Origin of the sequence: Mycobacterium sp. IS-1264, assembly GCF_001954195.1 — a bacterium.
In the GTDB taxonomy this organism is placed as follows: domain Bacteria; phylum Actinomycetota; class Actinomycetes; order Mycobacteriales; family Mycobacteriaceae; genus Mycobacterium.
Genome location: NZ_MBES01000016.1, coordinates 57,672 through 115,342 on the forward strand (window position 1 = coordinate 57,672; position 57,671 = coordinate 115,342).

The 57,671-nt window shown below is 67.0% G+C and carries 50 protein-coding genes (2 of these 50 cut by a window edge); 30 read left to right on the plus strand and 20 right to left on the minus strand.

All coding sequences use genetic code 11. From position 1 onward, the window contains the following. Both A5744_RS03835 and A5744_RS03840 read left to right on the plus strand, forming a co-directional pair. Positions 1-8,432: the 3' portion of a type I polyketide synthase gene (locus A5744_RS03835; RefSeq protein ID WP_076058552.1), read on the plus strand. Its footprint begins 4,060 nt before the window's first position; 8,432 of the gene's 12,492 nt are visible here — the last part of the coding sequence; the start codon falls outside the window, past its left edge; its stop codon occupies positions 8,430-8,432. Positions 8,433-8,451: 19 nt separating this feature from the next. Further along, entirely contained in the window at positions 8,452-11,019 is a 2,568-nt protein-coding gene (locus A5744_RS03840) for a sugar epimerase family protein (RefSeq protein ID WP_076058554.1), read from the plus strand. 20 nt (positions 11,020-11,039) lie between these two features. Here the strand turns inward: A5744_RS03840 and A5744_RS03845 are convergent, their stop codons facing one another. The 9 genes from A5744_RS03845 to A5744_RS03880 form a co-directional block, all read right to left on the minus strand. After that, positions 11,040-12,065 (minus strand): fused (3R)-hydroxyacyl-ACP dehydratase subunits HadA/HadB, encoded by a 1,026-nt coding sequence (locus A5744_RS03845; RefSeq protein ID WP_076058555.1) that lies wholly within the window; start codon positions 12,063-12,065, stop codon positions 11,040-11,042. A gap of 158 nt (positions 12,066-12,223) precedes the next feature. Next, positions 12,224-12,664 carry a hypothetical protein gene (locus A5744_RS03850; protein WP_076058557.1) on the minus strand — a complete coding sequence of 147 codons (441 nt, stop codon included), beginning with the start codon at positions 12,662-12,664 and terminating at the stop codon, positions 12,224-12,226. A gap of 20 nt (positions 12,665-12,684) precedes the next feature. After that, complete coding sequence (locus A5744_RS03855) at positions 12,685-13,389, minus strand: hypothetical protein (RefSeq protein WP_170874416.1); 705 nt, start codon at positions 13,387-13,389, stop codon at positions 12,685-12,687. Further along, the gene (locus tag A5744_RS25185) at positions 13,386-13,514 is read right to left on the minus strand and encodes a hypothetical protein (protein WP_256385461.1); all 129 of its coding nucleotides are present in this window, start codon (positions 13,512-13,514) and stop codon (positions 13,386-13,388) included. The genes A5744_RS03855 and A5744_RS25185 overlap by 4 nt, the downstream gene beginning before the upstream one ends. Positions 13,515-13,529: 15 nt before the next feature. Further along, positions 13,530-14,339, minus strand: coding sequence for a CbbQ/NirQ/NorQ/GpvN family protein (locus A5744_RS03860; protein ID WP_076058560.1), 810 nt, complete (start codon positions 14,337-14,339; stop codon positions 13,530-13,532). Next, entirely contained in the window at positions 14,336-15,865 is a 1,530-nt protein-coding gene (locus A5744_RS03865) for a MorD protein (RefSeq protein WP_076058562.1), read from the minus strand. Before A5744_RS03865 ends, A5744_RS03860 begins: the two co-directional genes overlap by 4 nt. Positions 15,866-16,026: 161 nt before the next feature. Further along, positions 16,027-16,722: a hypothetical protein gene (locus A5744_RS03870; protein ID WP_240562959.1), complete on the minus strand. Its 696-nt coding sequence runs from the start codon at positions 16,720-16,722 to the stop codon at positions 16,027-16,029. A 242-nt stretch (positions 16,723-16,964) separates the two neighbouring features. Further along, a complete protein-coding gene (locus tag A5744_RS03875) occupies positions 16,965-17,564 on the minus strand; it encodes a TetR/AcrR family transcriptional regulator (protein ID WP_076058566.1) in 600 nt (199 codons plus the stop codon). Between the two features lie 213 nt (positions 17,565-17,777). After that, positions 17,778-18,404, minus strand: a complete 627-nt coding sequence (locus A5744_RS03880; protein ID WP_076058568.1) for a TetR/AcrR family transcriptional regulator — start codon at positions 18,402-18,404, stop codon at positions 17,778-17,780. Positions 18,405-18,498: 94 nt separating this feature from the next. On the opposite strand from A5744_RS03880, the gene A5744_RS03885 reads away from it, so the two are divergent. After that, on the plus strand, positions 18,499-19,713 hold the full coding sequence (locus A5744_RS03885; protein WP_083679188.1) for a cytochrome P450: 1,215 nt from the start codon (positions 18,499-18,501) through the stop codon (positions 19,711-19,713). Next, positions 19,710-20,675, plus strand: coding sequence for an SDR family NAD(P)-dependent oxidoreductase (locus A5744_RS03890; RefSeq protein WP_083679189.1), 966 nt, complete (start codon positions 19,710-19,712; stop codon positions 20,673-20,675). The genes A5744_RS03885 and A5744_RS03890 overlap by 4 nt, the downstream gene beginning before the upstream one ends. A 15-nt stretch (positions 20,676-20,690) precedes the next feature. Here the strand turns inward: A5744_RS03890 and A5744_RS03895 are convergent, their stop codons facing one another. After that, positions 20,691-21,383: a hypothetical protein gene (locus tag A5744_RS03895; RefSeq protein ID WP_076058573.1), complete on the minus strand. Its 693-nt coding sequence runs from the start codon at positions 21,381-21,383 to the stop codon at positions 20,691-20,693. A 78-nt stretch (positions 21,384-21,461) separates the two neighbouring features. Here A5744_RS03895 and A5744_RS03900 point away from each other — a divergent pair, with 78 nt between their 5' ends. The 4 genes from A5744_RS03900 to A5744_RS03915 are packed head-to-tail and all read left to right on the plus strand — an operon-like array spanning position 21,462 to position 25,926. Continuing rightward, positions 21,462-22,973, plus strand: coding sequence for a carboxylesterase/lipase family protein (locus A5744_RS03900; protein ID WP_076058575.1), 1,512 nt, complete (start codon positions 21,462-21,464; stop codon positions 22,971-22,973). An 18-nt stretch (positions 22,974-22,991) separates the two neighbouring features. Beyond that, complete coding sequence (locus A5744_RS03905; protein WP_076058576.1) at positions 22,992-24,995, plus strand: phosphotransferase; 2,004 nt, start codon at positions 22,992-22,994, stop codon at positions 24,993-24,995. A 38-nt stretch (positions 24,996-25,033) separates the two neighbouring features. Further along, positions 25,034-25,528 carry a gluconokinase gene (locus A5744_RS03910; RefSeq protein WP_170874417.1) on the plus strand — a complete coding sequence of 165 codons (495 nt, stop codon included), beginning with the start codon at positions 25,034-25,036 and terminating at the stop codon, positions 25,526-25,528. After that, entirely contained in the window at positions 25,528-25,926 is a 399-nt protein-coding gene (locus A5744_RS03915) for a DUF2784 domain-containing protein (RefSeq protein WP_076058581.1), read from the plus strand. The genes A5744_RS03910 and A5744_RS03915 overlap by 1 nt, the downstream gene beginning before the upstream one ends. Here A5744_RS03915 and A5744_RS03920 read toward each other — a convergent pair. Then, on the minus strand, positions 25,898-26,893 hold the full coding sequence (locus A5744_RS03920; protein ID WP_076058583.1) for a DoxX family protein: 996 nt from the start codon (positions 26,891-26,893) through the stop codon (positions 25,898-25,900). The genes A5744_RS03915 and A5744_RS03920 overlap by 29 nt on opposite strands. Positions 26,894-26,997: 104 nt before the next feature. Here A5744_RS03920 and pncA point away from each other — a divergent pair, with 104 nt between their 5' ends. Together pncA and A5744_RS03930 are read left to right on the plus strand one after the other, a co-directional pair. Next, positions 26,998-27,558 carry a pyrazinamidase PncA gene (pncA, locus tag A5744_RS03925; protein ID WP_083679190.1) on the plus strand — a complete coding sequence of 187 codons (561 nt, stop codon included), beginning with the start codon at positions 26,998-27,000 and terminating at the stop codon, positions 27,556-27,558. Continuing rightward, positions 27,558-28,358, plus strand: a complete 801-nt coding sequence (locus A5744_RS03930) for a ketosteroid isomerase family protein (RefSeq protein ID WP_076058585.1) — start codon at positions 27,558-27,560, stop codon at positions 28,356-28,358. The genes pncA and A5744_RS03930 overlap by 1 nt, the downstream gene beginning before the upstream one ends. A gap of 23 nt (positions 28,359-28,381) precedes the next feature. Here the strand turns inward: A5744_RS03930 and A5744_RS03935 are convergent, their stop codons facing one another. Then, positions 28,382-28,732: a DoxX family protein gene (locus tag A5744_RS03935; RefSeq protein WP_076058587.1), complete on the minus strand. Its 351-nt coding sequence runs from the start codon at positions 28,730-28,732 to the stop codon at positions 28,382-28,384. Between the two features lie 119 nt (positions 28,733-28,851). On the opposite strand from A5744_RS03935, the gene A5744_RS03940 reads away from it, so the two are divergent. Genes A5744_RS03940 through ugpC form a run of 5 tightly spaced genes read left to right on the plus strand, consistent with a single transcriptional unit; the run spans position 28,852 to position 33,946 of the window. Continuing rightward, positions 28,852-29,784 (plus strand): sigma-70 family RNA polymerase sigma factor, encoded by a 933-nt coding sequence (locus tag A5744_RS03940; protein ID WP_076058589.1) that lies wholly within the window; start codon positions 28,852-28,854, stop codon positions 29,782-29,784. Next, positions 29,774-31,096, plus strand: coding sequence for a sugar ABC transporter substrate-binding protein (locus A5744_RS03945; protein ID WP_076058591.1), 1,323 nt, complete (start codon positions 29,774-29,776; stop codon positions 31,094-31,096). The genes A5744_RS03940 and A5744_RS03945 overlap by 11 nt, the downstream gene beginning before the upstream one ends. A 53-nt stretch (positions 31,097-31,149) precedes the next feature. After that, positions 31,150-32,040, plus strand: coding sequence for a sugar ABC transporter permease (locus tag A5744_RS03950; RefSeq protein ID WP_240562960.1), 891 nt, complete (start codon positions 31,150-31,152; stop codon positions 32,038-32,040). Further along, a complete protein-coding gene (locus A5744_RS03955; RefSeq protein WP_076058595.1) occupies positions 32,027-32,869 on the plus strand; it encodes a carbohydrate ABC transporter permease in 843 nt (280 codons plus the stop codon). The genes A5744_RS03950 and A5744_RS03955 overlap by 14 nt, the downstream gene beginning before the upstream one ends. 3 nt (positions 32,870-32,872) lie before the next feature. Beyond that, the gene (gene ugpC, locus A5744_RS03960; RefSeq protein WP_076058597.1) at positions 32,873-33,946 is read left to right on the plus strand and encodes a sn-glycerol-3-phosphate ABC transporter ATP-binding protein UgpC; all 1,074 of its coding nucleotides are present in this window, start codon (positions 32,873-32,875) and stop codon (positions 33,944-33,946) included. On the opposite strand, the gene A5744_RS03965 is transcribed toward ugpC, so the two are convergent. Then, positions 33,938-35,230 carry a nucleotide disphospho-sugar-binding domain-containing protein gene (locus A5744_RS03965; RefSeq protein ID WP_076058598.1) on the minus strand — a complete coding sequence of 431 codons (1,293 nt, stop codon included), beginning with the start codon at positions 35,228-35,230 and terminating at the stop codon, positions 33,938-33,940. The genes ugpC and A5744_RS03965 overlap by 9 nt on opposite strands. On the opposite strand from A5744_RS03965, the gene A5744_RS03970 reads away from it, so the two are divergent. From A5744_RS03970 to efeB, 5 genes are all read left to right on the plus strand, one after another. Next, positions 35,205-35,936: a TetR/AcrR family transcriptional regulator gene (locus tag A5744_RS03970; protein WP_139331228.1), complete on the plus strand. Its 732-nt coding sequence runs from the start codon at positions 35,205-35,207 to the stop codon at positions 35,934-35,936. The genes A5744_RS03965 and A5744_RS03970 overlap by 26 nt on opposite strands. 58 nt (positions 35,937-35,994) lie before the next feature. Further along, the gene (locus A5744_RS03975) at positions 35,995-36,828 is read left to right on the plus strand and encodes a DUF3097 domain-containing protein (protein WP_076058600.1); all 834 of its coding nucleotides are present in this window, start codon (positions 35,995-35,997) and stop codon (positions 36,826-36,828) included. Positions 36,829-36,916: 88 nt separating this feature from the next. Beyond that, positions 36,917-38,527 carry an iron uptake transporter permease EfeU gene (gene efeU, locus A5744_RS03980; protein ID WP_076058602.1) on the plus strand — a complete coding sequence of 537 codons (1,611 nt, stop codon included), beginning with the start codon at positions 36,917-36,919 and terminating at the stop codon, positions 38,525-38,527. A gap of 43 nt (positions 38,528-38,570) precedes the next feature. Then, positions 38,571-39,746 (plus strand): iron uptake system protein EfeO, encoded by a 1,176-nt coding sequence (efeO, locus tag A5744_RS03985; protein ID WP_170874422.1) that lies wholly within the window; start codon positions 38,571-38,573, stop codon positions 39,744-39,746. 2 nt (positions 39,747-39,748) lie between these two features. Then, positions 39,749-41,068, plus strand: a complete 1,320-nt coding sequence (efeB, locus tag A5744_RS03990; RefSeq protein ID WP_076058604.1) for an iron uptake transporter deferrochelatase/peroxidase subunit — start codon at positions 39,749-39,751, stop codon at positions 41,066-41,068. 7 nt (positions 41,069-41,075) lie between these two features. Here the strand turns inward: efeB and A5744_RS03995 are convergent, their stop codons facing one another. Continuing rightward, on the minus strand, positions 41,076-42,185 hold the full coding sequence (locus A5744_RS03995) for a M20/M25/M40 family metallo-hydrolase (protein ID WP_076058606.1): 1,110 nt from the start codon (positions 42,183-42,185) through the stop codon (positions 41,076-41,078). A gap of 130 nt (positions 42,186-42,315) precedes the next feature. Here A5744_RS03995 and A5744_RS04000 point away from each other — a divergent pair, with 130 nt between their 5' ends. Next, positions 42,316-43,200, plus strand: a complete 885-nt coding sequence (locus tag A5744_RS04000; protein ID WP_076058607.1) for a universal stress protein — start codon at positions 42,316-42,318, stop codon at positions 43,198-43,200. On the opposite strand, the gene A5744_RS04005 is transcribed toward A5744_RS04000, so the two are convergent. Genes A5744_RS04005 through A5744_RS04015 form a run of 3 tightly spaced genes read right to left on the minus strand, consistent with a single transcriptional unit; the run spans position 43,142 to position 46,775 of the window. Continuing rightward, positions 43,142-44,704 (minus strand): bifunctional 3-(3-hydroxy-phenyl)propionate/3-hydroxycinnamic acid hydroxylase, encoded by a 1,563-nt coding sequence (locus A5744_RS04005; protein WP_076058609.1) that lies wholly within the window; start codon positions 44,702-44,704, stop codon positions 43,142-43,144. The two genes, A5744_RS04000 and A5744_RS04005, sit on opposite strands and share 59 nt — an antisense overlap. Continuing rightward, positions 44,701-45,651 (minus strand): fumarylacetoacetate hydrolase family protein, encoded by a 951-nt coding sequence (locus tag A5744_RS04010; RefSeq protein WP_076058610.1) that lies wholly within the window; start codon positions 45,649-45,651, stop codon positions 44,701-44,703. The genes A5744_RS04005 and A5744_RS04010 overlap by 4 nt, the downstream gene beginning before the upstream one ends. Then, on the minus strand, positions 45,648-46,775 hold the full coding sequence (locus A5744_RS04015; protein WP_076058612.1) for a VOC family protein: 1,128 nt from the start codon (positions 46,773-46,775) through the stop codon (positions 45,648-45,650). The genes A5744_RS04010 and A5744_RS04015 overlap by 4 nt, the downstream gene beginning before the upstream one ends. A gap of 107 nt (positions 46,776-46,882) precedes the next feature. Here A5744_RS04015 and A5744_RS04020 point away from each other — a divergent pair, with 107 nt between their 5' ends. After that, entirely contained in the window at positions 46,883-47,527 is a 645-nt protein-coding gene (locus A5744_RS04020; RefSeq protein WP_139329453.1) for a TetR/AcrR family transcriptional regulator, read from the plus strand. Here the strand turns inward: A5744_RS04020 and A5744_RS04025 are convergent. After that, entirely contained in the window at positions 47,524-48,843 is a 1,320-nt protein-coding gene (locus A5744_RS04025) for an acyltransferase (protein ID WP_076058615.1), read from the minus strand. The two genes, A5744_RS04020 and A5744_RS04025, sit on opposite strands and share 4 nt — an antisense overlap. A gap of 65 nt (positions 48,844-48,908) precedes the next feature. Here A5744_RS04025 and A5744_RS04030 point away from each other — a divergent pair, with 65 nt between their 5' ends. From A5744_RS04030 to fdxA, 7 genes are all read left to right on the plus strand, one after another. After that, a complete protein-coding gene (locus A5744_RS04030; protein ID WP_076058617.1) occupies positions 48,909-49,880 on the plus strand; it encodes an aldo/keto reductase in 972 nt (323 codons plus the stop codon). Between the two features lie 88 nt (positions 49,881-49,968). Continuing rightward, positions 49,969-50,340 (plus strand): DUF1801 domain-containing protein, encoded by a 372-nt coding sequence (locus A5744_RS04035; RefSeq protein WP_205866283.1) that lies wholly within the window; start codon positions 49,969-49,971, stop codon positions 50,338-50,340. Between the two features lie 71 nt (positions 50,341-50,411). Beyond that, the gene (locus tag A5744_RS04040) at positions 50,412-51,641 is read left to right on the plus strand and encodes an acyl-CoA dehydrogenase family protein (RefSeq protein WP_076058733.1); all 1,230 of its coding nucleotides are present in this window, start codon (positions 50,412-50,414) and stop codon (positions 51,639-51,641) included. 14 nt (positions 51,642-51,655) lie between these two features. Next, entirely contained in the window at positions 51,656-52,522 is an 867-nt protein-coding gene (locus tag A5744_RS04045) for a hypothetical protein (RefSeq protein ID WP_076058618.1), read from the plus strand. A 27-nt stretch (positions 52,523-52,549) separates the two neighbouring features. Then, the gene (locus A5744_RS04050; protein WP_076058620.1) at positions 52,550-53,698 is read left to right on the plus strand and encodes a cation:proton antiporter; all 1,149 of its coding nucleotides are present in this window, start codon (positions 52,550-52,552) and stop codon (positions 53,696-53,698) included. 80 nt (positions 53,699-53,778) lie between these two features. Beyond that, complete coding sequence (locus A5744_RS04055; protein WP_076058621.1) at positions 53,779-54,681, plus strand: universal stress protein; 903 nt, start codon at positions 53,779-53,781, stop codon at positions 54,679-54,681. A 56-nt stretch (positions 54,682-54,737) separates the two neighbouring features. Next, on the plus strand, positions 54,738-55,079 hold the full coding sequence (gene fdxA, locus A5744_RS04060; protein ID WP_076058735.1) for a ferredoxin: 342 nt from the start codon (positions 54,738-54,740) through the stop codon (positions 55,077-55,079). On the opposite strand, the gene A5744_RS04065 is transcribed toward fdxA, so the two are convergent. Continuing rightward, positions 55,076-56,542, minus strand: coding sequence for a multicopper oxidase domain-containing protein (locus A5744_RS04065; RefSeq protein WP_240562954.1), 1,467 nt, complete (start codon positions 56,540-56,542; stop codon positions 55,076-55,078). The genes fdxA and A5744_RS04065 overlap by 4 nt on opposite strands. Positions 56,543-56,649: 107 nt before the next feature. Here A5744_RS04065 and A5744_RS04070 point away from each other — a divergent pair, with 107 nt between their 5' ends. Beyond that, the gene (locus tag A5744_RS04070; RefSeq protein ID WP_076058623.1) at positions 56,650-57,432 is read left to right on the plus strand and encodes an SDR family oxidoreductase; all 783 of its coding nucleotides are present in this window, start codon (positions 56,650-56,652) and stop codon (positions 57,430-57,432) included. A gap of 6 nt (positions 57,433-57,438) precedes the next feature. Here the strand turns inward: A5744_RS04070 and A5744_RS04075 are convergent, their stop codons facing one another. Further along, positions 57,439-57,671 carry the end of an MMPL family transporter gene (locus A5744_RS04075; protein ID WP_076058624.1) on the minus strand. The gene runs 2,677 nt beyond the window's last position, so the window shows 233 of its 2,910 coding nt (coding positions 2,678-2,910); the start codon falls outside the window, past its right edge — the gene reads right to left on this strand; the stop codon is at positions 57,439-57,441.

Genomic DNA, 57,671 nt, shown 5'->3' on the forward strand with positions numbered 1-57,671 from the left:
TGACACCTCCTGGCGAGGGGCCCTGGCGGCTGGGTATCGACACCGCGGGCACCTTCGAAAACCTGCAACTGGAGCCGGTTCCCAACGCCGACGCGCCGCTGGAACCGGGCCAGGTCCGGGTCGCCCTGCGCGCCATCGCGACAAACTTCCGCGACGTCATGATCACGCTGGGCATGTTCACCCACGACGCCCTGCTCGGCGGCGAAGGCGCCGGCGTGGTGGTCGAAGTCGGCCCGGGCGTCACCGAGTTCGCCGTCGGCGATTCGGTATACGGCTTCTTCCCCGACGGCAGCGGCACGCTGGTCCCCGGCGACGTCCGCCTGCTGCTGCCGATGCCCGCCGACTGGACTTACACCGAAGCCGCCGGTATCTCAGCGGTTTTCACCACCGCATACATGGCGTTCATCCACCTGGCCGACGTCAAGCCGGGGCAGCGGGTGCTGGTGCACGCCGCCGCCGGCGGGGTGGGCATGGCCGCCGTACAGCTGGCGCGGCATCTCGGCCTCGAGGTGTTCGGGACCGCGAGCCGCGGCAAGTGGGACACGTTGCGGGCCATGGGCTTCGACGACGACCACATCGGGGACTCACGCACTTTGGAGTTCGAGGACAAGTTCCGGTCAGTGACCGGCGGCCGTGGCATGGATGTGGTGCTGGACTCGCTGGCCGGTGAATTCGTCGACGCCTCACTGCGGCTGGTCGCGCCCGGCGGGATTTTCCTGGAGATGGGCAAGACCGACATCCGGGACCCGGGCGCGGTGGCCCAGGAATACCCCGGCGTGCGCTACCGCGCCTTCGACCTCTTCGAACCCGGCCGTCCCCGGATGCATCAGTGGATGCTGGAACTCGCCGGCCTTTTCGACGCCGGGGTGCTGAAGCCCTTGCCGGCGACGACATTTGACGTGAGGCGCGCGCGCAGCGCGTTGAGGTACCTGAGCCAGGCTCGTCATGTGGGCAAGGTCGTCATGACGCTTCCCACCGGGCCAGGCGGTGCGCTGGGGGCCGGCGCCGTGTTGATCACCGGCGGGACCGGCATGGCGGGCTCGACGTTGGCCCGTCACCTCGTCGCGCAGCACCGCGCTCGCGACTTGGTGTTGCTGAGTCGCAGCGGACCCGAGGCACCCGGGTCCGCCGAATTGGTCGCGGAATTGGAGGCGGCCGGGGCCCGGGTGCGGGTGGTCGCGTGCGACGCGGCCGACCGTGCCGCGCTGGCGAGGGTGATCGCCGATGTCTCGGCGCAAGGGCCGCTGACGGGCGTGATTCACGCGGCCGGTGTGCTTGACGACGCCGTGGTGACCTCCCTGACGCCCGAGCGCATCGACACGGTGCTGCGGGCCAAGGTCGACGCGGCGTGGAACCTGCACGAGTTGACCCGCGATCTGAATCTTTCTGCGTTCGTGATGTTTTCGTCGATGGCGGGGCTGGTGGGGTCGTCCGGCCAGGCGAACTACGGGGCCGCCAACTCGTTCCTCGATGCGCTGGCCGCTCATCGGCGGGCGCACGGGCTGCCGGCGATCTCGCTGGCGTGGGGGCTGTGGGATCAAGCCAGCGCCATGACGGGCGGGCTGGACGCCGCCGACCTCGCGCGGCTCGGCCGGGACGGGATCCTCGCGTTGTCCTCTGCCGAGGCGATGGAACTGTTCGACACCGCGCTGATTGTCGACGAGCCGTTCATCGCGCCCGCCCGCATCGATCTCGGCGCCCTGCGCGCCCACGCGGTCGCGGTACCACCGATGTTCAGTGACCTCGTCAAAGCGCCGACGCGGCGCCGGGTCGACGACTCGCTGGCCGCCGCGAAATCGAAATCGGCGCTCGCGCATCGCCTGGACGGGCTGCCCGAAGCCGAGCAGCACGCCGTGCTGCTGGATCTGGTGCGCTCGCACATCGCCACGGTGCTGGGGAACACCACGGCCGAGGCGATCGACCCGGACAAGGCGTTCCAGGAATTGGGCTTCGACTCGCTGACCGCGGTCGAAATGCGTAACCGGCTCAAAACCGCTACGGGACTGGCTCTTTCGCCCACGTTGATCTTCGACTACCCGACACCCAACGGCCTGGCCGGCTACATCCGCACCGAACTCGCCGGAGTGCCGCAAGAAATCAAGCCCGCCCCGGTCGCGCGCGCCACCGGCGACGATCCGATCGCAATCGTGGGCATGGCGTGCCGCTATCCGGGCGGGGTGAATTCTCCAGACGACTTGTGGGACATGCTCATCGAGGGCCGTGACGTGCTCTCCGAATTCCCCACCGATCGCGGCTGGAACCTGACCGGGCTGTACAACCCGGACCCCGACGTTCCGGGCACCTGCTACACCCGCACCGGTGGCTTCGTGGACGGCGTCGCGGACTTCGATCCCGCCTTCTTCGGCATCACGCCGAGCGAGGCGCTGGCCATGGATCCGCAGCAACGGCTGTTCCTGGAATTGTCCTGGGAAGCCTTGGAGCGCTCGGGAATCGAGCCCGGCGGGCTGCGCGGCAGCGCCACCGGCGTGTTCGCCGGGGTGTACACGCAGGGCTACGGCATCGGCGCCGCGCCGGCCGCCGAGGGCTTCCGCCTGACCGGACAGTCGTCGAGCGTGGCGTCCGGACGGATTTCGTACGCGCTGGGGCTGGAGGGCCCCGCCGTCTCGGTGGACACGGCCTGCTCGTCGTCGTTGGTTGCCTTGCACATGGCGGCGCAGTCGCTGCGCTCGGGCGAATGCGACCTGGCCCTGGCCGGTGGAGTCACCGTCAACGCCACACCCGATATCTTCGTCGAATTCAGCCGCATGCGCGGGCTGTCGGCGGACGGGCGCTGCAAGGCATACGCGGGCGCGGCCGACGGCACCGGATTCTCCGAGGGCGGCGGCATGCTCGTCGTGGAGCGCCTGTCGGACGCGCGACGCCTGGGGCACCCCGTGCTGGCCGTGGTCCGCGGGTCGGCCATCAATCAGGACGGCGCCTCCAACGGATTGACCGCGCCCAACGGTCCCTCGCAGCAGCGCGTGGTGCGCGCCGCGCTGGCCAACGCCGGGCTGTCGGCGGCCGACGTGGAGGCGGTCGAGGGACACGGGACCGGAACCACATTGGGCGATCCGATCGAGGCACAGGCCTTGTTGGCGACCTATGGACAAGACCGGGCCGAACCGCTGTGGCTGGGGTCGATCAAGTCGAACATGGGCCACACGCAGGCCGCCGCCGGCGTCGCGGGTGTCATCAAGATGGTGCTGGCGATGCGCCGCGAAATGCTGCCCGCGACTTTGCATGTCGACGAGCCCAGCCCGCACGTGGACTGGTCGACGGGCTCCGTGTCGTTGCTGACCGAGGCGCGGGCATGGCCCGCGGACCATCCGCGTCGGGCCGGGGTGTCGTCGTTCGGGATCAGCGGCACTAACGCACACGTCATCGTCGAAGCGGTCCCGGCCGAGCAACCCGCCGAGCCGAAGCCATGCGTACCGGTGGTGCCGTGGGCAGTGTCGGCGAAGTCGCCGTCGGCCTTGAGATCTCAGGCCGCGCGGTTGGCGGCGCACGTGCGCGCCCACGGTGAACTTGACATCGCCGACGTGGGGTGGTCGTTGGCCGGCCGGTCGACGTTCGAGCATCGCGCCGTCGTCGTCGGCGGTGACCGCGAGGAATTGCTGACCGGGCTGGACGAGCTGGCCGGCGACGACCTGGCCGGGTCGTTCATCCGTGGTACCGCGATGCCCGCCGGCAAGACCGTGTTCGTATTCCCCGGGCAAGGTGCCCAGACACTGGGCATGGGAATGGAATTGCACGCCGCCTATCCGGCTTTCGCCGAGGCATTCGACGCCGTGGTGGCCGAACTCGACCGGCATCTGCTCCGCCCGCTGCGCGACGTCATCTGGGGGTTCGACGAAAACCTGTTGAACTCCACCGAATTCGCGCAGCCCGCGTTGTTCGCGGTGGAAGTCGCCCTGTTCCGGCTGCTCGAATCCTGGGGCGTGCGCCCGGATTTCGTGATGGGCCACTCGATCGGCGAGCTGTCAGCCGCGCACGTCGCCGGTGTCCTGTCGCTGGAGAACGCCGCGGTACTGGTGGCCGCCCGCGGCCGATTCATGCAGGCGCTGCCGGCGGGCGGGGCGATGATCGCCGTGCAAGCCACCGAAGAGGAGGTGCGGCCGCTGCTGGTGCCCGAGGTCGGCCTCGCCGCGGTCAACGGGCCGGCCTCCGTGGTGATTTCCGGCCCCGACGACGCCGTGACCGCGATCGCGGAGCGGCTCCGCGCCGACGGTCGTCGCGTCCATCAGCTCGCCGTCTCCCACGCCTTCCACTCCCCGTTGATGGATCCGATGATCGACGAATTCGGCACGGTCGCAGCCGGACTCGCCGTCGGCGCCGCCACCATCCCGATCGTGTCGAACGTGACCGGACAACTCGCGGGCGACGACTTCGCGTCGGCGGCGTACTGGAAGCGGCACGTGCGCGAAGCGGTGCGCTTCGCCGACAGCGTGCGCTTCGTGCACTCGGCCGGCGGCAACCGTTTCCTCGAAGTCGGCCCCAGCAGCGGGCTGACGGCATCGATCGAAGAGTCGCTACCGGATGTCGCCGTGACCACGATGTCGGCCCTGCGCAAGGACCGCCCGGAGCCGGTGTCCCTGACCAACGCCGTCGCGGCCGGGTTCGTCGCAGGGATGGCCGTGGACTGGCGCGGCGCCCTCGGCCAAGCTGGTCTGGTCGAATTGCCCACGTATGCCTTTGAGCGGCGGCGCTTTTGGCTGGCCGGCGATGGCACTGCGGTCGATGCCGCCGGGCTGGGCCTCGCGGCCGGCGAACATGCCCTACTCGGCGCGGTGGTGGAACTGCCGGCCTCGGGCGGAGTCGTGCTCACGGGCCGGTTGTCGCCGGCCGCGCAGGGCTGGCTCAACGATCATGCCGTCGGCGGGGTCGTGCTGTTCCCCGGCGCGGGATTTGTCGAGTTGGCGATCCGCGCTGGCGACCAGGTGGGCTGCGTAGTCGTCGACGAGCTGAATCTGGCGGCGCCGCTGGTGTTGCCGGCCGATGGATCGGTCGCCGTTCAGGTTGTGGTTGGCGGACCGGACGATTCGGGCGCACGCGAGGTGTCGGTGTTCTCGCGGACCGATACCGGGTCCGGGTGGTCGTTGCACGCCGAAGGCGTTCTGCGTGCGGGATCGATACAACCGGGCGCGGATCTGTCGGCGTGGCCGCCGGTGGGTGCGGTCGCGGTGGACGTCGGCGACGGATACGAGCGGCTGGCCGAGCGTGGCTACGGATACGGGCCCGCGTTCCGTGGCCTGACGACGATGTGGCGCCGCGGCGACGAAATCTTCGCCGAAGTCACCCTGCCCACCGACGCCGGAGTCTCGACGGCCGGGTTCGGCGTCCACCCGGCGATGCTCGACGCAGCACTGCACGCGGTCATCCTCGCGTCCGATAGCGGCGAGCTTCCAGAGGGCTCGATGCTGGTGCCGTTCTCCTGGCAGGGGGTGTCGTTGCACGCCGCGGGCGCGGCCGCCGTGCGAGCGCGCATCGTGCCGAACGGCCAATCGGCGGTGTCGATCGAGCTCGCCGACGGGTTGGGCCTGCCGGTGCTCTCGGTGGAGTCGATGGTGGCCCGCCCGGTGACCGACCAGCAGCTGTTGGCCGCGGTGTCCAGTTCGGGGCCGGACCGGCTCTTCGAGGTCGTCTGGTCCGCTCAGCCGTCGACCGCGGTGCAGCCCGTATCGGTGTCCGCTTGGGGGACAACGGAATTGGAGCAACCGGTCGAGGCCGAGCGATCGGCGGTGCTGTTCGAATCGGCACCAGTGGCCGGTGATGTCGTGACCGAGGTCTACGCGGCGACGCGCGCGGTGCTGCCGGTGCTGCAGTCGTGGCTGGCCCGCGACGGCGCGGAAACGTTGGTGGTGTCCACCCGCGGTGCCATGGCGCTGCCGGGGGAGGATGTCACCGATTTGGCGGGCGCGGCGGTGTGGGGGCTGGTGCGGTCGGCGCAGACCGAACATCCCGGCCGGATCGTGCTCGTCGACACCGACGAGCCCCTGGACGCCGACGCAATAGCGGCGGTTCTCGCGGTCGGCGAGCCGCAGGTGTTGGTGCGCAGTCGGACGGTCTACACCGCGCGGGTGCTGGGCAGCCGCGCGGTCGGCGGTCTCTTGGTGCCACCGGATGCCGGGCCGTGGCGGCTGGGCATGAGCAGTCGGGGAACCATCGAGAATCTGCGGTTGGAGCGAATTCCCGACGCCGATGCGGCGCTGGGGCCCGGTCAGGTGCGGGTCGCGTTGTCGGCCATCGCGGCTAACTTCCGCGACGTCATGATCGCGCTGGGCCTGTATCCCGATCCGGATGCGGTCATGGGTATCGAGGCCGCCGGCGTAATCATCGAAGCAGCCTCGGACGACGGACGTTTCACGGTCGGCGACCGCGTCATGGGCCTGTTCCCGGACGGGACGGGCACGGTCGCGATCACCGACCAGCGACTGCTCGTCAAGGTGCCGCAAGGATGGTCATACACGGCCGCCGCGACGGCTTCGGTGGTGTTCGCGACCGCGCGCTACGCGCTGGTCGACCTGGCGGACGTCAAACCCGGTCAGCGGGTGCTGGTGCACGCCGCCGCCGGTGGGGTGGGCATGGCCGCCGTCCAGCTGGCCCGCCACTTCGGCTTGGAAGTGTTCGCGACGGCCAGCCGCGGCAAGTGGGACACATTGCGGGCCATGGGCTTTGACGACGATCACATCGGCGATTCGCGCAGCCTCGAGTTCGAGGAAAAGTTCCGGGCCGCGACCGGCAGGACCGGTGTGGCCGGGATGGACGTGGTGCTCGACTCGCTCTCCGGCGATTTCGTGGATGCCTCGCTGCGCCTGGTCGCCCCTGGTGGGGTGTTCCTGGAGATGGGCAAGACCGATATTCGCGACCCCGAGGTCGTCGCCCGCGACCACGCCGGCGTGCGTTACCGCGCCTTCGACCTGTTCGAAGCCGGACCGGACCGCATCGCGCAGATGCTCGACGAGTTGGCGGCACTGTTCGGCGACGGCGTGCTGCGGCCGCTGCCGGTGACCAGATTTGATGTGCGACGTGCGCCTGCCGCGCTGCGGTACCTGAGCCAGGCCCGCCACGTCGGCAAGGTCGTGATGACGATGCCGGATGCGTGGACGGCCGGCACGGTCCTGATCACCGGCGCCACCGGGATGGCCGGTTCGGCGCTCGCGCGGCATGTGGTGGCCCGCCATGGGGCGCGGAATGTGGTGTTGGTCAGCCGGCGCGGTCCCGATGCACCCGGCGGTGCTGAGCTGATGTTCGAGCTGCGCGCGGCGGGCGCCCACGTGGAGCTGGTGGCCTGCGATGCCGCGGATCGCGAGGCGTTGGCGAAGGTGATCGCCGACATCCCGGTGCAGCACCCGCTGACCGGGGTGATTCACGCCGCCGGCGTGCTGGACGACGCGGTGGTGGCGTCACTGACTCCCGAGCGGATCGATGCCGTGCTGCGAGCCAAGGTCGACGCGGCGTGGAACCTGCACGAGTTGACGCGCGATTTGGATGTGTCTGCCTTCGTGATGTTTTCGTCGATAGCCGGGCTGGCGGGAGCATCGGGTCAGGCTAACTACGCGGCCGGCAATTCGTTCCTGGACGGGTTGGCCGCTCATCGACGGGCGCAGGGGCTGCCGGCGATTTCGCTGGGCTGGGGGCTGTGGGATCAGGCCAGCGCCATGACCGGCGGGCTGGGCGCCGCCGATCGCGCCCGATTCGGGCGGGACGGGATTGTCGCGATGTCCTCGGACGAGGCGCTGGAATTGATGGACACGGCGCTCGTCGTCGACGAGCCATTCATGCTGCCCGCCCACATCGACCTTGCGGCGCTGCGGGTGAAGTTCGACGCCGGCACGCTGCCGCCGATGTTCGTCGATTTGATCAATGCGCCCACCCGCCGCCAGGTCGACGACTCGCTGGCTGCCGCCAAGTCGAAATCGGCTCTGCTGCAACGCCTCGAAGGCCTACCCGAGGACGAGCAACAGGCCATCCTGCTGGATCTGGTGCGCTCGAACATTGCCACAGTGCTGGGGAGCTCCAGCGCCGAGGCCATCCATCCCGACAGGGCGTTCCAGGAGCTGGGCTTCGACTCGCTGACCGCCGTCGAGATGCGCAACCGACTGAAGTCCGCCACCGGCCTGGCGCTGTCGCCGACGTTGATCTTCGACTACCCGAACTCCGCCGCGCTGGCCGGTTACATGCACCGCGAACTCGTCGGCGCATCGGAGCAACAGGCCGTCGCCGCCGCGCCGGGCGAAGCCGAAATTCAGCGTGTCGTGGGGTCGATTCCGGTCAAGCGCCTGCGCCAGGCCGGAGTCCTGGAACTGTTGCTCGCGTTGGCAAATGAAGCCGACGGCGCCCCCGCCGCCCCTGCGGTGACGACAGAGAAGGACATCGCGGACATGGACCTCGACGACCTTCTCAACGCGGCCTTGATGGACGACGACGAGTAGCCATGAGCAAAGACATTCCGTGAGGGTCGCGATCACGGGGGCCGGTGGTGTGCTCGGCCGCGGCCTCGCCGCCCGGCTGCTCAGCCAAGGCCACGATGTCATCGGCATCGCGCGCCATCGTCCCGAAAGTTGGTCGAGCGCGGCCGAATTCGTCGCAGCTGACATCCGGGACGCGGAAGCGGTCAAGCACGCCGTCGCCGGTGCGGACATGGTCGCGCATTGCGCCTGGGCAAGGAACGGCGAGCAGGTCAATATCGGCGGCACGCGCAACGTCCTGCAGGCGATGACCGAGACCGGCAGCGGGCGCATCGTTTTCGCGTCGTCGGCACACGTCTACGGCGGGCCAGACGCTCCGAAGGCCGAGGCCGACGCGCTATCCCCGGTCCTCGAGGACGGCCGGCACAAGGCCCGCGTCGAGCAGATGCTTGAGTCGTCGGGCCTGGAATGGGTCGCGATCCGTTCCGCGCCGATTCTTAGCCGCGGCGTCGACAACTGGGTGCGCCGGCTGCTGGCGCTGCCGGCATTTCCCGGCGGGGCAGCCGATCGTCGCATGCAAGTGGTCCATCTCGACGACGCGCTTCGGCTATTCGTCCGGGCGCTGCTGGACACCGAAACCGGCAGCGGCCCTGTCAATCTCGCAGCCCGCGGAGCGGTGAGCTTCCGTCAGGTCGCCGCGGCCGTGGGACGCCCGATCGTGCGGTTCGGCTTGGGGCCGGCGGACCTACAGCTGGTGCGCGGCGCCCCGCTGATGGATACCTCGCGGCTGCATGACGAGTGGGGCTTCGAGCCGACCTGGAACGCCGAGGAATGCGTCGACGATTTCGCGCCGGCGGTGCGGGGCCGGATCACCATCGGCAAGCGGGTGGTGTCGCTCCCGTGGCGGCTGACCAATATCGCCGACCTGCCGGCCGTCGACGCGCCGTCCGAAGATGGGGTGAAGCCCAATTTGGCTGGCCCGGCGGGAGATAACGGCGAATTCGACACACCGATCGACCCGCGTTTCCCGACCTTCCTGGCGACCAACCTGTCGGAGGCGCTGCCCGGCCCGTTTTCGCCGTCGTCGGCCTCGGCGACCGTGCGTGGGCTGCGCGCCGGGGGAGTGACCATCGCCGAGCGGCTGCGGCCCGGCGGAATCGTCCAGCGGGAGATCGCGATGCGAACCGTCGCGGTGTTCGCGCACCGGCTGTATGGGGCGATCACGTCGGCGCACTTCATGGCCGAAACCGTGCCGTTCGTCAAGCCCCCGACGGTCGTCAGGAACAGCGGATACTTCGGCCCCAGCATGGCCTCCCTGCCGGTCTTCGGCGAACAGCGCCCGCCCACCGAAACCAGCCGTGCCCGAAGGAGATTGCGCACCGTCCGCAACATCGGCGTGTTCGGTGTCAACCTGGTCGGCCTGAGCGCCGGTTCGCCCCGCGACACCGCCGAGTACCTAGCCGATGTCGATCGCCTGGAACGGCTGGTCGGTGACGACGTCACCCGGCACGACGATCGTCGCCTGCTCAGCCTGATCCTGCTGGCGCGCGACGATGTCGTGCACGGCTGGGTGCTGTCTTCGGTGTCGTTCATGTTGTGCGCCGCGTTCAACGTGTTGTTGCGGGGCGTGTGCGGGCGCGACACCGCCCCGCAGGCGGGGCCGGAGCTGGTCAGCGCGCGGTCGGTGGAGGCGGTGCATCGGTTGGTGGTTGCGGCGCGGCGCGACCCGAACGTGGTGGGGCTGCTTGGCGAGCCGGGTGAGCGGCTCGGCAAGCTGGCCGCCGACGCGCCGGAGTTTCACGCGGCCGTACTGTCCGAGCTGGAGCTGATCGGTCATCGCGGCCCCGCGGAGCTGGAGATGCTGTCGACCAGCTATGCCGACATCCCCGAGCTGCTGGTCCGGATGGTGGCCAGGGCCATGACCGCCCCGCCTACGCCGCCGCCAGCTCCTCCGCGGATTCCATTGCGCGCCAAGCCCATAGCGGCGCTGGCCGCGCGCCAGATCCGCGACCGCGAAGTCCGCCGCGACAAGATGGTCCGCGCGAACTGGGTGCTGCGCGGTCTGCTGCGTGAGTACGGGCGCCGGTTGGCCGACGCCGGGATCTTCGACACCGCCGACGACGTGTTCTACCTCCTGGTGGACGAACTCGACGCGCTGCCACCCGATGCGGCCGACGTGGTGGCGCGGCGCCGCGCCGAACACCGCAGACTGGCCGGCGTCGTCCCCCCGACGGTGTTCAGCGGCAGCTGGCAGCCGACCAGCGCCTCGCCGCCCGGCCTGAGCAGCGGGGACACCCTGCACGGGGTCGGTGTGTGTGGTGGACGGGTGCGCGGCAGGGTGCGGATCGTGCGGCCCGAGACCATCGACGATCTGCAACCCGGCGAGATTCTCGTCGCCGAGGTCACCGATGTCGGTTACACCGCCGCCTTCTGCTACGCCGCGGCCGTGGTGACCGAACTCGGTGGCCCGATGTCGCACGCCGCCGTGGTCGCGCGCGAGTTCGGCTTCCCGTGTGTGGTCGATGCCCAGGGCGCAACCAGGGCCTTGCCGCCGGGTGCGCTCGTCGAAGTCGACGGCGGCACCGGTGAGATTCGCGTCCTCGAGCTCTGAGCGGGCCAGACCGAAAAGCGTTAGCGGAAGCGGACGTTCAACGTCGCCATGCCGAAGATCTTCTGGCCACCGGACTTCGCGGCGACAATCACGACGCCGGTGCGGGTGGCCGGGTCCAGCGACTTGATCCGGCCGCTGAACTCGATGTCAGCTCCCTCGGCCGCCGACACAACCGCAGGCTGGGACAGCCGCACCGCGTAGCGGGTTACCGCACCGGGGTCGCCCGACCATGCGGACGCGAATCCGGAACCCAGACCCATGGTGAGCATTCCGTGGGCGATAACGTCGGGCAGCCCTGCGAGCTTGGCGATGGACTCGTCCCAGTGGATCGGATTGGCGTCGCCGGCCACGCCGGCATAGTTCACCAGGTCGCCGCGGGACAGCCGGGTGTGACGCGTCGGCAGCTCGTCGCCGACGTGCACGTCCTCGAAGGGCGGCGTCCCCGGCGTCCGGGTGGTGCCTCCCTGGGCAATCCGGACCTCGCCCTCGGGCCGCACCGTCTTCTGGTAATCGTCTTCACCGATCCCGAAGATGTCGACGTCGTGCATCATCATCTTCTGCACCGCCGTTTTGATCGCCGGATCGACGTCCTCGTTGGTGAGACCGACAACGGTGGTGTGCAGGGTGTGAACCCGCTCGCCGTCCGAGTCGGTGAAGGTGTTGGTGACGGTGATGAAATCCCTGCCGGCCGTCCTGCGCACCGACGACAGCTCGACGTCGACGTGCAGTTCGTCGCCGGCCACGATCGGACGGTGCTGTTCGAAGACTTCTTCGGTCTGCAGGTAGGTGTCGTAACCGACGACCACCGACTCGAACATCCGGCGATTGCAGGTCATGCCGGGGACCGACGTGAACGTCAGCGGCGCCACCACGTCCGAATAGCCCAAGTCAGCCGCCGCCGTGACATCCCAGTGCGCGGGGTGATAGTCCTGCACGGCACGGGCGTATTCGCGGAGCTTCTCGCGGCCGACCACGTACGTGCCGTCCATCTGGTAGTAATGGCCGACCCGCGCCTCGATCGGTGACGTTTCTGCTGCCGCGGTCATAAATTTGCTCAACTTCTTCTATCGACGTGTCCTGAGCACACTATCGTGCGGCCACCGTAGCAGCGATCAGGCTGTCAGCGGCAGCACCGAGCGTGGGGCCTAGGGACGAACCACCAGGCGATTCCCATGCATCGGGCCCACGCTCGGGCGCCCTGGGATCACGGATGCGCGGCCGCGTGCTGTTGGGCCGCCTGGCGAGCGAGCCTTTCGTTGTGGATCCTGACGAGTTCGCGGAACCCAAGCCGGTGGTATTTCGGTATCGGCTGGATGCCCCACACGTCCTGCGCGGTGGCCTTACCCTCGGCACCCTCCGGCGGCCCCAACGGCGGGTACGGGTACTTGCATTCCAGGGTGTCGTTGGAATACCGAATCTTCAGCAGCTCGCTACAGATTTCGGTCAGGCTCAGCGTGGGGTAGCCGTAATACACCGCCATGAACGGCAACGTGAACGCGCCCTCGATCACCAGCGCGATGAGGCACACCAAGACGGCCCGTTTGATCCATTTATGCATGCGGGCGTAGTACGGGGTTGTCCCCGGCTCGAGATCGGGAGTGGGGTCTTTTTCCTCGGTTGGTGACGGCACGGAAGAACTTGTCATCGCAATGCTCCTAAACTTGGTCAGTCCGAAAAGATTTCGCGGTTAACGGTGTGCAGATACGGGATGGCGAGGAACGGGGTGATGTAGAAGATGTCGTACAGCCACCAACCGATCACCGGAAACACGACACCGGCGTAGCGCACGTCGGCGAACATCGTCATGTTGAACACATAGGCTGACCAGATCACCACGCCCATCCAGCAGGTGATGATCATCCACTGGTGGCCCCACCGCTTCATCTGCAAGAACCCGATCGCTGCGGCGACTCGCATGGAGAACACCGTCAGGATCAGTCCTGCCACATAGGCTTTTTCGCCAGGGCCCGCGGCGCCCCCGACCCAGAGCTCGTTGTAATGCCAGAAGTAGCCGGCGTCGAACATGTTGCCCCAGCCGACCATCAGCACCCGGTTGATCAACGTGTGGTTGGCGACGAGGTCCAGGGCCCAGCCCAGGCTGTTGAGCATGCCGTCGATCAGCACCAGATAGCCGATCAGGGTCACGATCATGGGCCGAACCGAGAGGCCGGCGCGCAGGGCCTGGCGCTGCAGCCAAACCCCACGCATGAAGATGGGAAATCCGATCAGACCCGGAGCCCACATGCCCATCAAGGCGGCGCCGGCGATCATCCACTTGTCGGCGCGGCGCTGCGCGCGGCGGGATTCGTCGTGGTGATCCTCGAGGCTAACCGAACTTCCCGAAAGCCGGTTGAGCAGAGGAAGATTCACAGGTCCCACCAACCGCGTGCAAATGACATATAGAGCTGGATTCCGAACATCACCGCCAAGTAGCCGTAGATGAAAATTTGGAAGACGATCAGCGCCCTCTTGCGTTTCCGCTCTTTCAGGTCCATGCCAACGGCTCCTTCCTAGCTCAGCGTGTTGGACGTTTCAGCGTCGGCGAGGCTGGCCGCCGCGACTTCCCGTAGACCGTCGGTGACGGCGCCGTCGGTGCTCAGCGGCGCGAGTATGCACGTGTCGGCCGCTTCCAATTCGGTTGCGCCGGCCGCGATCAGCTGCGCCGCAGTGACCAACACCCTGGTCGACGGAGGCTCGAAGTGAAAGGCTTCGTCGGCGGTGCGGATCGCAACTGCGCATCCGACCAGTCGCCGCGCCGTCGCGATGGGAACCCCGGATTCGGCGACGATCACCTCGGCCTCGCGGTCGGGCGGCAAATACTTCATCGCGATCGTGACGAACCGCTGGCGGAACGACGGTTTGAGCTCCTTGAGCGAGCTGCGGTATGCGGGGTTGTACGAGCACACCAGCATGAAGCCGTCGGGCGCCTGCACCACCTCGCCGGCGCGGTCAAGGAACAGCGAGCGCCGATGATCGGTGAGCGAATGCAGGATCGCCAGCGAGTCGTGGCGAGCCTCCACGACCTCGTCGAGGTAACAGATCGCGCCGCCCTTGACCGCCCGGGTCAGCGGGCCGTCGGTCCACACCACGTCGCCGCCGGTCACCATGAAGCGGCCGACGAGATCGGAGCTGGTGAGATCGTCGTGGCAGCTGATGGTGACGACGGGTCGCCCCAACACCAGGCCCATGTGCTCGACGAACCGTGTCTTGCCGCACCCGGTCGGGCCGGTGAGCATCAGGGGCAGGTGCCGCTGGAAGGCCTGCTCGAACAGCACGACCTCGTTGCCGTTAGGGAAATAGGTATCGGTGGCGGCGTTCATGCGGCGACCAGTTCACGATGGACATGAGCCAATACCCGCGGAAGCTCCTCGATGCGTCGAATCCGTTGGGACCGACGAGGACCGAACACCTCCGGGAGGGGATCGACCCGCGTCGGTCCGACGCCCACGTAGTACATCGACACCCCCGCGTCGCTGGCCTCCTCGACGGCGTGCGCGGCGTCCGCCCAGGCGTAGCTGCCCTCGTAGCCCTCGTCGGAGATCAGTCCGTCGCCGATCACGATCAGCAGGCGCCGTTCGGAGGGCTGCGCCAGCAATCGGCTCGTCAAGTGGCGAAGTGGCGCGCCGAGTCTGGTGTATCCGCGGGTGGACAGGCCCAGCCCGCTCGGCGGCACAAACCGGCGGTCTTCGAAGTCCTTCAGGCGGCGCACTTCGACTCGATGACGGGTGTTGCCCGTGAACACGAAGATGCCATGACGCTCGCGCGCCAGCGTCATGGCGCGCGACAGCGCGTCGGCACAGGCCAATTCGAGCCGGAAGATTCGCCCGCCGTGCACGCCGAGCGACGAACTGCCGTCGAGCAGCAACGCCGTGGTGACGTCGCGGCCGCTGGGCAGCAGGTCGCGGAATATCCTCGGCTCCTCGGCCTCGCCGGTCGTGAGATCGGTGTAGTGGCTGACGTATTGGTCGACATCGAGGTCGGAGCCGTCTTCGAGGCGGTTCGTCATCGCACGGTGGGTGTGCTCTTCGAACCACTTGCGGACGTCGATGGTCACGGGCGTCGGCCCGTGGACGCTGGGCGCGTCCGCGGTCTCGACGACGGCGACGTGGTCGCGCATGAATCGCTGGGTCCATGCGTTCCATTCGGGGTAGGGAATTCCGGGCCGGTGTTGCGGGGTGAGGTCGAGATCGTTGTCTTGGGGGCGGCTCGGCGGCGGCAGGTTGGGGTTGCGGACGCCGCCGTCGCCGCCGACGGGGACGGAATACGGCCGCGGAACCCGTTGCTGCGCTGTCGTCCAGGGCATCCGGCCGAAACTGCGTCGCAACTTGTCGGTCCATCCCCGTGGCATCGTGTAGGCCAGCGGCAAGTCGCCCAGCAGCGGATGGACCGTCAAATCCGGATCCGTGGACGCCAGCGCGATCGCGCGGTCGAGCATCTCCTCGGCGTTCATGTCGCCGTCGGCGGGGAGGACTTCGGGCAGCAGTCGACGAAGCTCGGGTAGTAGACCGGGCCAGCGCGAGGCTATCCAGCCCACGGCGACGCCCGCTTCGACGACTGTGAGCGCCCGCAGTTCACGTGCGGAGAGCTCGTTCAGCCGATATGCGGTGATGCGTTCCTTGGATGGCGAACATTGCAGCGCCACACCGCATGTCAGGGTCCTGCGCGTCCAGTCGGCTATGGCGGGGTAGGGGACATGGACGAAGGTCAGCCGTGCGCTCAATCCGAAGCGGCGCCGCTCACCCGTCACGAGCCGCGCGCCTTCGCGGCGGCGGTCACTCAACGCCACCGCCGTCACGGCACAACTGCGTTCGAGCGTCATCGCATGGACGTCGGAGCCTTCAGCCATCGCAGGAAGCCGCTCAAAACGTGCCGATGTTGGAGAACAGCCAATACCAAAACCAGATGATCAGTCCGGTGCCGCCCCAGGCGGCGACGTAGCGAAGGATTTCCCAGAGATAGCCCACGATGCGACCTCCTGATCATCGATTCAGCTGTGGTTGCGGAGTCTCAGTCGGTGAAGAGTTCACGGTTGACGGTGTGCAGATACGGGATGGCGAGGAAGGGGGTGATGTAGAAGATGTCGTAGAGCCACCAGCCGACGACCGGCAGCACGACACCGGCGAAGCGCACGTCGGCGAACATCGTCATGTTGAAGACGTAGCCGATCCAGATCACCACACCCATCCAGCAGGTGATCACCATCCACTGATGGCCCCAACGCTTCATCTGCAGGAAGCCGATGGCCGCCGCGATCCGCATCGTGAAGACGGTCAGGATGAGACCGACTTCCCAGGCCTTTTCGCCCGGGCCCGCCGCGCCGCCCACCCACAGCTCGTTGTAGTGCCAGAAGTAGCCCGCGTCGAACATGTTTCCCCAGCCGTTCAACAGCACGCGGGCCAGCAGCGTGTGGTTTGCGACCAGGTCGAGCGCCCACCCCACGGCGTTGATCGCGGCGTCGATGATGACGAGATAGCCGAGCAGCGTGACGAGCATCGGTCGAACCGAGAGTCCATCCCGTTGCGCCCGGCGCAGTAATCGAACGCCCCAGAGGAATAGCGGCAGCCCGAAGATGCCCAGGACCGCGGTGCCGATCAGGAGACTGCCCGAGATGAGCCATTTGTCGGCCCGACGCTGCGCGAACTGCGACCGCTCCGCGTGCTCGTCGAACGTCAGTGTGGGTAGGGCAGCGTCACGCTGGTGCAGCTTCGGCACGTCTATGAACCCTCCGCGTCATCGAGGCCGATTGAGCAGGTGCGAGCACTATAACAGGCTGACTTTAGTCAACAAAAAAGCTACCACTGATGGGTCTCAGCCGGGCATGACCAGCATTTCGTGCATCTGAAGGGTCGAGTTACTGATATTAGTCAAGTTTGGCGCGGTTCCGACGGTCGGGCTGGTGCCGTTGCCCTGCGTGGTCCGCTCGTAGCGTCTCACGTCGGCAAGGGTCAAGGCTGCAAGCTTCGCAACGTCCTCGCGACGTAGTCCTCGAGCAACGCGCGACCGGTGGGCCAGTGGTTGGTGGTGATCAACAGCGAGTACAGGCCGAGCAAGAAGAACACCGCACTGTTCATGGGAATGACGTCAGGATCAACGTCGCCACGTTCTTGAGCGCGCGCGATCTGCTGGGCGACCAAGACGATCAGGGGATGATCTTCTCCGTCTTCGGCGGGGGGACGAGTTTGCGAAAAATGCAGCGCAAGAAAGTCATTGAACAGCAGGTCGCCAAGCCGGCGTTCCAACCCAACTATCAGGCGGACCGCTTCATTCAATGCGGAGGCGATATCATGCTTCGACTTCAGGAATTGCGCGAACTGCTTGGCGATGCGGTCCTCTTCACGCCGCTCAAGTTCGAGCAGCACGTGCTCCTTGGTCGGAAAGTGAAAGAAGAAGGTGCCGTGGGCGACGCCCGCTGCGGCCACGATGGCACTGACGTCGGCCTCCGCCATCCCGGCCCTGGCGAACTCGGCGATCGCGGCACCCATCAATCGCTCCCGCGTCTGCAAGCGCTTGGCTTCTCGCGCAGACACCCTTTCCGTCACCGCCATTTCGGTCCTTCAGTTGACTTCACTCACCTAGGAGTTCTGAGGGTAGCTCACCCATTATGACTTCTATGCGCTAGAAAGGCTTGTATTACTCTATATATCGTCATGCTGCGACTTCCTGTTCCAGCCCGGAGCCCGTGAAATCATTGACGTTAGTCAGACAGTGTTCGTAGATTGAACGGCGGTCGACGCCGGGGTGACCATCAACTAGATCGCTCACAAGCGCCAGCTGCTGGGCTCCGAGACGTGCCAGGGAGTGGCGGCGGGCAACGGCTCTGCCTCGGTGATCGATATCGCGTCGACGATCAGGGCAACGTAGCGTCGCCAGCCATCGCTGCGCGGATCCATCGTCGGTAGCACGGAATAGAGCATCGCGATCAGGCGCGGAAGATCGTCGGCGACCAGGTCGGCGCGGACGAGCCCGGACCGCTGGCCTCGCCGAACAAGCTCGTGCAGGGTCTGGTTCAGCGAGTCTGAGATGTCGGCGGTCAGCGACCCGGCCCGGTGCACGGCGGTCAGCAGGTGGCGCTCGCGAGCACCGAGTCCTATTGCCGCCCCGATCAATTCGTTCAGGCCACGCAACGGGTCGTCGGCGCGCCGCGCGTGCTCGATCGCCGGCATCAGATCCTCGGCGATGCTCTGGTCCAGAGCCGCCCGGACCAGGTCGGCCTTGGCCGGAAATCTCCGGTAAAGCGTCCGCTCGCCGACTCCCGCGCGACGGGCGACCGCTTCGATCGGCGCATCGGGTCCGAGCTCCCCGTAGACGGCCCGCGCGGCGCGCAGTATCCGCTCGGCGTTGCGGGCCGCGTCCGCTCGCAGCGGCCGGTCCTCAATGGCGGTCACCAAGACAGCTTAACTGACGGTTGACTGCCAATTGCCGGAGTCCTACGCTCAAAGCAATTGACAGCTATCTGCCACTTAATGGGAAACGTCGCTGATGACAACAACTTCCGAACGTCGCTCGGAGACAGATCTTCCAGTCATACCCGCTCCGCGTGCGGCGCAGTGCCCGCTGCAGCCACCCGCCGAATTCGCGAGCTGGCGGGAGGAGCCGGGGTTGCGCCGGGCGATGTACCACGGACAACCGGCCTGGGTGGTGAGCCGCTACCACGACATCAGGGCGGCCCTGCTCGATCCGCGCCTGTCCGCGGACACCATTCCGGACTCCATCCGCCCCTCTGGCTCCGGCGGCAAGGCACCGGTGATGTTCGCGCGGATCGACGATCCCGAACACCACCGGTTGCGGCGGCAGCTGACGAGCAATTTCACCTTCCGGCGCTGCGAAGCCATGCGGCCGCAGATCCAGGAACTGGTCGATCACTACCTCGGCGAGATGATGCGCAACGGGCCGCCGGCCGATATCGTGCGTGACTTCGGCCTACCGGTGCCGTCAATGGTGATCGCGCTGCTCTTGGGAGTACCGCCGGAAGATCTGCCGCTCTTCCAGCGTCACACCACGGCCGGATTGGACACCAAGTCGTCCGACGAGGAGAAGGCCCAGGCTTTCGGGGCGATGTATGTCTACATACAGGAGTTGGTGAAGCGCAAGGCGCATGAACCCGGCGACGACTTGATCAGCCGCCTTGTCACGGATTATGTGGCTACCGGTCAGCTCGACGACGAGACCGCGGCCATGACGAGTGTGATCATGATGCAGGCCGGCCACGAAACCACCGCCAACATGATTTCGTTGGGAACCGTTGCGCTGCTGCAACATCCCGATGTCTTCGAGCGGCTCGGCCGAACCGACGATCACACCGTCGTCGCCAACATCGTCGAAGAGCTGATGCGTTATCTGACCATCGTGCACAGCCAGGTCGATCGGGTTGCGATCGAAGATCTGACGATCGGCGGACAGTTGATCCGCGCGGGGGAGCCGGTCGTCATGAACCTGCCCGCCGGAAACTGGGACGGCCAATTCGTCGACAACCCGGAAACGTTCGACGCCGACCGAAACACCCGCGGCCATTTGGGCTTCGGCTATGGCGTGCACCAATGCATCGGGCAGAACCTCGCCCGAGTCGAGATGCAGGTCGCGTTCGCGACGCTGGCGCGGCGGCTCCCAGCGTTGAAATTGGCGGTGCCACCGGATGAACTCAGATTCAAAGACGCCGACATCTACGGGATGAAAGAGTTGCCGGTCACTTGGTGACCACCCCGCTGCAATTCGACGACCGGGTCGCCGTGATCACCGGCGCCGGCGGCGGATTAGGCAAGGAGTATGCCCTGCTGCTCGCTTCGCGCGGCGCGCGCATCGTAGTCAACGACACGGGCGGCTCGGTGACGGGCGACGGTTCGGACGGCGGCGCGGCCGCCGCGGTCGCGGAGGAGATCCGCCAAGCCGGCGGCCAGGCGGTCCCCGACACCCACAGCGTGGCAACTCCAGAGGGCGGAAAGGCGATCGTGGACACCGCCATTCGCGCCTGGGGCCGGGTGGATATCGTGATCAACAACGCCGGGATCGTGCGCGACGCGCCGTTCGAGGACATGACCGCCGACCTGCTCGAGCCCTTGCTGGACGTGCACCTGAAGGGCGCGTTTCACGTGACGCGGCCGGCCTGGAAAGTCATGCGCGAGCAACGGTACGGCAGGGTGGTCAACACGTGCTCGGCCGCCGGAATCCTTGGCGCCGAACGCATGAGCAACTACGGCGCCGCCAAAACCGGATTGATCGGTTTCACCCGAGTGGTGGCCGCCGAAGGAGCGGGCCACAACATCAAGGTCAACGCCGTCGCCCCGATCGCCTACACCCGGATGCTGGCGCGCGAACTCGAGAACGCGACCGGCCAGCGGGCCGCCGAAAACGACGCGGCGGCGCAGGAGGTATTGGATGACCTTGTGGGCCAATACCTTCAGAAGCTCGACCCGGCGCTGGTGGCTCCCGTGGTGGCCTTCCTGGCCCACCAGGACTGCCCGGTCACGGGCGAGATCTACTCGGTGGGCGCCGGACAGGTATCGCGATTCTTCATCGGCAGGACAAAGGGTTTCTACCGCTCCGAGTTGTCCATCGAGGATGTGCGCGATCATCTCGGCGAGATCCGCGACGAAACCGGCTACACCGTGCCCGCCGGTCCGGCCGACGAAATGACCCAGCTCTTCACGACGATCACCTAACGCGCCCGACGTGCCTCAGCAGCTGAATGCGACGCCGACGCCGTCGGGCGCCGGCACCGAGCGCAGGCAACCAAAGGGCTGCACGCCGGCCGCGGCGAACCGTACCGCCGACTGGTGGGCGTAGTTCACGCAGAACAGCCCGGTTTCGTCGGCGCGACAGCGATTGTCGTCGTACGACAGCGAGTCCCCGCTCGCCAACCCGGGCCCGTTGCCGTTGACGAATGGACCCGGGTCGCCACGGGCGGACCCGATCTGCAGCTTCGTGCCGTCGAAGTCGACCCAGCCGCCCTTCCATTGGCCGTAGGCGGTTTCGGGCCGCGGCGGGGGATTGGCGAGGTCGACCAGACAGGCCAGCGCGTTGCCGGTGTGCTTGGAGTCCGTCATGCACACGACTTTGCCGGCCGCGACGGTGAAGGCGATGTCATTGCCCAACGGCGTCGCGACCCCGTCGCGCGTCACGGTGCGATAGCGGCCGGGATCGGCCGGATGACCGGCCTCGATCCACGCGACGACGTCCGGCATCGCCGCCCCGGCAACCGGCGCCGTCGACGGCGCGGGAGGTTTGCTCGACGAGGGCGCCGCGGCCGTCGGCGAGAAGCCCGATACCGCCGTGGTGTTCGGCGTCTGCGTCTGCCCCGAGTGGCTGCTGCCGGCATGGGAGCATCCAGCGATCAGCAGCGACAGGGCGATCAGCGCGGTAATCCGCATCCCGTCAGGCTAGCCGCCACGCACCGGATCTAGGCGCTCCGCGCGCCCTACGTACGTAGTGTCGGCTACCGTCGGGTTATGCATCAGCGCAGCATCCGCGCACGCACTTCCGCCGGCATCGTCGAAGGCTTCACCCGCGACGGTGTGCACCGCTGGCGCTCCATCCCGTACGCACGGCCCCCGGTGGGCAGGCTGCGCTTTCGGGCGCCGCAGCCGGCCCAGCCCTGGTCGGGCGTGCGGCATTGTCATGGCTTCGCCAACTGCGCGCCCCAGCAGCGTCGCTACACGATGCTGGGTGTCGGCAAGTATCAGCCCATGAGCGAGGACTGTCTCACGCTCAACGTCGTCGCGCCGGAATCCGGCCCCGAATCCGCCGAACCGCTGCCGGTGATGGTCTTCATTCATGGGGGCGGGTACATCCTGGGCAGCTCGGCGACGCCGCTGTACGACGGTGCCGCGCTGGCTCGACGCGGTTGCGTCTACGTTTCGGTGAACTATCGGCTGGGCGCGTTGGGCTGTCTGGATCTGTCGTCGCTGTCGACGCCGGACATCACCATCGACAGCAACCTGTATCTGCGCGATCTGGTGCTGGCCCTGCAGTGGGTCCACGACAACATCGCGGCGTTCGGTGGCGACCCGGGCAATGTCACCATCTTCGGTGAAAGCGCGGGCGCGTGCATCACCGCCACGCTGTTGGCGGTGCCCGCCGCCGAAGGCCTGTTCTCCCGGGCGATCTCGGAGAGCCCGGCGTCGGGCCTGGTGCGGTCGAAAGAGGTTGCCGACGAGTTCGCCAGCCGATTCGCCAACCTGCTCGGGACCCGTACCCAGGACGCCGCCAACGTGCTGATGCAGGCCTCCGCGGCCCAATTGGTCGACACGCAGGACCGCCTTATCGACCAGGGCATGCAAAAACGGCTGGGAGCCTTCCCAATTGGGCCGGTCATCGGCGACGACTGCCTGCCCATCGATCCGGTCGAAGCGATGCGCACGGGCCGGGCGCATCGAGTCCCGCTCATCGTCGGCACCAACGCCGAAGAGGGCCGCCTGTTCACCCGCTTCCTGGGCATGCTGCCGACGAACGAAACGATGATCGAAGAGCTGTTGGCCGACACCGATCCGGCTGCCCGCGAACGCATTACCGCCGCCTACCCGGACTACCCGTCGCCCTCGGCGTGCGTGCAGCTCGGCGGCGACTTCGCGTTCAGCTCGGCGGCCTGGCAGATCGCCGAGGCCCACGGCGGGCACGCGCCCACCTATCTGTACCGGTACGACTACGCCCCGCGGACATTGCGGTGGTCGGGCTTGGGAGCCACCCACGCCACCGAATTGCTGGCCGTCTTCGACTTCTATCGCACCAGGTTCGGTGCGTTACTGACGGCCGCGGCCGATCAGCGCGCCGCGCTGCGAGTCAGCAACCAGGTGCAGCGGCGTTGGCACAGTTTCAGCCGCACCGGGGTGCCCGGCGACGACTGGCCCGCCTACACCTCGGAGGACCGTGCAGTCATGGTCTTCGACCGCAAGAGCCGCATCGAGTTCGACCCGCACCCGCAGCGCCGGATGGCATGGGACGGCTTCTCTTTGGCGCAGTGACCTGGCACGCTGACCCCCATGCACGCGGACACCGAACGAGTCATCGAATGCCCCGCTGACCTCAGCGCCTCCTGGCTGGCCGCGGCCATCGGCGCCGGGAGTGTCGCCGATTTCGCCGTCGAGCGCATCGGTACCGGCCAGATGAGCGAGTGCTACCGCGTCCGGCTCGACTACGCCGACGCCGACTCGACCGGACCGGACTCGGTCGTGCTGAAGGTCGCGGCCACCGATCCGGTAAGCCGGCAGACCGGCCTCGCGCTGGGACTCTATGAGCGCGAAGTCCGGTTCTACGGCGACATCGCGCCGCGGCTCGGCGGGCCGATCGCGCCCTGCTATCACGCCGCGATCGACACGGCGACCGGAGCGTTCGACCTGCTTCTCGGCGATGCCGGGCCGGCCGTCGTCGGCGACGAAATCGCCGGCGCCACAACCGAACAGGCCGCCCTCGCGGTCGCCGAACTGGGGCGGCTGCATGGCCCGCTGCTCGGCGACACGTCGCTGGCCGAAGCGCCCTGGCTCAACCGGGACGCGCCGCTCAACCAGGCGATGATCACCCAGCTCTACGCCGGATTCATCGAGCGTTACGGCGACCAGATCGCCGTGGGGCACCGCGCGGTGTGCGAACACCTGGTCGCCGCCTTCGACGGGTACCTGGCCCAGGAATCCGAGCCGGGCCGGATTCAGGGCCTGGTGCACGGTGACTATCGACTGGACAACATGCTGTTCGGTACCGCCGGCGCCGACCGCCCGCTGACGGTGGTGGATTGGCAGACCGTCTCCTGGGGTCCGGCACTGACCGACCTGGCGTACTTCCTCGGTTGTGCGCTGTCGACGGGCGATCGCCGTGCCGGGTACGACGCGTTGCTGCGCGCCTACCACGATGCGCTGGGACCGGCGGCGCCCATCACCGTCGACGACGTCGCCGAAGGTGTGCGCCGCCAAAGCTTTTTCGGCGTCATGATGGCGATCGTCTCGTCCATGCTGGTGGAACGCACCGAACGCGGTGACCGGATGTTCATGACGATGCTGGAACGGCACTGTGATCATGTGCTCGACACCGACGCGTTGGCGACGCTGCCTCGGGCGGCGGCGCCGGAGCCGCTGTGCCCCTCGGCGGAGGACGAGCTCGCACACCCGCCGACCGACGAGCCGCTGTGGAGCGAGAGCTGGTATGCCGACTTCGCCGATGCGGCACAGGGATTGGGCGGTTGGTTCCGCATCGGCCTGGTAGCCAACCAGCGGACGGCATGGGTTCATGCACTGCTGTGCGGGCCCCAGATGCCGACGGTCGCCGTCGACGCGCAAATCCCGCTGCCGGCGGACCCGTGGGTGCTGAACACCGATGCCTTCGAGGTCCGCCACTGCGCGGCCGCGCCGCTGCAGACCTACAGTGTCGACGTGCGGGCACGGGCCGAGGCCTACGACGACCCGGCGGCCTTGTTACGCGGGGAGCCGGGAAGTCCCGTCGACATGACGATGCATTTGGTGTGGACCAGCGACGGAACCCCCTACACATACCGGCTCACGACGCGCTACGAGATCCCGTGCACCGTCTCGGGCACGGTCACCGTCAACGACACCAGCTACCGCGTCGACTCCGTCCCGGGGCAGCGCGACCACTCGTGGGGTGTGCGCGACTGGTGGAGCATGGACTGGATATGGAGCGCGCTGCATCTCGACGACGGCACACATCTGCACGGCGTGAACATCCGGATTCCCGGCGCACCCGCCTTCAGCATTGGCTACGTTCAGGACGCGGACGGCAAGGTGAGCGAGCTGCAGACCGTCGACTCCCGGGAACCGTTCGGCGCCAACGGGTTACCGCTGAACGCCACGCTGACCCTGGATCCGGGTGGTATCACCGCGGAGATCGACGTGCGCGGCCACGCGCCGGTACGCCTGGTCGCCGCCGACGGGCGGGTGAGTCACTTCCCGCGCGCCTGGGCCAGTGTCAACACACCGGACGGCCGCACCGGCGTTGGTTGGGTGGAATGGAACCGCAACGTCGGCGAGCCGACATAACCCCGGCCCCCCATGCCGCGCCGTCACCCATTGTGGTGATGGGTGTGTCCGGTTCGGGCAAGTCGACGGTGGGTTCCGCGCTCGCACAACGCCTGCGGGTGCCCTTTGTGGATGCCGACACCCTGCACCCAAAGGCCAACGTGGTCAAGATGACCGCCGGCGAACCGCTCACCGACGACGATCGCTATCCGTGGCTGGAGCGCGTTGGCCAATGGCTGGCCGGCCACCGCGACGGCGGGGTGGTGAGCTGCTCGGCGCTCAAACGCCAATACCGCAACCGGTTGCGCGCGCACTGCCCGGGCGTCGAGTTCCTGCACCTGAACGGTTCACCGGATGTGGTCAACCGCCGGATGTCGGCCAGGACCGGCCATTTCATGCCGCCCGCATTGCTGCGGTCGCAACTCGAGACTCTGGAACCCCTCGGCGCCGATGAGCGTGGCGTCACCGTCGATATCGAACACGATGTCGGCACCATCGTCGAGGCCTTCTTGAAAAGCTCAGCGCCACAGCGGAACTCGGGCGGCCAAACCTGATGTACCAATCCGTGGTCGGGCTCGTCGTCGTGTTGCACTTCGCGTTCATCGGTTACGTCGTCGTCGGCGGTTTCCTCGCGCTTCGCTGGCCGCGCACGATCTGGCTGCACGTCGCGGCGGTGATCTGGGGGATAGCCATTGCCGCCAAACGCGCCGACTGCCCGTTGACCTGGCTGGAACGCTGGGCTCGCGCCCACGCCGGAATGGGGCCGCTGCCGCCGGACGGATTCATCGCCCACTACATCACCGGGGTGGTCTACCCGACGGGTTGGGTCCTCGGCGTCCAGCTCGCCTCGTTCGCGGTGGTCGCGGCATCGTGGGCGCTATACGCCCGGCGCCGCGCCAACCGATCCCGGAACAACCGTGCGGCTACCACGGACGCCGGCGACGGGTCTTGACCCCGCCGCCGACTCGGTCACGGGCGGTGTCGGCCAGCTGGCCGCCCTGTTGGCGGGCGGCCTCGGCGAGCTCCACGCCGCGCGCCCGAGCCGTATCGGCGAGCTCCGTGCCGCGCACCCGGGCCGTGTCGGCCAGCTTCTCACCACGCTTGCGCGCTTTCTTTGCCAGCGGGCCACTCTTTTCGGCCGCCGTACTCGCGAGTTCTTCGCCGCGTTTGCGAGCCCTCTTCGCCAGTGGCGCACCTCGCTCGGCCGCAGTGCTGGCAAGCTCGCGACCGCGCTCGAGTGCGGCCTCGGCGTAGGGTGCGCTTCGCTCGGCGGCGGTGCTCGCCAGTTCGCGGCCGCGTTCGAGTGCGGCTTCGGCGTAGGGTGCGCTTCGCTCGGCGGCGGTGCTCGCCAGCTCGCGACCGCGCTCGGCGCCGACCTGCAGGCCGTGCACGATTTTCTCGCCGAGTTCGCCGAAGTCGGCCTCGAGCGTGTCCTGCGAACCCGGCAGTGCCGAGGACACCCGCTCGGAGAGACGGGCGGCCGCGCGGCGCCCGCGCCATCCCAGCGACGGCTTGCCCGCGGTGTCCGCGGACGCGATGACCAGCCCGCCCACCAGGCTCAGATCTTTCAGGAACGCTTGGCGCAACTCGGCTTTGCGCTGCGGGTCGTTCTCGGTCCAGAACATGTGCGTGCCGAGGTTGGCCGGTAGCACCGTCAACGCCAGGGCGGCCGACGCGACGCGTGGCAGCTTGCCGGTGGCGAGCAGCAGGCCGCCCCCGATCTGGACGGCCGCGGTGATTTGCGCGAACGTCTGGGGGTCGCTGGGAATCTTGCTGCCCACCGGATCTGGCAGCGACTGCAGGCCGTCCACCGCGGGGGCCGCGGCTTCCGCCGCCGACTTGGGGTTGAGCAGCGATTCGACGCCTTGGCCGATAAACGCAACGGACAAGAGGGGTCGTGCGATTCTGCGGATCAACATGGCAGGTGGGTTACCCGACGCTCCGGCAAACAAACCGACGACGCATCGCCCCAGCTGTCGGCGGCCGTGCGGGTGCGAAGCCCGGCGGCGATACGCTGGATTGCGTGCGAGCGTTGATCATCGTCGACGTGCAAAACGACTTCTGCGCGGGTGGCTCGCTGGCCGTAACGGGCGGGGCCGCCCTGGCCCCTGCCATCAACGACTATCTGGCGGGCCGGCCGGGCTACCAGCACGTCGTGGCCACTCAGGACTTTCACATCGACCCGGGCGACCACTTTTCCGACGAGCCGGATTTTTCGACCTCGTGGCCGCCGCATTGCATCGCGGGCAGCTTCGGTGCTGATTTTCATCCTGATCTCGACACCGGTCCGATCGAGGCGGTCTTCCGCAAAGGCGCTTACGCCGCCGCGTACAGCGGCTTCGAGGGGGTCGACGAGGGCGGAACATCGCTACTCGACTGGTTGCGACAGCACGATGTCGACGAGGTCGACGTGGTCGGAATCGCCACCGATCACTGCGTCCGGCGCACCGCCGAGGACGCTGCCCGTGCCGATCTGACCACCCGCGTCATCGTGGACCTCACCGCGGCCGTGGCACCGGATTCGGCCGAGGCGGCCCTGGCCGAGATGCGATCCGCCAACATCGCGTTGGTGCAGAGCCACTGATGGTCGTGCCACTGGACCGGGAGCGTCTGCTCGCCGCGGTGGAGCGCTCGCCGCAGGCGGTCGCCGCGCACGACCGCGACGGCTGGGTGGGCGTCTTCACCGCCGACGCACGGGTTGAGGACCCGGTCGGCTCGCGGCCGCATGTGGGACGCGAGCAGATTTATCGCTTCTACGACACCTTCGTCGGTCCGCGTGACATCGACTTTCATCGCGATCTCGACATCGTCTTCGGCACCACCGTGTTGCGTGACCTCGAGCTCGAGGTGTCGATGGGTCCGGCCGTGACGATGTACATTCCCGCCGTCTTGCGCTACGACCTCCGAGAAGCCAACGGCCAGTGGCAGATTGCCGAGCTGCGGGCCTACTGGGAGTTGCCCGCGATGATGCTGCAGTTCCTGCGACGCGGATCCCGAGCCGTGACGCCCGCCCTGCAGCTGTCACGGGGCCTGGTTGCCAATCAAGGATGGCGGGGGACCGCGGGCTTCATGGCCGGCTTTCGGCGGGCCGGGGCGCGGCACAAGAGACTGGCGGAGGCTTTCCTCGGCGCCGTCGCGCGCAACGACTTGTCCGCCGCAATGCAAGCGCTATCACCCAGTGCCCCAATAACTTTGGGCGACGACGATCCGCTCGACCCCGCTGAACTCGTCGAGCAACTCGAAGGGGCCAACTGGAGCAAGGTGATCGGCGCGGGCACGACGGTCGCAGTCTCGGTCAACTCGGATCATGGGCGCGGCATCGTGTTTGCCGATGTGGTCCGGCGGGCCGACACGATCGACCGGATCCGGTATTTCCCATCCTGACCGTGCTCCCTGCCCGACCTAGCTCAGTGCGCGACCATCAGCGCCAGCGCCGCGGCCGACAGGCACAAGAAGGCGCCGGGAAACGCGATGTTGTACAGGACGCGGGCCCGCAGGTGCGTGATCACCGCACCGATAAAGAACAGGACCAGGCCGACGGCGGCGGCAATTCCCAAGGCCCGCAGCCCCAGGAGCCCGACGATCAGCCCGGCGGCGCCGGCCAGCTTCGCCGCGCCTAGCGCCGGCAGCCAGGACCGTGGCACCCCGACCTCGGCCGAGTTTGCCAGCACGAATTTGGCGGGAACGAGGTCGGCGACGGCAATTGCCGCGGTGACGACCGCGGTGGTCACAGTTACCGCGATGAATGTCGTGTTCATTGGTCAATCCTGGTGCGGCGCACAATCGGTAGGGTCATGGTGCTGGGTCTCCTTTGCGACAGAGGGTTCGATGGATGTGGTCATCTGCTTGACGACTCCCATGCGGAAAAGGTGACCTTTTGAGCGCTCCGGAAAGGCTCGAGGATCTCGCGCAACGCTTCGACGCGGATCGCCGGCATCTAAGGTCGGTCGCGTTTCAGCTGCTCGGCTCGGCCGCCGACGCCGACGACGCGGTGCAGTCGGCCTGGCTCAAAGCCAGTCGTTCGGATTTCGGCGCCGTCCAGAACCTCACCGGCTGGTTCACGACGATCACCGCGCATGAGGCGCTCGACCAGCTGCGGGCGCGCAAGCGGCGCGGCGAACAACCGCTGGCCGACGCCGATGACCTGGACCGGCTGGCGGGGACCGGTTCGGCGCCAGCCGACGCGGACGCGCTGCTTGCCGACTCGGTGAGTCGCGCGCTGCTGATCGTGCTCGACCGACTCTCACCGGCCCAGCGCGTTGCCTTTGTGCTGCACGACGTGTTCGCCATGCCGTTCGAGACGATCGCGGATGTCCTGGAGCGGTCGCCGGCCGCCGCGAAGAAGCTGGCAAGTCGGGCCCGCGCCCGACTGCTGGGCTACGCGCCCGCCGAACCTCGGCGCGTGGAGAAGCACGTCGAGATCGTGGAGGCATTCCTGGCCGCCTCCCGCGGCGGCGATATCGCGAAATTGCTCGAGTTGCTCGCACCCGGCGTGCTCCGCCGGGTCGATCCGACGCTGGTTCCCGGCGACGTGCCGACCGAGGTGCGTGGCGCACGGGAGGTGGCCGAGGAGACCCGTCGCTTCGCCCTGCGCGCGCGGGCTGGTGTCGTCATGCTCGTCGACGGCGCCCCGGGCGTCGTGATCGCGCCGCACGGGCGTCCGCAGATCATGCTGCGGATCGGGATCGGAAGCGACGACCGCATTCACACGATCGACATCAGCGGCGACGCCGAGGGCCTGCGCCGGGCCGTTCTCGCACTGCCGCGGTGGCCGGTTACGGGGCAAGATCGGGAGCACCATGCTCGATAGGCCGATCGGACGGCGGAGTCTGCTGCGCGGCGCCGGTGCGCTCACCGCGGCGGCGCTGGCCCCGTGGCCCGCCGGCTGCGCCGACGACGACGACGCGTTGACCTTCTTCTTCTCGGCCAATCCGGACGAGCGTGATGCCCGGATGCGCATCGTCGACGAATTCCAGCGCCGCCATCCCGACATCAAGGTTCGAGCGGTGTTGTCGGCGCCGGGCGTGATGCAGCAGCTTTCGACGTTCTGCGCCGGTGGCAAGTGCCCCGACGTGCTGATGGCCTGGGAACTGACTTACGCGGAGCTCGCCAACCGGGGGGTGTTGCTGGATCTCGGCACTCTGCTGGCGCGGGATCCGGCTTTTGCCGCGCAACTTAAGTCCGACAGCATCGAGGCGCTGTATGAGACGTTCACGTTCAACGGCGGACAATACGCATTCCCGGAGCAATGGTCGGGGAACTACCTGTTCTACAACAGACGGCTCTTCGCCGAGGCCGGTGTGCCCGCGCCGCCGCGAACATGGGAGCAGCCGTGGAATTTCACCGAATTCCTTGCCACCGCACAGGCTCTGACCAAGCGCAACGGTTCGGGCCGCACCAGCCAGTGGGGCTTCGTCAACACCTGGGTTTCGTTCTACTCGGCCGGGTTGTTCGCGATCAACAACGGCGTGCCGTGGGCCACCCCGCGCATGAATCCGAACCACTTCAATTTCGACGATGAGGCGTTCATCGAGGCGGTCCAGTTCTACGCCGACCTGGCAAACCGGCACCGGGTGGCGCCCAACGCGTCCGAGGTGCAGTCGATGTCGACACCCGATCTGTTTGCCGCGGGAAAGGCGGCGATCGCGCTCGGCGGCCACTGGAGGTACCAGACGTTCATGCGAGCCGACGGCCTGGATTTCGACGTGGCGCCGCTACCCGTCGGACCGCGCCGCCAGGGCCGGCCGGCCGCCTCCGACATCGGCACCACCGGGCTGGCCATCTCGGCGAGCAGTCAACGTAAGGAGCAGGCCTGGGAGTTCGTCAAGTTCGCGACCGGTCCCGTGGGCCAGGCATTGATCGCCGAGTCGTCCCTTTTCGTCCCGGTGCTGCGGTCCGCGCTCGACTCGAGGGGATTCGCCGATGCCCACCAGCGGGTCGGCAACCTGGCCGTGCTGACCGAGGGGCCGGCGCAGTCGGAGGCGCTGCCGGTCACCCCGGCCTGGGAAAAGGTCGCCGCCCTGATGGACCGCAACTTCGGGCCCGTGCTGCGCGGATCCCGTCCGGCGGCATCGCTGGCGGGGATGTCGGGCGCCCTCGACGAGGTGTTGCGCACACCATGACATCGGTCGACTCCGCGCCGGCTGACGCGAAACGCCCCAACGGCCCCCGCCCCATGCGACGCCGCGCGTGGGCCGGTCGCTTGTTCGTCGCACCCAACCTGGCCGCCGTCGCGGTGTTCATGCTGTTTCCGCTCGGGTTCTCGCTGTACATGAGCTTCCAGAGCTGGGACGTCTTCCGGCCGCCAAAATTCGTGGGAACGAAGAACTTCGAAGACCTCTTCACCTCGGACCCACTGTTTTTGATCGCGATCCGCAACACGGTGATCTTCACCCTGGGGACCGTCGTGCCGACCCTGCTTATCAGCCTCGTCGTCGCCGGCGTGCTGAACCGAAAGGTCAAGGGCATCGGCATCTTTCGGACGATCGTCTTCATGCCGCTGGCCATCTCGTCGGTGGTGATGGCTGTCGTGTGGCAGTTTGTCTTCAACACCGACAACGGGCTGCTCAACATCATGCTCGGCTGGATCGGGATCGGCCCCATCCCGTGGCTGGTCGACCCCCGGTGGGCGATGTTCTCGCTGTGCATGGTCAGCGTCTGGCGCAGCGTGCCCTTTGCGACGGTCATCTTGCTGGCCGCCATGCAGGGGGTTCCGGAAACCATGTACGAGGCGGCCAAAATCGACGGCGCGGGGGAGATCCGGCAGTTCGTGTCCATCACCGTACCGCTGATCCGCGGGGCGATGTCGTTCGTGTTGGTCATCTCGATCATCCACGCGTTTCAGGCTTTTGACCTGGTCTACGTCCTCAACGGCGCGAACGGCGGTCCGGAGACCGCCACCTATGTGCTGGGCATCATGCTGTTTCAGCATGCGTTTTCGTTCCTGGAATTCGGCTATGCGTCGGCACTGGCGTGGGTGATGTTCGCGATCCTGTTGGTGGTGACCGTGTTTCAGTTGCGGCTCACCCAGCAGCGCTCACGGGAGGCTTCCAGTGGTCTCGGCTGATCGCGTGTTCAAGCGCAATGTCCTTCGCGCGCTACTGGTCTACACCGCCCTGATCGGCATCGCATGGTGTTGGCTGTTTCCGATCGCCTGGGCGGTGTCGGGTTCGTTGAAGCGCGAAGGCGAGGTCACCGAGCCGACACTGTTGCCGGCCCACCCGCGGTGGTCCAACTACACCGAGGTGTTCTCGCTGATGCCGTTCGGGCGGATGTTCTTCAACACCGTGTTGTACGCGGGGTGCGTCACGGCCGGGCAGGTGTTCTTCTGCTCGTTGGCCGGCTACGCGTTCGCGCGACTGCAGTTCCGCGGCCGCGACACGCTGTTCGTCTTGTACCTGGGCACGCTGATGGTGCCGCTGACCGTGACGGTGATCCCGCAATTCATTCTGATGCGAACCTTCGGTTGGGTGGACACGCCGTGGGCGATGATCGTGCCGGGCCTGTTCGGCAGCGCCTTCGGCACCTATCTGATGCGGCAGTTCTTCCGAACGCTGCCAACCGATCTCGAGGAGGCCGCGATCCTGGACGGTTGCTCGCCGTGGCAGATCTACTGGCGGATTCTGCTGCCGCATGCGCGGCCGGCGGTGATGGTGCTCGCGGTGCTCACGTGGGTCAACGTGTGGAATGACTTCTTGTGGCCGCTGCTGATGCTGCAGCGCAACAGCCTGGCGACGCTGACGCTCGGCCTGGTCCGGCTGCGCGGCGAATATGTAGCCCGCTGGCCGATAATCATGGCAACCTCGATGCTGATCATGGTGCCGCTTGTCCTCATCTATGCGATCGCGCAGCGTTCCTTCGTGCGCGGTATCGCCGTCACCGGGCTCGGTGGATAGCGCATGGCTTCAGTGACTTTCGAGGGCGCGACGCGGCGGTTTCCGGGCGCGGATCGGCCGGCCCTGGATGGCCTCGAGCTGGCCGTCGGCGACGGCGAGTTCGTCGTGCTGGTCGGACCATCCGGATGCGGAAAGACGACCTCGCTGCGGATGGTGGCGGGCCTGGAGACCCTGGACTCCGGGCGGATCCGGATCGGCGATCGCGACGTCACCCATGTCGATCCCAAGGATCGCGATGTCGCGATGGTTTTCCAGAATTACGCCCTCTACCCGCACATGACGGTTGCGCAGAACATGGGCTTTGCGCTGAAGATCTCCAAAACCCCCAAGGCCGAGATCCGCGAGCGGGTGTTGGCGGCGGCGAAACTGCTTGACCTGCAACCCTATCTGGATCGGAAACCCAAGGATCTTTCCGGTGGGCAGCGCCAGCGGGTGGCAATGGGGCGTGCGATCGTGCGCCGCCCCCAGGTGTTCCTGATGGACGAGCCGCTGTCCAATCTCGACGCGAAGCTGCGGGTGCAGACCCGCAATCAGATCGCCGCGCTGCAGCGACGGCTCGAGACCACTACCGTGTACGTCACCCACGACCAGGTCGAGGCCATGACCATGGGCGATCGCGTCGCGGTGCTGTGCGACGGCGTGCTGCAGCAGTTCGCCACGCCCCGTGAGCTTTACCGCAATCCCGGCAACGTCTTCGTTGCGGGATTCATCGGGTCACCGGCGATGAACCTGTTCACGCTTCCGGTCGTGGACTCGTCGGTGTCGCTGGGGGATTGGCCGATTCGGCTACCGCGCGAGATCACCGACGCCGCGGACGAGGTCGTCGTCGGGGTTCGTCCCGAACACTTCGAGCTGGGCAACCTTGGTGTCGAGATGGAGGTCGACGTGGTTGAGGAGCTCGGGGCCGACGCCTACCTGTATGGCCGAATCACGGGTTCGGGCAAGGTAATCGACCGGCCCATCGTGGCGCGCGCCGACGGGCGTCACCCGCCCGAGAAGGGTAGCCGCGTGCGCCTGCATCCGGAACCGGGGCACCTGCACTTCTTCGGCGTCGAAGGCCATCGAATCTCAGGTTGATGCCCGCGCAGAGTCACCGATCAATCGGTCAACGACGCCGGCCAAGCACGAAAAACCCGGGGCCGCAGCCAGGTCGGCCGCAACAAGCTGGCTGGCCTGCCGGTACCGCGGTTGATTAAGGACGGCGAGAATGTCGCGGCGTAGGGCACGCGGTGTGGGTCGTTCGCTTCTGATGCGCCGCCCGACGCCGGACCATGCAACGCGCGCGCCGACCTCAGGTTTGTCTTCCTTGCCGCCGGTGGCGACGATCGGCACGCCGTAGCGTAAGGCGTAGTGGACCCCTCCATAGCCGCCATTGGTCACGTACACCGCAGTGCGAGGGATCAATTCGTCGTACGGCAGGAACATCGCAGCGCGGGCGTTCGCCGGCAGCGGGGGCAGCGTGTCCAGCGGGCGACCACCCGTCGCGACTACGACGAGGACGTCATCGTCGGCAAGCGCGCGCATCGTCGGCGCGATGGCTTGCTCGTAGTCGGTGTTGGCGGCGGTGCCTTGGGTGACGTGGATGACGGGCCGGGTTGCGTCCAAGTCAGACCACCACTCCGGTAGCGGAGCGCGCGAGCCGGTGGCGCACAGCGGGCCGGCGAAGTGAAGGGTGGGGGGTGCATCGGACCGGGGGTACTCGAAAGAGGGAACGGAAAACTGGACGAAGCCGTCGGCGCGGCGGTGCCAACCCGTAAACCCGCCCGGCATGTCTTTGCCGTGCACCTCCCTGTGCAGGTCGTTGATTATCTGGTTGCCCCCACGCAGGATTCGGCGTTGCAGAATACCCAGCGCGAAGTTGCGCTGACGGTTGAGAAAACGGGCCGGCGGCAGGCCGAAGCCGAAGGGGGCGATGTCGCGGCTCTCGATGCACAGCGGAATGACGCCACAGATGACGACCGCTGGGCGCGCGGCACGCTGGTGGCCGAGCAAGAGCGCGGCCCCGAGAAAATTCTGCTCGGCGAGCACGACGTCGGCGGGTTGCGCCGCAATGGCGGCGACGACGGTGCCGTATTGCGCCTTGGCGGGTCGGCAAAAGAAGTGTTCGATATCGAAGCCGATCGATTTGACGCCCTTCAATCGGGCGCGCTCGGGGAAGCGCTCGAAGAGGTTCCGGTCGTCGAAGTCGGCCTCTGGGGGCAGCGGCACATGGCGCGCACCCGTGGCGGCGACCTTGTCGGCGAAGCGTGAGCCCGTAACGAATCGCACGTCGTCGCCGCGCTTGACGAAGTTCTCGGCGACGGTCAGCAATGGCGTCACATGCCCGTGCGCCGGGATGCTGGCGATGATGACGGAGGACATGGCACCGCCCTTCTTCGGCTACAACCTGGTAGTATTCATTACTATGTCACCCAAGTCAATACAGCAGCCCCGTGTGTATCGATCTGAGCTGCGTCAACAGCAGGCGCAGGCGACGCGGTCGCGGGTCGTTGCGGCCGCGGCGCAGCTGTTTACCACCGACGGTTACGCGCGAACGACCCTCGCGAAAATCGCCGCGGCGGCCGGTGTGTCGGCCGAAACCGTTCAGGCACACGGACCGAAGGCCGCCCTGCTGATCGCCGCCGTCGAGTACGCCGGACTAGGCGTGAGTGGCGAGGAAAGCATCTTCGATCTCGATATCGGCCGCAAACTGCTGGCAAGTGATGACCGCGAGGAAACGCTGGATCTCATAGTCGCTTTCGCAACGGAAACACACGAACGGAGCGCACACCTGGGTCTGGCGCTCATCGGCGGTGCGAGCACCGACCCCGAGTTGGATCGGCACCTCAACGACCTCATTGCGAGCATCAACCTGCAGATCCGGCGGGTACTGGACGTGTGCCGTGACCGCGGATGGCTTCGGGTCGACATTCCGTTCGACGAAATCGTCGAAACGGGCGCGGTGCTCTGCAGCGTTGACACCTATCTGCGGATGACCCACCACGACGGATGGAGCGTGAAAGCCTACCGGGGATGGCTTCGCCGCATGCTGGCCGAAACCGTTTTCAGTTCGCCACAAGCAACTTGACGGTCAGTTCTGGCGCGCCGTAATGATGTTTGGCCGCAAGGCTTTCTAATATTGCCGCGTGGATCGCTACGGACCCGATGTTCTCGCCGCTCGCCGGCGCAAGCCTCGCTCGACCGAGCACCCGGCCGAGCTGGGGCTGGTCGTTGAGGATGTAGAGACCGGCTATGTCGGGGCAGTGGTCCGCGTCGAATACGGCCGCCTCGAGCTGGAGGACCGGCACGGCCACACCCGCGGATTCCCGTTGGGCCCCGGGTATCTACTCGAAGGCCGCCCGGTGATCCTCACGGCGCCACGGCGGCCGACACCCACCGCCGCGGGTAGGACGGCGTCGGGATCGGTCGCGGTGCCCGGCGTCCGGGCCCGGACCGCGCGCGCCAGCCGGATCTACGTTGAGGGGCGCCACGACGCCGAACTCATCGCACAGGTGTGGGGCGAGGACTTGCGGATCGAAGGTGTCGTCGTGGAACACCTCGGCGGGGTGGATGACCTGGTGAGCATCGTGACCGAATTCGAGCCCGGGCCGGGACGCCGGCTGGGCGTACTCGTCGACCACCTCGTGGCGGGCTCGAAAGAGGCGCGCATCGCCGACGCGGTGCGCCGTGGGCCCGGCGGCTCGCACACGCTGGTCGTCGGGCACCCCTACGTCGACATATGGCAGGCGGTAAAGCCGCAGCGGCTCGGCCTGCGGGCTTGGCCGACGGTGCCGCGGCACGTCGAGTGGAAGCACGGCGCATGCCAGGCGCTCGGCTTGCCGCATGCCAACCAGGCGGACATCGCCCGCGCGTGGCGACGCATCCGTTCGCGCGTGCGGGACTGGAACGACCTGGAGCCGGCGCTGATCAGCCGAGTCGAAGAACTCATCGACTTTGTGACGCAGCCTGCCGGGCCGTAACAGCCGGGTAAACCCCCCGCTTAACGGAGGCGGTTAGTTAGGCTACGCTAACTTGGGGCTCCCGATTGGCGGGACAGGAACCGGGTGAATGCAGGGGATATACGGCGTTTTCATAGGCACCTTCCTCATCGGCCTGCGTGAAGGTCTGGAGGCGACGCTCATCGTGAGCATCGTTGGGGCCTTCCTCAAGCGCAACGGTCAGTCGACGCGCCCGATGTTCATCGGTGTCGGCCTGGCCGTGGCGATCAGCGTCGCGGTTGGCGTCGGGTTGGATCTGGTTTCGGCGACCCTGCCGCAGGCTCAACAAGAAATGATGGAAACGGTCATCAACGCCATCGCGGTGGTGTTCGTGACCTCGATGATCATCTGGATGAACCGCAACGCCCCGCGGCTCAAGGGCGAGCTCGAGCGTGAGGCCCGTCAGGCGCTCAACCGGGGCGGCGCGCTGGCGCTGGTGGTCATGGCCTTCCTCGCCGTGCTCAAGGAGGGCTTCGAGACATCGGTGTTCCTGCTGGCGGCCGCCGAGACGTCGCACGGCAACCGGTGGTTCTCCGTGCTGGGCGGCGCGGCCGGAATCGCGGTATCGATCGGGCTCGGCGTCGGCCTCTACTTCGGTGGTTTGAAACTCAATCTCGGCCGGTTCTTCCGCGTCACCGGGGTGTTTTTGGTATTGATCGCCGCCGGGTTGGTGATGGGGGGCCTGCGCACCGCGCACGAGGCCGGCTGGGTGACCATCGGCCAGCAACAGGTGTTCGACTTCTCGGCGTGGATGCCCAGCCAATCCATGCTGGGTGCGCTGATCACCGGGGTGTTCGGGCTGCCGCCCGATCCCCGGCTGATCGAGGTGCTCGGCTGGCTGCTCTATGCGGTCGCGGTCCTCGTCGCGTTCCTGTGGCCGGCCCGGCTCACCGCCGCGCCCCGAATCCGGCGTCGACTGTTGGCCGCCGCGTCCGCGGCCCTGTTCGTCGCCGCCGCGCTGCTGGCAATCGCGGTGCCCGCGGGTGGCTCCGCCGCCGGAACGCGGACCCGCGCCGTCACCGACCGTCTCGGTCACACCGCGAGCGTGTCGCTGCTGTCCAAACCCGGCGGCCGCTCGCTGGCAATTACGGGCGGGGACGGTCCCCGCAGCGTCGAACTCGGCGCGGCCGGTGTCCAGACCGTGGGCGGGGTCACGGTGCAGGCGTGGCAGGCGACGGTTCCCGCCGACCCCGGCCCCAGCTCCCCGACGGTCACGCTGGAGGAGTTGTCGAGTCTGACCGGTGGGCGGCTGCCCGTGGGCGTGACGCTGGCCCGCACCCCGGGCCCCTTCCAAGCGCAGTGGGCCGCCAGCACCGTGTATACGGCTCTGGCCCAAGGTGATTCGGTTGTGAGCGCCCAAGCCGCCAGCAATCGCACCGCGGTGCTCACCGGCGGCGGGCTCGCCGGCCCGAAGACCGTGAGCGTCGGCGCATTGCCCACCGATTGGTCCACGGCGAGTGCCGAAGACCAGGCGATGGCGGCGCGCATCTCGGCCGCCGCGCGTGAGCGCGACGAGCGGCAACTCTGGAGAGTCTGGCTTCCGCTGGTGCTGGGCGTATTCGCGGTGGCGTGCGCCCTGGGCGCGGTAGTTTCGGGACGCAGTGACCGCGCCGGAACCGAAGGGGAGAGGAGATCCATCGATGGTGAATCACACCGTCCGGGCACGGTGCCGGTCTCGTGAATTCTGGCTGACCGCACCGGCTTTGCTCGCCGTCGCGGCCTCGCTGTTCTTCGCGACCGCGTGTGGCCACTCGAGCGGTAGCTCGAGCCCCGCGAAACCGGGGCAACCTGGCGGCAAGAACGCGGTCAAGGTGACGATGGCCAACAATGGCGGCAAGGACGGCTGTGCGCTGGACACCACCAGCGTGCCCGCCGGGCCGGTCACCTTCACGGTGGTCAACACCGGCGCGCCGGCGATCACCGAAATGGAGTTACTCAGGGACCAGCGCATCGTGGGCGAAAAGGAAAACCTCGCTCCCGGCCTGGATCCGGTGTCGTTCACCATCACGCTGGACGGCGGCTCCTATCAGCTGTATTGCCCCGGCGCCAGCGCCGAATATCAAACCCTGACGGTGACGGGCCAAGCGCCGGCGACACCGACGGGGACGGTGGCAACCATCCTCAGCCAGGGCACCAAGGACTACGCCGCCTACATCGTCAGCCAGATCGGTCAACTCGGCGACGGCGTGAAGGCACTCGACGCCGCAGTGCAATCGGGCAACGTCGATGCCGCGAAAGCGGCCTACGCCAAGGCGCGACTGTTCTGGGAGCGATCGGAAGCCAGCGTGGAGGGCTTCGTCCTGCCGGGCTTTGCCGTCGGCGACAACGCCGGCAACCTCGACTATCTGATCGACATGCGTGAGTCGACCCCCGTCGACGCCAAAGTCGGATGGAAGGGCTTCCACGCCATCGAACGCGACCTGTGGCAGGGCGGCGCGATCACCCCGGGCACAAAGGCGTTCAGCACCGAATTGGTCGCCAACGTAAGCAAATTGAACACCACCGTCGCCACCCTCCAATACAAGCCCGAGGATTTGGCCAACGGCGCCAGCGACCTCATCGAAGAGGTGCAGAACACCAAGATCACCGGCGAGGAGGAGGCCTTCAGCCACATCGACCTGGTCGATTTTTCGGGCAACGTCGAAGGCGCTCAACAGGCCTACGCGTCGCTGCGGCCGGGTCTGGAGAAGATCGACGCCAATCTGGTCAACCAGATCGATCAGCAGTTCCAGGCGGTGCGCAACGTCTTGGATGGCTATCGCGACCCGTCCGCGTTGGGCGGCTATCGGACGTACACACCGGCGCTGCGGGCCAGCGACGCAACCAAACTCACGGCGGTGACCCAGCCGCTGCACCAGAGCTTGTCCACCGTCGCCCAAAAAGTCGTCTCGGCGGGCTGACCATGGCGGACGACGAGCAAGCCGAATCCGCCTCCGCGGCGGGCAATGACGTCGAGTCGCCGGTGGACAACAGCGGCGTATCGCGCCGGCGCATGCTGGGCGGTGCAATGCTGGCCGGGCTTACCGGCACCGCGGTCGGCGCCGTCGGGGGCGGGTTCGCCGGCTACGCGACCGCGGCCACACAGCGCGACGACGACAACGACACCGTCGACCTGCGCCGCAGCTACCGCTTCTACGGCCAGACTCACCAAGGCGGAATCGCCACGCTCCCACAGCGTTACGCGGTTTTCATGTCCTTCTCGCTGGCCGACAGCGCCAGCCGTCGAGATCTACAAAGCCTGCTGGCGCGCTGGTCGGCGGCGGCCGCGGTCCTGCAGCAGGGCAATCCCGTCGGCACCGTGCAGCCCCAGGTCGAGGTGCAGCCGCCCACCGACACCGGGGAGGCCTACGGGCTGAGCCCGGCCAGCCTCACCGTCACCGTCGGTTTGGGGCCGTCCCTGTTCGGGGAACGCTTCGGGCTCGGCGCGCGGCGTCCCGCCGTGTTCACCGAACTGCCCCCGCTCAACGGCGACAACCTGGATCCCCGCCTGCATGGGGGCGACCTGTCGGTGCAAGCCTGCGCCGACGACCCGCAGGTCTGCTACCACGCCGTGCGCAACCTCGCCCGCCTCGGGCGCAACATCGTGTCGCCGTTCTGGGCGGTGCTGGGGTTCGGCCGAGCCTCGGCCGGCCCCGGCCAGCACACGCCCCGAAACCTGTTGGGATTCAAGGACGGTACCCGCAACATCACCACCCAGGCGGAGTACGACCGCTTCGTCTGGATCGACAACAGCGACCAGGCCTGGATGAACGGGGGCACCTATCAGGTCGTCCGCAAAATCCGGATGCTGATGGAGACCTGGGACGTCGACCGCGTCGGTAATCAGCAGAAGATCTTCGGCCGTACCAAAGAGGAGGGCGCGCCGCTCAGCGGCAAGGCCGAGTTCGACACGCCGAATTTCAGCGCCAAGGGCGCCGACGGCGAACCGCTCATCGACCCGCGGTCGCACATCGGTTTGGCCGCCCGGGAAAACAACGACGGCATCATGATCCGCCGGAGGTCCTACAACTACACCGACGGCCTCGACGCCAACGGTCAACTCAACGCCGGTTTGTTGTTCGTCTCCTATCAGAACGATCCACAGCATTTCGTCCGCCTGCAGAACCGTCTCGGGGCCAACGACCTACTCAACGAGTACATCCGCCACATCGGCTCGGCGATCTTCGCGGTGCCACCCGCACCCGCCGAGGGCCACTACATCGCCCAAAGTCTGTTCAGCTGAACAACATTCACGGCTGCAGCAGGAAGTCGACGACGATCGCAGCCATGTCGCCGATGGCATCGCGCCGCACGACTTCGAAACCGTGGGTGCTCAGCGTGGGCAGGCACAGCAGCCCCGCCCGCGGTGTCAGCCCGTTGGCCTTCGCGTGCGAGGCGTCCGACTCGAATGCGCCCAGCGCGGCCGCCTGGGGCGCCAGTTCCCGGTCGGCGGCGATCCTCATCAGCCGGTCGGCGACGTCCTTGTCGTAAACACACAAAGCATCGCTGTACCCGACGATCGGACCGCCGGCGACGCTCGTCCCGTACTCCCGCTCGGTAGGCCCGACCTCGAGGGCGAGTGTGAGGGTGCCGGGCAGTGACGCGCTGGCGTAGGAGCCGCCCACGCCACCGATCTCCTCGTTGGTGGTGAACACGAAATAGGCGTCGTGGGCGGGTCGTTGGCTGCGATCGCGAAGCAGGCGGGCGGCGCGCAGCAGGGCGGTGACCGCGGCGCGGTCGTCGAGGAAGTAGCAACCGACGTAGTCCCCGATCTTGACCAGCGTCCTCTTGCTTCGCTCCACGCACACGCGGGTGCCGGCGTGCACCCCCGCGGCATCCAGCTCATCGGGACTGCGCCCGGTGAAGATGTACACGTGCTGCCAGTCGAGTGCCTTGTCGCCTTGATCGGGTTTGGTCTCCCAGATCCGCGGGCTCTCCTTCGTGGTGTGCTCGGACCCGAGCGTCAGCACCGCGGTGAACGTCTCGTGGTCGCCGAGCACGGCGACCGGGCCAAGCCCGAAGTTGCCGGGATACATCGTCCCCAATTGCGTCACGTGCAGCGTGCCGTCGGACTCGATGCGCTTGACGATCATGGACAACTCGTCCATGTGCGCCATGACCCGCGTCGCGGCGGCCGGCCCCGCCGTCGCGGCGGTCCGGTGTGCCGCGCCTTCGGGGAGGCCCTCGGTGGCGCCGAGGTAGCCGACCAGGTTGCCGGCGTCGTCGATCCACATGTCGTCCACGACGGGTTGGAGTTCGCGGGCGCACACGTTGCGCACCGTGTCTTCCTGGCCGCACGGCCCGTACGTCCACAACAGCTCCTGCAACAGGCCGTCGGTGGACTGCTCGTGGTGTTCCATCCGGTTCCCCTCGTGTCACTGGCAACGGTATCGGCCACGGAAGCCCTTTGTCCCCGTCGTTGAGGACTAAAGCCTCACGCCCGGCACCTACTTCGGTCTATAGCGTCGCTCGTGACGAGAGGAGCACGAAATGTCCGCACCTGTGAAACCGCGCGGCATCGTCGTCGCGGTCGACGGTTCACCCGCATCGAACGCCGCCGCGTGCTGGGCGGCCCGTGACGCCGCGCTAAGGAATGTTTCCCTGACGTTGGTGCATGCGGTGGTGACGCCCACCGTGAGCTGGCCGCCGGTTCCATACCCCGAGTCGTTGGCCGTGGGGCTGGAGGACGAGGGCAAAAGGGCCGTCATGCACGCGGCCAAAATCGCCGAAGATTCGATGCCCGTGGACCGCAAGGTCACGATCAACCGGGAGTTGGTGTATTCGGCCCCGGTGCCCGCGCTGATCAAGATGTCCGATGAGGCGGAGCTGATCGTCGTGGGCAATTCCGGGCGCGGATTGCTGGCCCGCGGCGTGCTCGGCTCGGTCAGTTCGGCAGTGGTGCGCCACGCGAATTGTCCCGTCGCGGTCATCCGCGACGAAGATCAGTTGATACCCGACCCCCAGAACGCCCCCGTGCTGGTGGGCATCGACGGCTCGCCGGCCTCCGAACTCGCGACGGCGATCGCGTTCGACGAGGCGTCTCGCCGGGGCGTTGACCTGATGGCCCTGCAGGCATGGAGCGACGTTGCGGTGTTGGACGTCGCCGGAATGGATTGGGCGAGCGTGGAAGCCGAGGCGGAACGCAGCCTCGCCGAAAACCTGGCGGGCTGGCAGGAACGCTATCCCGACGTGGCGGTGCACCGGCTGGTGGTGCGCGACCGGCCGGCGCGACAACTCGTCGAGAAGTCGGAATCCGCTCAGCTTGTCGTAGTGGGTAGCCACGGCCGCGGCGGCTTGGCCGGCATGCTGGGTTCGGTCAGCAACGCAGTCCTGCACTCGGTTCGGAGGCCGTTGATCGTCGCCCGACCGTCGTGAGCGTCCATGCGCACAGCGCGGCAACGTCACGCCCGGCGCGCATGACCGTTCGGTCGGGACGGACGATGGCGGCGGTGGCATGCCCACGCCGCAGCCACGTCGCGAGCACACCGCCGGGTTGAGCGACCACGACGACGACCCCGCGCTGCCGCAGCGATGCTGCTAAGTCAGTGCCCGGCGGAGTGGACGTGATCACGGCGAAACCGGCACCAACGGCGTCGTCGAGCCGATGACCATCGGGCAGAACGGGATTCGGGCACAGCGTGCCGGCCAGCTCACCCGGCCGGTGGCCCTTGGGCACCAGGGCGGAAGAGTGCAATGCCGGCGTGGTGGAGTCGACGACCTTTTCGCGCAGCCCCGGGACCAGTCGCAGCCGGGGCAGCACCGCGCGGCGCACCAGGTTGCCCAGCCGACCGCCGCCGGTCATCGACCGGCCGACCGTGAGCGCCAGCCGAATCATGGCCCGGGCGTGCGGTTTACGCTCCTTTTCGTAGCTGTCCAGGACGTGCGCCGCGAGCGTGCCGTTCAAAACCCCGGCGATCTTCCAGGCGAGGTTCATGGCATCCCGCAACCCCGCGCCCATGCCCTGGCCGATGAATGGGGGAGTGAGATGCGCCGCGTCGCCCAGGATGAAGATGTTCCCGCGGCGCCACCGATCGGCGATTTGGGCGCGGAAGGTGTACTCGGTGACGCGCAGCAGGGTCAGGTCGCCGTCGTCGACGTCGGCGATCCACGGCGCGATCAGCGGCCGCAATGTCTCCAGAGTGCCGAAATCGTCGGCACTTTCGCCGGCCAGCAACTGGAACTCCCAGCGGTACCGCGCCGGCCCGATGCGCATGTACGTTCCCGCGCGAACCGGGTCGCAGACTTGATGCACGCCCTCCCACTGGTGTAGGTCGGCCGCGGCGGCGACGTCGGCGACGAGCCAGCGCTGTTCGAACTTCAAATCGTGCATGACCGAGCCGATCTGCGCCCGCACCATGCTGTTGGCGCCATCGCAGCCCAGCAGATACGCGGCGTCGACGTGGTGAACCTGCCCGTCGGAGCGGTCGGCGAACGTGACCCGCACGTACCTTCCGTTATCCGTCACCTCGGTCACCTCGGTGTTCCCCCGCAATTGCGCCTGCGGAAAGCGCTCGAGGTTTGCCCGCAGCAGGCCCTCCAACTCCGGCTGGTCGAACATGTTCGCCTGCGGGAAGCCATTGAGGCTGTCCGACGTGTCGCGGTTGAACTCGGCGAGCACCCGGAATCGATTGTCCAGCAATCGCAGCCCCAGCGTGGGTCGTGAAATCGCCGCGAACTCGTCAGCGATCCCCAAACGGGCGATGACGCGGTAGATTTCGTCATCGAGGTGCACGGCGCGGGGTTGCGGGTATACGCCGGGCCAGCGGTCCAGGACGAGGCATTCCACGCCGTATTGGGCCAGCAGCGTGGCCGCGGTGACGCCGGTCGGCCCGGCGCCGACTATGACAACCGGAACGTGCCGAATGGCCTTGTCGGTCACGCGAATCGAACAGCGCTGCGCTGCGTACCGAGGTCGATGGCGCCGTCGTCGGTGGACACGGACGCCTCCACGATGTCGCCGTGCCCCAGATATTTCGGGTTGGCGGCCTGACGTTTGAAAAACGCCTTCCACTTGATCGCCGGCGGCAACAGATTCCCGATGATCTCCACCGGCTTGGGCGGGGCGCTCAGCGCGGTGCCGACCGGGGTGCCAGTAAGGATAAGGTCGCCGGCGGCGAGCTCCTGGAATTGGGTGAGCGACTGCAGCGCCTGCAGCGGTCGATACAGCATGTCCCCGTCGACGAGGGCATTCTGCCGCTCCTCGCCGCTGACGCTCAGGCGCAGCCGCAGCTCGCCGAACCGGCTGAGCTCGTCGGCGGTCAGCAGCACCAACTCCGGCCCGACCGGGGTGAACGTCGGATAGGACTTGGCCTCATAGAACTGCGTCTGCGGAAGCTGTATGTCGCGCGCGGAAACATCGTTGGTGACGACCAGTCCGGCGATGAAGTCGGCGAGGTTGGCTTCGGAAATTGTTGTGCCGACCGGGATTGCGCGCCCGATCACCAGCCCGATCTCCACCTCGTAGTCGAGGAGCTTCACGTGTGCCGGTTTGACGATGTCGTCGAACGGACCGTTGATCGACGCCGACGCCTTGCGAAAGAAGGTCAGCGGAACCGTCGCCGGGTCCATGCCCGCATCCTTGACATGCGACGCAAAGTTGGTCATCTGGGCCACAACTCGGCACGGCCGGGTCACCGGGGAGATCAGCTCGAGGCTGTCGACGGCGACGGTGTCCGCGCTGGCGGCGGCCGCATCGATCGCCGCGCGGTCGGCCAGCAGCTGCGCGGTCGTGGTCGCGGCGGTGTCGATTTTCACCGCGCCGTTCGGTGTTTTGCGCCACCATGCATGGCCGGTTTCAGAAGCGGTGTGCAGGAGGGAGACGGTCATGAGGTGGCTACCTTCAGGAGTCCGAAGAGGCGGCTGACGTCGAACTCGTTGCTGTCGCGAAGCGCGGTGATCATCGAAACCAGTTCGTGGCGGGCCGATTTGAACCCGGTCCCGAGGAAGTCTCTACTTACCGGCGGCCCCCACTGTGCCAACCCGGACGCGGTGAAGGGCGCCCAACCCGGGTCGAGGGTGTTGTCGAACATGTCGCCGTCGGCGAAGTGCTCGACCAGGAAGCCATCGGGATCGCGCCAGTAGTCGAAGATCTGGCTGCCCTGAATGTGCCTGCCGATGCCCCAGGAGCGGAAATAGCCGCGCTCCCTGAGGTATTCGCCGCCGGCCGCCAGGGCGTCGAGGTCGCTGACTTGGTAGGCCGAGTGCACGTAGCGGTTGGCCGGACCCAGCGCAAGCGCCAGCGTGTGGTGATCTGCCGGTGCGGATCCCCGATCGCAGCGAATGAAGCTCAGGGCCGGTCCGCGTCCGCGCTGGCCGGGGAAGAACAGGAAGTCGCTGACGATCATCCCCAGGTTGTCCAGATACCAGTTCAGCGTCTGGAGGTACTTGGTCGACTGCACCACCAGATGGCCCAGGCGCTGCACTCGAGCGGGCGCACGTGGGGGGCGCTGACCGGCGTTGGTGCGCTGCACGTCATGCCCGAAGTTGAACACGTGCGGCGGCTGGCCGGCTAGCTCCGGCAGTTCGTGCATGCCGGCGACGACCCGCACCGGCATCCCACTGGGATCGATGAGGTTGACCGACAGGCCGCCGAGGGTTTCGGGCAGCGCCTGCGCGGTGGCGCCGGATTTGTGGGCCAGCCGCAGCACGTCGGCCTCATCGGCGGCCCGAAACGCCGCTCCGGTGAATCGCGTCCGCTCCCCGCGGCGCACGATCACACACGGTGCTCCGGCATCGGTGCCGCGCAGCTGAACCTCGTCCGGACCGTGGTGTACGGCGTGAAAGCCGAAGGCCCGCGCGAACGCCTCGGCGCGCGTCAGGTCGGGCTTCTCGAATTCCAGCCAGGCAATATCGGCGATTTTGATCACCGGGTTGCGCGAGCGGCCGGGGTGTTCGCCGGGTAATGCGCCCTGCTCACTGTGCAGGTCCCGGTGGGCGCTTTGCGTCTGCATGATTGACCATCCCTCTAACTGACGAAATCGTCACATACGAGTCAACGTTCAGTCAAGGGTTCTGACGAAATCCTCAAAAGTGATGCATACTGCTACCCATGAGCGCGATGCCCGACGATTCCGAGTCGCCCAATCGCCTAGAGCGGCGCAAGCAACGCACCAGGACGGCGCTGGTCAAGGCCGCGCAGCGGTTGATCGCCGAGGGACGGGTCAACGTCCCGGTCTTGGAGATCACCCAGGCCGCCGACGTCGGCATGGGTTCCTTCTACAACCATTTCGACAGCAAGGAGCAGCTGTTCGAGGCCGCGGTCGCCGACGTGCTCGACGCCCATGGGGCGATGCTCGACCGGCTCACCGCGTCGATCGACGACCCCGCCGAAACGTTTGCCGCCAGCTTCCGGCTGACCGGGCGGCTCTTCCGTCAGCGCCCTCAGGAGAGCGAGATCTTGCTGGCCAGCGTGCCGGCGCTGTTGTCGTCGGAACGCGGCCTGGCGCCGCGGGCGTTGCGGGACATCAAAGCCGGGGTCGAGGCGGGCAGGTTCCATATCGACGACCCCGAACTGGCCCTCGCCATGGCCGGCGGCGCTCTGCTCGGGCTCGGAAAGTTGTTGCGTGACGACCCGAGTCGTGACGACGCGCGGGCCGCCGACACGGTTACCGAGAATGTGCTGCGGCTCTTCGGGCTGAGCGCCGAGGAGGCGCACGACGTGTGCCAACGCCCGCTGCCCGAGGGCACATTCGCCGAGGCCTAGGTAGCGGAATCCACTGACCGCAGCCCGACTTTCGCGGGTCGAAGCGCGACCAGGGTGACTCCGACGGCGAAGATCAGCGCGGTCACCCACGGCAGATGCCCATCGGGGGCGAAACCCTTCGCCGCGACGAATGCCAAGCCATACGCTGCCATGGCGGCACCGGCCAGCATGACCGGTTCGCCCCATCGGTCGGAAAGCGGTATCCCGAACGTCGGGAGCGGCGCGGCGAAAAGCCGCCGGCCCCACCACAGCAGCACCAGCTCGGCGGCGGTCACCAGGCCGAGGATGACGACCCACTCCAGCCTGGCCAGCCACCAGTCCGCCGTTCCTTCGGGCGGCTGCGGCAACAGTCCGGCCGGATAGCCGACGACCGCGACGATCACGACGGGGATCATGTGCCACAGGTACAGCGCCATCACGTTGTTGTTGGCGATCGACAGCACGCGACGGACGGGGCCGGCGCGCAACGCTCGATTGAGCACGGGCGCAAGGGCCATCGCCACGCCTGTCTGTGCGCAGCCGAACGCGAGGAGCGCCACGGTGGGCGGCGTCGTATTGTCAATGGTTTGTCCGGGAACGCCGATCATGCTCACCGGGTAAAGTTTCAGCCAAATCAGAAGTGCCAGCGCGACCGCCGACCCGGCTCCGAGCGCCGCGGCGCCGCGAGTGCTCAATTGCCGGTCGTGCCAACTGATTCCGAGTTGGTACAGGGCTCCCCAAGCCAACAAGTAGTTCAGCCAGCCGACGTACGGCATGTGACCGCCGATCGATATCACGTCCACCGCCGCGATTCCCACCGCGAGCGCCGCAGGTACTCGAAGACCCCAACGGCGTTGTGCGGCAATGGCAATCGGCGTCAGCGAGACCACTATCACGTATACGGCGAGGAACCACAAATGCATGGCCACCGCCCAGCCGGCGTATTCCAGCAATGAGCCTGCGACGTGGTTGGCGTCCGCGACCACGACAATCGCCGACACCAGCGCGGCGTAGATCGCCGTCGGCCCCAGAACTCGAGCCAGCCGGTGGCGAAGCCAGATCGGGCGAGGCATACCGTCAGCGTCGTGGCGATGCGCCCAAGACACCGCGCCGGCGTAGCCGGCCGCCAGGAAGAACGTCGGGACCGCCTGGAACGGCCAGGTCAGCCACTGGGTCCACGGCATGTCGACGAGGGGGTTCTGCCGGCCGAACTGCCCGTCGCGGTAGGTCACCGATCCGGCCAGCCAGTGCCCGAGCACAATCAGGACGACGCCGGAGACCCGGTAGAAATCCACCGCCAGGTTGCGGGTGGGCCGCGCGGTGTTTGCGTGGTCCATCAGATCGCGGGAAGCTCGACGCGGTGCACAGCGCCACGGTACCCGGCCGAATGACAGGAGAACGTGTGGAACAGGCTCAGCTGGGCGACTTACAGGTCGGCCGTATCGGCTTGGGTGCGATGGGTATGTCCGCCGCCTATTCGATCGGTGGCTTTGACGACGCCGAGTCGATCCGGACCATTCACCGCGCCATCGATCTTGGCGTCACGCTGATCGACACCGCCGAGGTCTACGGCCCTTACGTCAACGAGGAACTCGTCGCACGCGGGCTGTCGGGCCGGCGAGATCAAGTTGTGCTGGCCACCAAGTTCGGCTTGATCTCGCACACGGGCCGCGACGGCCTGGACAGCAGCCCCGCCAATATCCGCATCGCCGTGGATGGTTCCCTGCAACGGCTGGGGACCGACCACATCGACCTGTACTACCAACACCGCCTCGATCGCGGCACGCCGATCGAAGACACGATCGGGGCATTGGCCGAGCTGGTGGCCGCCGGAAAGATCCGGCACATCGGGCTTTCCGAAGTCGGCGTGAACACCATCCGCCGAGCGCACGCCGTGCATCCCCTCACCGCCGTGCAATCCGAATACTCCCTTTGGACCCGTGACCCCGAGGAGGGGGTGCTCGACGTCCTGCGCGAACTGGGCATCGGATTCGTTGCGTACTCGCCGCTGGGCCGTGGGTTCCTCACCGGCGCGATCCGCTCCACGGAGGAGCTGCCCGACAGCGACTACCGCAAGACCAACCCCCGATTCTTCGACGAGAATTTCCAGCACAACCTCAACAGCGCCGACGAGTTGCGCGATATCAGCGCCGATGTCGGCGCCACTCCGGCTCAGGTCGCGTTGGCCTGGCTGCTCGCGAAAGGCCCTGACATCGTGCCCATCCCGGGCACTAAACGCGTGGCCCGCCTCGAGGAGAATGCCGCTGCGGACACGGTCGAGCTCACCCCCGAACAGGTGGCGAGGCTCGACCGGCTAACCCCGGCCGTCGGCGGTCATCACGCCGAGGCGCAGATGGGTTGGATCGACCGCTAGTGGGTGGCGACGAAGCGCGGACGTGCGAGTCATGTTGCGCCGCACCAGTTCTACCAAAGCGACGTTTTCGTTACGACATCAGAAAGGTATGGCAGTGGCGGACTCTCCCTCCAAACTGATCGACGCCAGAATCGAGGAACTCGGCGACTGGCGCGGCGAAACCCTCGCCCACATCAGAAAATTGATCAAGCAGGCCGATCCCGACGTGGTCGAGGAGTGGAAGTGGCGAGGCGTCCCGGTTTGGTATCACGACGGGATGATCTGCACCGGCGAGACGTACAAGAACGTCGTGAAGATGACCTTCGCCAAGGGCGCCTCGCTCCCGGATCCCGCGGGCCTCTTCAATTCCAGCCTCGACGGCAACACCCGCCGCGCCATCGACTTCCATGAGGGCGACCAGATCGACGACAAGGCGTTGACGGCACTCATCCGCGCGGCGGTAGACCTGAACAGCGCGTAGCCGGTCTGTACAGCCCCGCACCCGTGCTGTACAGTCGCTCAGCACCGATGCTCGATCGAGAGGCCTCTCCGCTGACTTCCGAGTCCGTCGAAGAATTTCGCAGCCGGGCCAGGGCCTGGCTGGCCGAGAACATGCCGCGCCTCGACCCGGGCGAGGCGGCGCTTCTCGAGCGCGACGAAGAGAAATCCTGGCAGCGCGCCCGTGAGCTGCAAAAGACCTTGTACGACGGCGGATTCGCCGGAATTTGCTTTCCCCGGGAGTATGGCGGGCTCGGACTGAGCTACCAATACAAGAAGGCATTCGACGCCGAGTCGGCGGCGTACGAGATCCCGATCCTGCTCAATGTGCCGTCGTTCGCCATTTGCTGCGCAACGATCCTCGACATGGGCAGCGAGGAACAGAAGCGCACGCACATTCACGCGGCGCTGCGAGGCGACGAGGTCCTCGTGCAGTTGCTGTCCGAACCCAGCGGCGGCTCGGACCTGGCCGGCGTCATCACCCGTGCCGAGCGGCGCGACGGCCGATGGGCCATCAACGGCGCCAAGACCTGGAGCACCTGGGCGTTCGCCGCCGACTACGCCCTGTGCCTGGCCCGAACCGATTGGGACGTACCCAAACACGACGGGCTCACGATGTTCCTGGTGCCGCTCAAACATCCTGGGATCACCATCAACCGCATCCGCCAGGTCAACGGATCGGTGGAATTCTGCGAGGAGTTTCTCGACGACGTCGATGTCGGCGACGACGCCGTCGTCGGGGAACCTGGCAAAGGCTGGGAGGTGGCGTCGCGCCAGCTTTACCACGAGCGCAGGACCATGGGCGACGGTTCGGAGTACACCACCGGGCCGGGAATCGCTGAGGCCGAAGATGTTTCGATCGACCTGATCTCGTTGGTCGACAGGACTAATCAGGGGTATAGCGAGCGCGTCCGGGAGATGGTCGGCCGGGCCCTGGTCCATCGGGCTGTGCACGGTCAGCTCAGTGAGCACGTCTACCACGCCGTGGCCGATGGATCTTTGCCTGCGGCCGCCGGATCGATCATCAGGCTCTGCATGGCCGAGGTTCACAATGTCGAGACCGACACCGCCTACGCCGTCGCGGGTTCGTCGGGTGCGGTCCAGGACGAGGCTCAGCTGCTCGACGTCGGCCGGCGCTACCTGGGCCGTCAGATCGCCAGCATCGGCGGTGGCACCACCGAGATGGCGCGCAACGTGATCGGCGAGCGGGTCTTGAACTTTCCGCGCGAGTACGCAGCCGATCGCGGTGTCCCGTTCAAACAGGTGCGGCGGAGCAAAGCTTAGGAAGGCAAGCGACTGTGAGCGACCAACTTCGCGACATCCGAGAGTTGTCCAACGACGCCGATGCATACCGCGACGAGCTGTACCGCCGCTGGACCGGCCTGCTCAGCTACCGCTACATCGGGCGCAACCACTCGTCGATGAACCTCGGCGAGACCGATGACACCGTGACCATCCGCCGCGACATGCGCAATGAGTCCGGCGGCATCATGGTTGCGCCGCTAGCCATTTCGTCACCGGAGGGATGTCAGACCGACATGGTCGCGGTGCCCAACCCGGTCATCGCGTCGGTACAGATCATCGATCCCGGTTACGACGTGACGAGAATCGAGATCGTGGGCTCCGGCATCGTGCACCAGGGCCGGACCATGGGCTACGGGCGCTGCAAGATCGTCGACGCCGACAATCCAGACCGGGTGATCGCGTTCAACGAGGGCCAGGGGGCGATCATCGGCGTACCGCCCGAAGGCCTGGACAAGATGGATGTCTCGGGCACCGAGCTGGTCATCGAGGACTCGCCCGACCTACCGCCGCTATGGAAAGCCTTCGGCGCCAGCAGGCGCGACGACGGTCACTGGGTGTTGCCCGCGCTGAGCCCCGAACTCGCCTCACCGGATGCCGCCCTGCACATCGGACCCCAACACGTCGTACTCGAGACCGCGGCGACCGACCTCGCCGCCGACGCCGCCGGAACACGCAAGGTTCAGGTCATCAGCTGGCACGTCATGTTCATGTCGCGCGGCAAGGTCGGCCCGTTCCGTGTGCAGGGCACCGCACACGTCGGAGGGCCCGGCCGCATCGGCGTGCGGATGCTTCTGCACGACGAGGGTAACGCCGACAAGGCCGTCACCTCGGCCGCGGCGGTCTTCGACGTCGTCAGCTGATCCGGCCGGGCGGGGTAGTGTCCCAGCATGCACGGGTTCGGCTTCGCCACGCTGGCGTTGTTGACCGCCGTGGGCTTCGGTGGTCCACTGCTGGCGTCGCTGTCGCACTTGCGAATTCCGGTCGTCATCGGTGAGTTGATCGCGGGCCTCGTCCTGGGCAAGACCGGTTTCGGCGTCCTCAATTCCGCGAACCCGACGTTTCAGTTGTTCGCGAATATCGGCTTCGCACTGGTGATGTTCGTCGTGGGCACCCATGTTCCGATCCGCGACCCCGACATGCGCCCAGGGGTGCCGCGGGCGTTGGCGCGGGCGGCTCTGGTCGGCGCGGTCGCAGCGGCGCTCGGGGTGGGGATAGCGGTCGTGTTCGGCACAGGTCACGCAGCGCTGTATGCGGTTCTGATGGCTTCGTCATCAGCGGCGCTCGCCTTGCCGGCGATCGACTCACTGCGATTACAGGGGCCCCACGTGCTGTCCGTCACCGTGCAGATCGCGATCGCGGATGCCGCATGTATCGTGTTGCTGCCCTTGGTGATCGACGTCCGTCGAGCGCCAACGGCGGCGCTGGGTGGACTCGCCATCGCGGGGTGTGCGGTGCTGCTCTTTGTGCTGCTGCGCGCGGTCGACCGCCGGGGCTGGCGCACACGCATGCACGACTATTCCGAGAAATCTCGGTTCGCGCTGGAATTGCGGACCAACCTGGTCCTGCTTTTCGCGTTGGCGGCGCTGGCCGCCAGCACCCATGTGTCGATCATGCTCGCGGGTTTCGCGTTGGGGTTGGTGATCGCCTCGGTCGGCGAGCCGCATCGACTGGCGCGTCAGCTTTTCGGCATCACCGAGGGTTTCTTCAGCCCGCTGTTTTTCGTTTGGCTCGGCGCCTCGTTGCAGGTGCGCGAGCTGGGGGCGCACCCCAAACTGATCTTGCTGGGCGTAGGTCTGGGGTTGGGGGCCGTGCTCGCGCATTGCGCCGGAAGGCTGCTCGGCCAGCCGATGACACTCGCGGTGATGTCGGCCGCGCAGCTCGGCGTGCCGGTGGCCGCGGCAACCATCGGCACCGAGGAACACCTCCTGGTCGCCGGCGAAGCGTCGGCATTGATGTTCGGGGCGCTGCTCACGATCGCCTCCACCTCGATCGCCGGTGTGCTGGCGGCACGCCGGCAGAGCGACCTGCGGGCCTAAAGACCCTTCCGAAAAGCGCAGAGCAGGCATAACGTCATGTCCTGAATAGGCCGATCGGAATCGGCGTCGAGGAGTGCGAAATGTCGGAGGGCTCAGCAAAGCACGGAATCTTGGTCTGCGTCGACGGATCTGCGGCCTCTCACGCCGCCACGGCTTGGGCCACCCGCGAGGCCATCCTCCGCCAGTTGCCGATCACGGTCATGCACGTTGTCCCTCCCGTTGTCGTCGGGTGGCCCGTGGGGCAGATGTATGCAGACATGACCGAGTGGCAGCAGGAAAACGGCCAGCATGTCATCGACGAGGCCCGCAAGACGTTGAGCGCCAACGCCGGAGGGGCCACACCGCCCGAGATGCACACGCAGATAGTGTTTTCCGGTGTCCTTCCGGCGCTGATTGACGCCTCGAAGGACGCCTGGATGATCGTCGTCGGCAGCCAGGGCATGGGCGCGTTGGGCCGCCTGCTGCTGGGCTCGGTCACTTCCGGTCTGATTCATCATGCCCGTTGCCCGGTCGCGGTCATCCATACCGATGACGGTGCGATTCCCGATTCGAATGCACCCGTGCTACTGGGTGTCGACGGGTCGCCCGCTTCGGAAGCGGCGACTGCCTTGGCTTTCGATGAGGCCTCCCGTCGAGGCGTTGACCTGGTCGCGCTGCACGCGTGGAGTGACGTCGGGGTGTTCCCGATGCTGGGGATGGACTGGCGCGACAGCGAGGCGAAGGGGCAGGAGGTACTCGCCGAACGTCTCGCGGGCTGGCAAGAACGGTATCCGGATGTGGGCGTGAAGCGATTGCTGTTCTGCGACAAGCCTTCCCGGTGGCTACTTCAGGAGTCCGAGAACGCTCAGCTGGTGGTGGTCGGTAGCCACGGCCGCGGCGGTTTCCGGGGCATGCTGCTGGGCTCGGTAAGCTCCGCGGTCGCGCAATCGGCAAGAGTTCCAGTAATTGTCGTCCGCGATAACGCGAGGGCCTTTAGTCCCTGACATTGGTGCTGTTCGGCAGGCGCAAGCCCCGCCGCTGTTGGCCTAGCCTGCTGTTCATGACCTACGTGATCGGCAGAGCATGCGTCGACGAGATGGACAAGTCCTGTGTTCAGGAATGCCCGGTCGATTGCATCTACCAGGGCGCGCGAACGATGTACATCAACCCCGACGAGTGCGTCGACTGTGGCGCCTGCAAGTCGATATGTCGCGTGGGAGCGATCTACTGGGAGGGCGATCTGCCCGATGACGAGCGGCAGCACCTGGACGACAATGCCGCGTTTTTCAGTGAACCGCTCGTCGGCCGCGACGGCCCGCTGGGTTCGCCAGGCGGCGCAACCAACGTGGGCCCGACGGGCGTTGACACACCGTTGATCGCCGCCATGCCGAAGATGCGCTAAACGGCATGCAGCAGCGCCATGAAGCCGAAGTCCATGTGCAGCTGTTGGTGGCAGTGCAGCAGAGACAGGCCGGGTTGGTTGGCGGTGAAGTCGAGGTCGATGGCTTGATAGCCGCCGACCATGGCGACGTCTTTGTGCAGCCCTGCGGTGGCCGTCCCGGCGGTGTTGGTGATTTCGAAGGTGTGCCGGTGCAGGTGGATGGGGTGCACATCGTCGGTGCCGTTGCGTAGCCGCAGCCGGCATCGTGCACCGAGCTTCAGCTCGAACTGCGGTGTGCCCGTGCGCATATCGAACGGTGCGCCATTGAGCGTCCACTCGTTGAAGCCGTCGCGCTCCGCGTTACGTTTGCCGATCAGCAGCTCGATTGTGTGGTCGGGTGGGGCCGCCCTCGCATCAGGCTGGGTGAAGAGTCGATAGTCCCACGTGAACGGAGGCGGCGGCGCCCACTGCGGGTCGCCGGTGCTGTCCGCGTATTCGATGACCGTGCCCATGCCGTTGCCGCGATCGTCGTCGGACAGGTCGCCGAGCACCCACTTCCCGGGGCTGTCCATGTTGACGATTGCCGAGATCCGTTCCGCCGCGCCGAGCCACAGCACCGGCACCGCAACCGGTTTGGGGAGGGGGTTGCCGTCGAGGGCCACGACGGTAAACGTATGCCCGGGCAGCGCGAGGCTGCGGTTCTCGGTGGCGCTGGCGTTGAGGACATGCAGCAGTATTCGTTGGCCCTGCTTGACTTTGATCGGTTCGCCGTGGCCGAGCATGCGGCCGTTGATCGCGAACGATCGGTAGCCAACTTCGAATCCGTGTGGTTTTCCGGAGGCTAGGGACGCGGCCATTGCCGCTTCGCCCATGCCGCGCAGCTCTGGGATCGGTTGGCCGGCCAGGAAATTGGTAGCCATGTCGCCGCCCCTGCTGAGGGCGGGCTCGAACTCCTTGAGGGTGAGAAATACTTCTTGGTCGTAGGCACCCGGATTGTATTTTGGTTCGATGTAGACCGGCCCGGCCAAGCCGTTGTACTGGCCCAGGCTCAGGTCCGCTCCGGGAACGAGATGGGTGTGGTAGAAGCGGAACCCGGACGGCCCCGGAGTGAACGACAGTCGGCGCATCCCGTGCGCAGGGATATACGGGGTGCCTTCCTCAGCGGAGCCGTCGACGTCGACGGGCAGCGTCTGGCCATGCCAGTGCAGTTGTTCGGGGGTGTCGGTGTCGTTGTGGACATCCACGACGACGGGTCTGCCTTCGGTGAGCCGTAGTAATGGTCCGGGGAACTGGCCGTTGTAGAGGGTGGTGGATACCACCCGATCGGGCGCCAGCTCCACCAGACCCCGTCCGACGCGAAGCGTGTAATCGGCCTTTGCGGGCGGCCCCTGCCGGTCGCATCCCGCCGCCGTGGCAGCCGAACCGGTGGCCGCAAGCGCCGCCGCGGCTGCGCCGCGCATCAGGAAGCCGCGCCGGTCCAGCACAGCTCAAACGGTAGCGCATCGCATCCGCCGGACAGCCCGACGAGAGCCTGGTCATCCACCAATACGCCTATGTATGGTGCGAGTACCGACACGACAGGAGAATCGAAGTGGCTGAACGGTTGGCGGGCAAGGTCGCACTCGTGAGTGGCGGTGCGCGGGGGATGGGCGCCTCGCACGTGCGGGCGATGACGGCCGAGGGCGCCAGGGTGGTGTTCGGCGACATCCTGGACGACGAGGGCAAGGCCGTCGCGGCGGAACTCGGTGACGCGGTCCGCTATGTGCATCTCGACGTCACCAAGCCCGAACAATGGGAGGCGGCGGTGGCCACCGCCATCGACGAGTTCGGCGGTATCGACGTGCTGGTGAACAACGCGGGCATCCTCAACGTCGGCACCTTCGAGGACTACGAGCTCTCCGAGTGGCAAAAGATCCTGGACGTGAACCTGACCGGGGTGTTTCTCGGCATCCGCGCGGTGGTGAAACCGATGAAGGAAGCGGGCCGAGGATCGATCATCAACATCTCCTCGATCGAGGGAATGGCCGGCACCATGGCGTGCCACGGCTACACCGCGAGCAAGTTCGGTGTCCGCGGGCTCACGAAGTCCGCGGCAATGGAATTGGGGCTCAACGGCATCCGAGTCAACTCGATTCACCCCGGACTCATCAAGACACCGATGACGCAATGGGTTCCCGACGACATCTTCCAAACCGCGTTGGGCCGCGCCGCGGACCCCGCGGAGGTCTCCAACCTCGTGGTCTATCTGGCCAGCGACGAATCCAGCTATTCGACCGGATCGGAGTTCGTCGTCGACGGAGGCACCATGGCCGGCTTGGGCCACAAGGACTTCTCGGCAATCGACGTGGCCGACCAACCCGAGTGGGTCACCTAGTCCGCGTCACGCGTTGGTCAGGGATTCTTCGGCTTTCTTGGCCGGGGTGGGCCACGGTGAGGGGACGGGGCGTTGGCGAACGCGTTGCGGCCACCAGAACCACTTGCCCAGTAGTGCGGCAATGGACGGCGTCATCAGCGACCGGACGATCAGGGTGTCGAAGAGCAGACCGAGGCCGATGGTGGTGCCGACCTGTCCGATGACGGTGAGCTCACTGACCGCCATGGTCATCATCGTGA

Excerpts from the sequence above, each read along its gene's own strand:
- A5744_RS03920 (WP_076058583.1), bottom strand. The coding sequence starts at position 26,893 with ATGTTGATCCGCAGAATCGCACGACCCCTCTTGTCCGTTGCGTTTATC.
- A5744_RS04025 (WP_076058615.1), bottom strand. The coding sequence starts at position 48,843 with ATGGACCACGCAAACACCGCGCGGCCCACCCGCAACCTGGCGGTGGAT.
- A5744_RS03950 (WP_240562960.1), top strand. The coding sequence starts at position 31,150 with ATGCGACGCCGCGCGTGGGCCGGTCGCTTGTTCGTCGCACCCAACCTG.
- A5744_RS25185 (WP_256385461.1), bottom strand. The coding sequence starts at position 13,514 with ATGGACCTGAAAGAGCGGAAACGCAAGAGGGCGCTGATCGTCTTCCAA.
- A5744_RS03895 (WP_076058573.1), bottom strand. The coding sequence starts at position 21,383 with ATGCGGATTACCGCGCTGATCGCCCTGTCGCTGCTGATCGCTGGATGC.
- A5744_RS03935 (WP_076058587.1), bottom strand. The coding sequence starts at position 28,732 with ATGAACACGACATTCATCGCGGTAACTGTGACCACCGCGGTCGTCACC.
- A5744_RS04055 (WP_076058621.1), top strand. The coding sequence starts at position 53,779 with ATGTCGGAGGGCTCAGCAAAGCACGGAATCTTGGTCTGCGTCGACGGA.
- efeB (WP_076058604.1), top strand. The coding sequence starts at position 39,749 with ATGGCGGACGACGAGCAAGCCGAATCCGCCTCCGCGGCGGGCAATGAC.
- efeU (WP_076058602.1), top strand. The coding sequence starts at position 36,917 with ATGCAGGGGATATACGGCGTTTTCATAGGCACCTTCCTCATCGGCCTG.
- A5744_RS03845 (WP_076058555.1), bottom strand. The coding sequence starts at position 12,065 with ATGACCGCGGCAGCAGAAACGTCACCGATCGAGGCGCGGGTCGGCCAT.
- A5744_RS03875 (WP_076058566.1), bottom strand. The coding sequence starts at position 17,564 with ATGGCGGTGACGGAAAGGGTGTCTGCGCGAGAAGCCAAGCGCTTGCAG.
- A5744_RS03905 (WP_076058576.1), top strand. The coding sequence starts at position 22,992 with ATGCACGCGGACACCGAACGAGTCATCGAATGCCCCGCTGACCTCAGC.
- fdxA (WP_076058735.1), top strand. The coding sequence starts at position 54,738 with ATGACCTACGTGATCGGCAGAGCATGCGTCGACGAGATGGACAAGTCC.
- A5744_RS04050 (WP_076058620.1), top strand. The coding sequence starts at position 52,550 with ATGCACGGGTTCGGCTTCGCCACGCTGGCGTTGTTGACCGCCGTGGGC.
- A5744_RS03850 (WP_076058557.1), bottom strand. The coding sequence starts at position 12,664 with ATGACAAGTTCTTCCGTGCCGTCACCAACCGAGGAAAAAGACCCCACT.
- A5744_RS03915 (WP_076058581.1), top strand. The coding sequence starts at position 25,528 with ATGTACCAATCCGTGGTCGGGCTCGTCGTCGTGTTGCACTTCGCGTTC.
- A5744_RS04020 (WP_139329453.1), top strand. The coding sequence starts at position 46,883 with ATGCCCGACGATTCCGAGTCGCCCAATCGCCTAGAGCGGCGCAAGCAA.
- A5744_RS03860 (WP_076058560.1), bottom strand. The coding sequence starts at position 14,339 with ATGAACGCCGCCACCGATACCTATTTCCCTAACGGCAACGAGGTCGTG.
- A5744_RS03970 (WP_139331228.1), top strand. The coding sequence starts at position 35,205 with ATGCTGGCGATGATGACGGAGGACATGGCACCGCCCTTCTTCGGCTAC.
- A5744_RS04035 (WP_205866283.1), top strand. The coding sequence starts at position 49,969 with ATGGCAGTGGCGGACTCTCCCTCCAAACTGATCGACGCCAGAATCGAG.
- ugpC (WP_076058597.1), top strand. The coding sequence starts at position 32,873 with ATGGCTTCAGTGACTTTCGAGGGCGCGACGCGGCGGTTTCCGGGCGCG.
- A5744_RS03930 (WP_076058585.1), top strand. The coding sequence starts at position 27,558 with ATGGTCGTGCCACTGGACCGGGAGCGTCTGCTCGCCGCGGTGGAGCGC.
- A5744_RS03995 (WP_076058606.1), bottom strand. The coding sequence starts at position 42,185 with ATGGAACACCACGAGCAGTCCACCGACGGCCTGTTGCAGGAGCTGTTG.
- A5744_RS04010 (WP_076058610.1), bottom strand. The coding sequence starts at position 45,651 with ATGACCGTCTCCCTCCTGCACACCGCTTCTGAAACCGGCCATGCATGG.
- A5744_RS03910 (WP_170874417.1), top strand. The coding sequence starts at position 25,034 with ATGGGTGTGTCCGGTTCGGGCAAGTCGACGGTGGGTTCCGCGCTCGCA.
- A5744_RS03965 (WP_076058598.1), bottom strand. The coding sequence starts at position 35,230 with ATGTCCTCCGTCATCATCGCCAGCATCCCGGCGCACGGGCATGTGACG.
- A5744_RS04015 (WP_076058612.1), bottom strand. The coding sequence starts at position 46,775 with ATGCAGACGCAAAGCGCCCACCGGGACCTGCACAGTGAGCAGGGCGCA.
- A5744_RS03885 (WP_083679188.1), top strand. The coding sequence starts at position 18,499 with ATGACAACAACTTCCGAACGTCGCTCGGAGACAGATCTTCCAGTCATA.
- A5744_RS03900 (WP_076058575.1), top strand. The coding sequence starts at position 21,462 with ATGCATCAGCGCAGCATCCGCGCACGCACTTCCGCCGGCATCGTCGAA.
- A5744_RS03945 (WP_076058591.1), top strand. The coding sequence starts at position 29,774 with ATGCTCGATAGGCCGATCGGACGGCGGAGTCTGCTGCGCGGCGCCGGT.
- A5744_RS04000 (WP_076058607.1), top strand. The coding sequence starts at position 42,316 with ATGTCCGCACCTGTGAAACCGCGCGGCATCGTCGTCGCGGTCGACGGT.
- A5744_RS03865 (WP_076058562.1), bottom strand. The coding sequence starts at position 15,865 with ATGGCTGAAGGCTCCGACGTCCATGCGATGACGCTCGAACGCAGTTGT.